The 56,897-nt window shown below is 36.7% G+C and carries 60 protein-coding genes and 3 pseudogenes (1 of these 63 running past the window's edge); 41 read left to right on the top strand and 22 right to left on the bottom strand.

What is annotated here, in order from left to right:
• Window positions 1-814, bottom strand: the 5' portion of a protein-coding gene (locus ACFX4G_RS16840) for a permease (RefSeq protein WP_043979385.1). Its footprint begins 56 nt before the window's first position; 814 of the gene's 870 nt are visible here — the first part of the coding sequence; the start codon lies at window positions 812-814; its stop codon lies off the left edge, out of view.
• Window positions 815-1,076: 262 nt separating this feature from the next.
• Here ACFX4G_RS16840 and ACFX4G_RS16835 point away from each other — a divergent pair, with 262 nt between their 5' ends.
• From ACFX4G_RS16835 to ACFX4G_RS16820, 4 genes are all read left to right on the top strand, one after another.
• Entirely contained in the window at window positions 1,077-2,027 is a 951-nt protein-coding gene (locus tag ACFX4G_RS16835) for an ABC transporter substrate-binding protein (protein WP_043979383.1), read from the top strand.
• 90 nt (window positions 2,028-2,117) lie between these two features.
• On the top strand, window positions 2,118-3,125 hold the full coding sequence (locus tag ACFX4G_RS16830; RefSeq protein ID WP_043979380.1) for a FecCD family ABC transporter permease: 1,008 nt from the start codon (window positions 2,118-2,120) through the stop codon (window positions 3,123-3,125).
• A complete protein-coding gene (locus ACFX4G_RS16825; RefSeq protein WP_377575788.1) occupies window positions 3,122-4,102 on the top strand; it encodes a FecCD family ABC transporter permease in 981 nt (326 codons plus the stop codon). The genes ACFX4G_RS16830 and ACFX4G_RS16825 overlap by 4 nt, the downstream gene beginning before the upstream one ends.
• 18 nt (window positions 4,103-4,120) lie before the next feature.
• The gene (locus tag ACFX4G_RS16820) at window positions 4,121-4,906 is read left to right on the top strand and encodes an ABC transporter ATP-binding protein (RefSeq protein WP_377575784.1); all 786 of its coding nucleotides are present in this window, start codon (window positions 4,121-4,123) and stop codon (window positions 4,904-4,906) included.
• Window positions 4,907-4,927: 21 nt separating this feature from the next.
• Here the strand turns inward: ACFX4G_RS16820 and ACFX4G_RS16815 are convergent, their stop codons facing one another.
• The gene (locus ACFX4G_RS16815) at window positions 4,928-5,233 is read right to left on the bottom strand and encodes a hypothetical protein (RefSeq protein WP_043979375.1); all 306 of its coding nucleotides are present in this window, start codon (window positions 5,231-5,233) and stop codon (window positions 4,928-4,930) included.
• A gap of 88 nt (window positions 5,234-5,321) precedes the next feature.
• Window positions 5,322-5,873 carry a TVP38/TMEM64 family protein gene (locus ACFX4G_RS16810; RefSeq protein WP_043979372.1) on the bottom strand — a complete coding sequence of 184 codons (552 nt, stop codon included), beginning with the start codon at window positions 5,871-5,873 and terminating at the stop codon, window positions 5,322-5,324.
• Window positions 5,874-6,367: 494 nt separating this feature from the next.
• Between ACFX4G_RS16810 and ACFX4G_RS16805 the strand changes: the two genes are divergently transcribed.
• The 3 genes from ACFX4G_RS16805 to ACFX4G_RS16795 all read left to right on the top strand — a co-directional run bounded on the left by ACFX4G_RS16805 (window position 6,368) and on the right by ACFX4G_RS16795 (window position 7,548).
• Window positions 6,368-6,685, top strand: a complete 318-nt coding sequence (locus ACFX4G_RS16805) for a hypothetical protein (RefSeq protein ID WP_013056195.1) — start codon at window positions 6,368-6,370, stop codon at window positions 6,683-6,685.
• Between the two features lie 29 nt (window positions 6,686-6,714).
• Window positions 6,715-6,897, top strand: a complete 183-nt coding sequence (locus tag ACFX4G_RS16800; RefSeq protein WP_029324165.1) for a hypothetical protein — start codon at window positions 6,715-6,717, stop codon at window positions 6,895-6,897.
• Window positions 6,898-7,023: 126 nt separating this feature from the next.
• Complete coding sequence (locus ACFX4G_RS16795; RefSeq protein WP_013056196.1) at window positions 7,024-7,548, top strand: cupin domain-containing protein; 525 nt, start codon at window positions 7,024-7,026, stop codon at window positions 7,546-7,548.
• Window positions 7,549-7,581: 33 nt separating this feature from the next.
• On the opposite strand, the gene ACFX4G_RS16790 is transcribed toward ACFX4G_RS16795, so the two are convergent.
• The 3 genes from ACFX4G_RS16790 to desA form a co-directional block, all read right to left on the bottom strand.
• Window positions 7,582-8,184, bottom strand: coding sequence for a response regulator transcription factor (locus ACFX4G_RS16790; RefSeq protein ID WP_013056197.1), 603 nt, complete (start codon window positions 8,182-8,184; stop codon window positions 7,582-7,584).
• The gene (locus ACFX4G_RS16785; protein WP_025749309.1) at window positions 8,181-9,323 is read right to left on the bottom strand and encodes a sensor histidine kinase; all 1,143 of its coding nucleotides are present in this window, start codon (window positions 9,321-9,323) and stop codon (window positions 8,181-8,183) included. The genes ACFX4G_RS16790 and ACFX4G_RS16785 overlap by 4 nt, the downstream gene beginning before the upstream one ends.
• 117 nt (window positions 9,324-9,440) lie before the next feature.
• Window positions 9,441-10,484, bottom strand: a complete 1,044-nt coding sequence (gene desA, locus ACFX4G_RS16780) for a Delta(5) desaturase DesA (protein ID WP_043979367.1) — start codon at window positions 10,482-10,484, stop codon at window positions 9,441-9,443.
• Window positions 10,485-10,707: 223 nt separating this feature from the next.
• Here desA and ACFX4G_RS16775 point away from each other — a divergent pair, with 223 nt between their 5' ends.
• From ACFX4G_RS16775 to ACFX4G_RS16735, 9 genes are all read left to right on the top strand, one after another.
• Entirely contained in the window at window positions 10,708-11,103 is a 396-nt protein-coding gene (locus tag ACFX4G_RS16775; RefSeq protein ID WP_043979365.1) for a ribosomal maturation YjgA family protein, read from the top strand.
• Between the two features lie 158 nt (window positions 11,104-11,261).
• Window positions 11,262-11,816 (top strand): hypothetical protein, encoded by a 555-nt coding sequence (locus ACFX4G_RS16770; RefSeq protein ID WP_043979363.1) that lies wholly within the window; start codon window positions 11,262-11,264, stop codon window positions 11,814-11,816.
• A gap of 257 nt (window positions 11,817-12,073) precedes the next feature.
• Complete coding sequence (cls, locus tag ACFX4G_RS16765; protein ID WP_043979361.1) at window positions 12,074-13,576, top strand: cardiolipin synthase; 1,503 nt, start codon at window positions 12,074-12,076, stop codon at window positions 13,574-13,576.
• A gap of 35 nt (window positions 13,577-13,611) precedes the next feature.
• A complete protein-coding gene (locus ACFX4G_RS16760; protein ID WP_014460878.1) occupies window positions 13,612-14,466 on the top strand; it encodes a DUF1206 domain-containing protein in 855 nt (284 codons plus the stop codon).
• Window positions 14,467-14,550: 84 nt separating this feature from the next.
• Window positions 14,551-14,772 (top strand): spore germination protein, encoded by a 222-nt coding sequence (locus tag ACFX4G_RS16755; RefSeq protein WP_013056204.1) that lies wholly within the window; start codon window positions 14,551-14,553, stop codon window positions 14,770-14,772.
• 217 nt (window positions 14,773-14,989) lie between these two features.
• Complete coding sequence (locus tag ACFX4G_RS16750; RefSeq protein ID WP_377575781.1) at window positions 14,990-16,435, top strand: glycosyl hydrolase family 18 protein; 1,446 nt, start codon at window positions 14,990-14,992, stop codon at window positions 16,433-16,435.
• Between the two features lie 287 nt (window positions 16,436-16,722).
• A complete protein-coding gene (locus tag ACFX4G_RS16745) occupies window positions 16,723-17,925 on the top strand; it encodes a macrolide family glycosyltransferase (RefSeq protein WP_377575777.1) in 1,203 nt (400 codons plus the stop codon).
• A gap of 46 nt (window positions 17,926-17,971) precedes the next feature.
• A complete protein-coding gene (galU, locus tag ACFX4G_RS16740) occupies window positions 17,972-18,880 on the top strand; it encodes a UTP--glucose-1-phosphate uridylyltransferase GalU (protein WP_377575774.1) in 909 nt (302 codons plus the stop codon).
• 104 nt (window positions 18,881-18,984) lie between these two features.
• Complete coding sequence (locus tag ACFX4G_RS16735; RefSeq protein ID WP_377575770.1) at window positions 18,985-20,196, top strand: MFS transporter; 1,212 nt, start codon at window positions 18,985-18,987, stop codon at window positions 20,194-20,196.
• Between the two features lie 46 nt (window positions 20,197-20,242).
• Here ACFX4G_RS16735 and ACFX4G_RS16730 read toward each other — a convergent pair whose 3' ends face one another.
• A complete protein-coding gene (locus ACFX4G_RS16730; RefSeq protein WP_230184540.1) occupies window positions 20,243-20,422 on the bottom strand; it encodes a hypothetical protein in 180 nt (59 codons plus the stop codon).
• Window positions 20,423-20,537: 115 nt separating this feature from the next.
• The gene (locus tag ACFX4G_RS16725) at window positions 20,538-21,761 is read right to left on the bottom strand and encodes an MFS transporter (RefSeq protein WP_043979346.1); all 1,224 of its coding nucleotides are present in this window, start codon (window positions 21,759-21,761) and stop codon (window positions 20,538-20,540) included.
• 418 nt (window positions 21,762-22,179) lie between these two features.
• Here ACFX4G_RS16725 and ACFX4G_RS16720 point away from each other — a divergent pair, with 418 nt between their 5' ends.
• Together ACFX4G_RS16720 and ACFX4G_RS16715 are read left to right on the top strand one after the other, a co-directional pair.
• Window positions 22,180-22,551, top strand: coding sequence for a thiol-disulfide oxidoreductase DCC family protein (locus ACFX4G_RS16720; RefSeq protein ID WP_028408045.1), 372 nt, complete (start codon window positions 22,180-22,182; stop codon window positions 22,549-22,551).
• A gap of 154 nt (window positions 22,552-22,705) precedes the next feature.
• A complete protein-coding gene (locus ACFX4G_RS16715) occupies window positions 22,706-23,626 on the top strand; it encodes an oxidoreductase (RefSeq protein WP_377575766.1) in 921 nt (306 codons plus the stop codon).
• Between the two features lie 12 nt (window positions 23,627-23,638).
• On the opposite strand, the gene ACFX4G_RS16710 is transcribed toward ACFX4G_RS16715, so the two are convergent.
• Window positions 23,639-23,839 carry a hypothetical protein gene (locus ACFX4G_RS16710; RefSeq protein ID WP_377575763.1) on the bottom strand — a complete coding sequence of 67 codons (201 nt, stop codon included), beginning with the start codon at window positions 23,837-23,839 and terminating at the stop codon, window positions 23,639-23,641.
• Window positions 23,840-24,113: 274 nt separating this feature from the next.
• On the opposite strand from ACFX4G_RS16710, the gene ACFX4G_RS16705 reads away from it, so the two are divergent.
• From ACFX4G_RS16705 to ACFX4G_RS16685, 5 genes are all read left to right on the top strand, one after another.
• Window positions 24,114-25,094, top strand: coding sequence for a DUF3231 family protein (locus tag ACFX4G_RS16705; protein ID WP_043979324.1), 981 nt, complete (start codon window positions 24,114-24,116; stop codon window positions 25,092-25,094).
• 140 nt (window positions 25,095-25,234) lie between these two features.
• The gene (locus tag ACFX4G_RS16700) at window positions 25,235-26,491 is read left to right on the top strand and encodes an alkaline phosphatase (RefSeq protein ID WP_043979322.1); all 1,257 of its coding nucleotides are present in this window, start codon (window positions 25,235-25,237) and stop codon (window positions 26,489-26,491) included.
• 143 nt (window positions 26,492-26,634) lie between these two features.
• Entirely contained in the window at window positions 26,635-27,375 is a 741-nt protein-coding gene (locus ACFX4G_RS16695; RefSeq protein ID WP_034653288.1) for a DsbA family oxidoreductase, read from the top strand.
• Window positions 27,376-27,573: 198 nt separating this feature from the next.
• Window positions 27,574-28,533, top strand: a complete 960-nt coding sequence (locus tag ACFX4G_RS16690; RefSeq protein WP_043979318.1) for a S8 family peptidase — start codon at window positions 27,574-27,576, stop codon at window positions 28,531-28,533.
• Entirely contained in the window at window positions 28,530-29,333 is an 804-nt protein-coding gene (locus ACFX4G_RS16685; protein ID WP_013082427.1) for an endonuclease I family protein, read from the top strand. Before ACFX4G_RS16690 ends, ACFX4G_RS16685 begins: the two co-directional genes overlap by 4 nt.
• Window positions 29,334-29,382: 49 nt before the next feature.
• Here ACFX4G_RS16685 and ACFX4G_RS16680 read toward each other — a convergent pair whose 3' ends face one another.
• Complete coding sequence (locus ACFX4G_RS16680) at window positions 29,383-29,844, bottom strand: MarR family winged helix-turn-helix transcriptional regulator (RefSeq protein WP_016763546.1); 462 nt, start codon at window positions 29,842-29,844, stop codon at window positions 29,383-29,385.
• A 279-nt stretch (window positions 29,845-30,123) separates the two neighbouring features.
• Here ACFX4G_RS16680 and ACFX4G_RS16675 point away from each other — a divergent pair, with 279 nt between their 5' ends.
• The 4 genes from ACFX4G_RS16675 (at window position 30,124) to ACFX4G_RS16660 (ending at window position 33,154) form a co-directional block, all read left to right on the top strand.
• Window positions 30,124-30,762 (top strand): HlyD family secretion protein, encoded by a 639-nt coding sequence (locus ACFX4G_RS16675; protein ID WP_162213907.1) that lies wholly within the window; start codon window positions 30,124-30,126, stop codon window positions 30,760-30,762.
• A 33-nt stretch (window positions 30,763-30,795) separates the two neighbouring features.
• Complete coding sequence (locus ACFX4G_RS16670; RefSeq protein ID WP_034275603.1) at window positions 30,796-32,421, top strand: DHA2 family efflux MFS transporter permease subunit; 1,626 nt, start codon at window positions 30,796-30,798, stop codon at window positions 32,419-32,421.
• 61 nt (window positions 32,422-32,482) lie between these two features.
• Entirely contained in the window at window positions 32,483-32,911 is a 429-nt protein-coding gene (locus ACFX4G_RS16665; RefSeq protein ID WP_377575760.1) for a MarR family winged helix-turn-helix transcriptional regulator, read from the top strand.
• Between the two features lie 45 nt (window positions 32,912-32,956).
• Window positions 32,957-33,154 (top strand): helix-turn-helix domain-containing protein, encoded by a 198-nt coding sequence (locus ACFX4G_RS16660; protein WP_013082432.1) that lies wholly within the window; start codon window positions 32,957-32,959, stop codon window positions 33,152-33,154.
• A gap of 29 nt (window positions 33,155-33,183) precedes the next feature.
• On the opposite strand, the gene ytzI is transcribed toward ACFX4G_RS16660, so the two are convergent.
• Window positions 33,184-33,318, bottom strand: a complete 135-nt coding sequence (gene ytzI / locus ACFX4G_RS16655; protein ID WP_016763550.1) for a YtzI protein — start codon at window positions 33,316-33,318, stop codon at window positions 33,184-33,186.
• Between the two features lie 128 nt (window positions 33,319-33,446).
• Here ytzI and ACFX4G_RS16650 point away from each other — a divergent pair, with 128 nt between their 5' ends.
• Window positions 33,447-33,614 carry a YfhD family protein gene (locus ACFX4G_RS16650; RefSeq protein WP_081085297.1) on the top strand — a complete coding sequence of 56 codons (168 nt, stop codon included), beginning with the start codon at window positions 33,447-33,449 and terminating at the stop codon, window positions 33,612-33,614.
• A gap of 90 nt (window positions 33,615-33,704) precedes the next feature.
• On the opposite strand, the gene ACFX4G_RS16645 is transcribed toward ACFX4G_RS16650, so the two are convergent.
• The 4 genes from ACFX4G_RS16645 to ACFX4G_RS16630 form a co-directional block, all read right to left on the bottom strand.
• On the bottom strand, window positions 33,705-34,712 hold the full coding sequence (locus ACFX4G_RS16645) for a FecCD family ABC transporter permease (RefSeq protein WP_060746751.1): 1,008 nt from the start codon (window positions 34,710-34,712) through the stop codon (window positions 33,705-33,707).
• Entirely contained in the window at window positions 34,709-35,719 is a 1,011-nt protein-coding gene (locus ACFX4G_RS16640; RefSeq protein WP_323618636.1) for a FecCD family ABC transporter permease, read from the bottom strand. Before ACFX4G_RS16640 ends, ACFX4G_RS16645 begins: the two co-directional genes overlap by 4 nt.
• 81 nt (window positions 35,720-35,800) lie before the next feature.
• Window positions 35,801-36,721: an iron-hydroxamate ABC transporter substrate-binding protein gene (locus ACFX4G_RS16635; protein WP_162213909.1), complete on the bottom strand. Its 921-nt coding sequence runs from the start codon at window positions 36,719-36,721 to the stop codon at window positions 35,801-35,803.
• Complete coding sequence (locus ACFX4G_RS16630) at window positions 36,722-37,516, bottom strand: ABC transporter ATP-binding protein (protein WP_098248304.1); 795 nt, start codon at window positions 37,514-37,516, stop codon at window positions 36,722-36,724.
• Between the two features lie 189 nt (window positions 37,517-37,705).
• On the opposite strand from ACFX4G_RS16630, the gene ACFX4G_RS16625 reads away from it, so the two are divergent.
• The 4 genes and pseudogenes from ACFX4G_RS16625 to ACFX4G_RS16610 form a co-directional block, all read left to right on the top strand.
• Entirely contained in the window at window positions 37,706-38,755 is a 1,050-nt protein-coding gene (locus ACFX4G_RS16625) for an NAD(P)/FAD-dependent oxidoreductase (RefSeq protein WP_377575755.1), read from the top strand.
• 157 nt (window positions 38,756-38,912) lie between these two features.
• Window positions 38,913-40,100, top strand: a complete 1,188-nt coding sequence (gene megL / locus ACFX4G_RS16620) for a methionine gamma-lyase (RefSeq protein ID WP_043979296.1) — start codon at window positions 38,913-38,915, stop codon at window positions 40,098-40,100.
• A 213-nt stretch (window positions 40,101-40,313) separates the two neighbouring features.
• The gene (locus ACFX4G_RS16615; RefSeq protein ID WP_043979293.1) at window positions 40,314-41,558 is read left to right on the top strand and encodes a Bcr/CflA family efflux MFS transporter; all 1,245 of its coding nucleotides are present in this window, start codon (window positions 40,314-40,316) and stop codon (window positions 41,556-41,558) included.
• Window positions 41,559-41,675: 117 nt separating this feature from the next.
• A pseudogene (locus ACFX4G_RS16610) lies at window positions 41,676-41,795 on the top strand (aldo/keto reductase); the annotation flags it as partial.
• A gap of 4 nt (window positions 41,796-41,799) precedes the next feature.
• Here the strand turns inward: ACFX4G_RS16610 and ACFX4G_RS16605 are convergent.
• The 4 genes and pseudogenes from ACFX4G_RS16605 to ACFX4G_RS16590 all read right to left on the bottom strand — a co-directional run.
• Window positions 41,800-42,369 (bottom strand): annotated as a pseudogene (locus tag ACFX4G_RS16605) (Y-family DNA polymerase); the annotation flags it as partial.
• Window positions 42,370-42,667: 298 nt separating this feature from the next.
• Window positions 42,668-43,138 carry a DinB family protein gene (locus tag ACFX4G_RS16600; protein WP_322551903.1) on the bottom strand — a complete coding sequence of 157 codons (471 nt, stop codon included), beginning with the start codon at window positions 43,136-43,138 and terminating at the stop codon, window positions 42,668-42,670.
• A 16-nt stretch (window positions 43,139-43,154) separates the two neighbouring features.
• A complete protein-coding gene (locus tag ACFX4G_RS16595) occupies window positions 43,155-43,715 on the bottom strand; it encodes an HPP family protein (protein WP_043979289.1) in 561 nt (186 codons plus the stop codon).
• Window positions 43,716-43,834: 119 nt separating this feature from the next.
• Entirely contained in the window at window positions 43,835-44,419 is a 585-nt protein-coding gene (locus ACFX4G_RS16590) for a CGNR zinc finger domain-containing protein (RefSeq protein WP_043979286.1), read from the bottom strand.
• Window positions 44,420-45,520: 1,101 nt separating this feature from the next.
• Between ACFX4G_RS16590 and pruA the strand changes: the two genes are divergently transcribed.
• From pruA to ACFX4G_RS16575, 3 genes are all read left to right on the top strand, one after another.
• A complete protein-coding gene (gene pruA, locus ACFX4G_RS16585; RefSeq protein ID WP_028408064.1) occupies window positions 45,521-47,086 on the top strand; it encodes an L-glutamate gamma-semialdehyde dehydrogenase in 1,566 nt (521 codons plus the stop codon).
• Between the two features lie 71 nt (window positions 47,087-47,157).
• Window positions 47,158-48,078, top strand: a complete 921-nt coding sequence (locus ACFX4G_RS16580; RefSeq protein ID WP_043979283.1) for a proline dehydrogenase family protein — start codon at window positions 47,158-47,160, stop codon at window positions 48,076-48,078.
• 171 nt (window positions 48,079-48,249) lie between these two features.
• Window positions 48,250-49,638 (top strand): amino acid permease, encoded by a 1,389-nt coding sequence (locus ACFX4G_RS16575; RefSeq protein WP_074898028.1) that lies wholly within the window; start codon window positions 48,250-48,252, stop codon window positions 49,636-49,638.
• Between the two features lie 573 nt (window positions 49,639-50,211).
• Here the strand turns inward: ACFX4G_RS16575 and ACFX4G_RS16570 are convergent.
• Both ACFX4G_RS16570 and ACFX4G_RS16565 read right to left on the bottom strand, forming a co-directional pair.
• On the bottom strand, window positions 50,212-51,144 hold the full coding sequence (locus ACFX4G_RS16570) for an alpha/beta hydrolase (protein ID WP_237074708.1): 933 nt from the start codon (window positions 51,142-51,144) through the stop codon (window positions 50,212-50,214).
• Between the two features lie 225 nt (window positions 51,145-51,369).
• Entirely contained in the window at window positions 51,370-51,585 is a 216-nt protein-coding gene (locus ACFX4G_RS16565) for a hypothetical protein (RefSeq protein ID WP_043979275.1), read from the bottom strand.
• A 192-nt stretch (window positions 51,586-51,777) separates the two neighbouring features.
• Between ACFX4G_RS16565 and ACFX4G_RS16560 the strand changes: the two genes are divergently transcribed.
• Both ACFX4G_RS16560 and ACFX4G_RS16555 read left to right on the top strand, forming a co-directional pair.
• Window positions 51,778-52,329 carry a YhcN/YlaJ family sporulation lipoprotein gene (locus tag ACFX4G_RS16560; RefSeq protein WP_052500317.1) on the top strand — a complete coding sequence of 184 codons (552 nt, stop codon included), beginning with the start codon at window positions 51,778-51,780 and terminating at the stop codon, window positions 52,327-52,329.
• Window positions 52,330-52,546: 217 nt separating this feature from the next.
• Complete coding sequence (locus ACFX4G_RS16555) at window positions 52,547-53,092, top strand: undecaprenyl-diphosphatase (protein ID WP_165575356.1); 546 nt, start codon at window positions 52,547-52,549, stop codon at window positions 53,090-53,092.
• A gap of 232 nt (window positions 53,093-53,324) precedes the next feature.
• Here ACFX4G_RS16555 and ACFX4G_RS16550 read toward each other — a convergent pair whose 3' ends face one another.
• On the bottom strand, window positions 53,325-54,125 hold the full coding sequence (locus tag ACFX4G_RS16550; protein WP_043979270.1) for an alpha/beta fold hydrolase: 801 nt from the start codon (window positions 54,123-54,125) through the stop codon (window positions 53,325-53,327).
• A 476-nt stretch (window positions 54,126-54,601) separates the two neighbouring features.
• Here ACFX4G_RS16550 and ACFX4G_RS16545 point away from each other — a divergent pair, with 476 nt between their 5' ends.
• The 4 genes and pseudogenes from ACFX4G_RS16545 to ACFX4G_RS16530 form a co-directional block, all read left to right on the top strand.
• Window positions 54,602-55,165 carry a YitT family protein gene (locus tag ACFX4G_RS16545; RefSeq protein ID WP_165575355.1) on the top strand — a complete coding sequence of 188 codons (564 nt, stop codon included), beginning with the start codon at window positions 54,602-54,604 and terminating at the stop codon, window positions 55,163-55,165.
• 283 nt (window positions 55,166-55,448) lie between these two features.
• Complete coding sequence (locus ACFX4G_RS16540) at window positions 55,449-55,742, top strand: hypothetical protein (RefSeq protein WP_052500316.1); 294 nt, start codon at window positions 55,449-55,451, stop codon at window positions 55,740-55,742.
• Between the two features lie 324 nt (window positions 55,743-56,066).
• Window positions 56,067-56,543: a hypothetical protein gene (locus ACFX4G_RS16535; RefSeq protein WP_237074710.1), complete on the top strand. Its 477-nt coding sequence runs from the start codon at window positions 56,067-56,069 to the stop codon at window positions 56,541-56,543.
• Window positions 56,544-56,745: 202 nt separating this feature from the next.
• Window positions 56,746-56,897 (top strand): annotated as a pseudogene (locus tag ACFX4G_RS16530) (GNAT family N-acetyltransferase); the annotation flags it as partial.

Raw genomic sequence — 56,897 nt, 5'->3', positions numbered from 1 at the left:
GTGTAAAGACAAATTTAGTCTTAAACTGGCCTAGCATCATCAGCGTATTCTTAATGTCAAACATTGGGCCGAATACCAAGAATGAAACAATAGCACTGTCTGTAAACGTACTGCGAAACGAGGAAGCGATAAACGCATCTGCAGAAGAGCAAAGCGATAATACATATGCAAGTCCCATCATTACCGCGTTTGATGAAACATCGCCTTGACCTAATGAAAATAGAGTAGATGTCTTAACAAACGTCTGCATTCCGGCTGCAATTAATCCTCCGATAATCAGAAATTTCCCAACAGAAAAAAACTCATCAATAGTATGACGGGTAGCTTCTGAAACCTTCGCACTCATTTTTTTGGGGGAAGTATGCAGGTGAACCTCACGTTTCGTCTGAGGTGTTTTAAACTGAAAACTTAAAATGAAACCTACAAGTAAGGAAACAATAAAAGCCACTCCTGCACGATACAATACTATCTTCCAATCATTACCGAAGGCTACAAAGGTAGAAAATAAAACAACTGGATTAATAATAGGACCTGTTAACATAAAAGGAATAGCAGCATAAAGAGGAACTCCTTTTGCCATTAAACGTCTAGTAATAGGAACAATTCCACATTCGCAGGCTGGAAAAAGAGCTCCAATCACACTAGCTAATAGGACAGCACCTATTTTATTTTTAGGAATAACTCGAGCCATCATTTCATCAGTTACAAAAATTTGAATAATTCCTGAAATGATCACGCCCAGTAATACAAAGGGAAGGGCTTCGATGAGAATACTAATAAATATAGTATTCATTTGTAATAGAGACGAATTCACTATCTTCACTCCAAAATTAAGATTATTTAAAAGTGCGTTAGTACAATAAAGTTGAATATGGTCAACTTACAGATAGTGTATCGTAAAAAAGGGAGGGAATAAAGCTTTTTCAAGAAAGGGATTAAAAGGATTCTTCTGTTATTTATTCAAGAAATGTCCCATATTACGAGAAAACTATTGACGCACCTTTAATTAACAGATAACATTGATGATAATGATTATCAGCGTCAAACAGAGTATATACATAGGAGGAAGCGTTAAAATGAAGCAAGTTAAAAAGATTAGACTTGCCAGTGTAGCTGCTATTGTTTCTATTTTATTTGTTCTAGCAGGATGCGGGTCAACTCAAAATTCATCAAAAGAAAATTCAGATAATAGTCAAAAGATATCTGTGCAGCATGAGCTGGGAAAAACAAAAGTTCCTGAAAATCCAAAAAAAGTAGTTGTGCTTGAACTATCCTTTGTAGATGCTTTGCAAGGTTTAGGAATGAAGCCAGTAGGAATTGCAGACGACAACAAAAAAGATATGATTGAAAAACTCGTAGATGGGAAGATCAATTATACTTCAGTAGGAACACGTCAACAGCCAAATTTAGAAGTAATTAGTTCCCTGCAGCCGGACTTAATTATTGCCGATGTGCAGCGTCATAAAGCAATCTATAAAGAATTAAACAAAATTGCACCTACAATTGAATTGAAAAGTCGTGAATCTACATATGAAGAAAATATAGATTCATTTAAAACAATTGCGAAAGCAGTAGGAAAAGAAAAAAAAGCACAACAGCGCTTAAATGAGCATGAAGAAACAATTTCAAAATTAAAAAATGAGTTAAAAGAAGAAAGTGGTCAGACAGTCTTACCAGCAGTTGTCAGAGATACTTCTTTCCAAGCGCATACATCTTCTTCTTATGACGGAGAGTTCCTTGAAAAGCTAGGATTGAAGAACGCTGTACAAGACAAAGAAGCATATGCTGAGATGAATTTAGAACAGTTGTCAGACATTAATCCAGATATTTTAATCCTAGCAAATAACGAAGGTAAACTTGTAACGGATGAATGGAAAACAAATCCTCTTTGGAAAAATTTAAAAGCTGTTAAAAATGATAAAGTTTTTGTAGTAGACCGTGATTTATGGACAAGATTCCGAGGAGTGATTTCAGCTGAGGCAATTGGAAAAGATACGGTTAAGTTACTAAACAATAAGCAGCAGTAACATAACAGAGTCTGACAAAGAGGCGAGAATAGTTATTCTATTCTTGCTTCTATTTGTTTAGAAAAGAAAACTGTAGAAAGTGTGTTGGAAATGACAAATCTTGTCCAAAAGCAAAAAATGAATAAATACATTGTGTTGGTAGCTAGCGTTTGTTTGTTAATCATTGGAATGATTTTGCATGTGGCTGTGGGATCTTCTGCTGTCAGCTTTACAGAAGTAATTAAGGCAATTTTTGCGCCTGATGACTCTAAGCAGACAACAATCGTACAGACGCTTAGACTGCCAAGAGCTGTGCTGGCAGCTCTTATTGGAGCCAGCTTGGCAGTTGCTGGAGCATTGATGCAAGCTATTACACGAAATTCGCTTGCCTCACCCCAAGTGTTTGGAGTAAATGCTGGTGCTTCATTAGCGATTGTAATAGCTTTTATTTTATTTCCTGACCTTACCTCTCAATCAACTGTTTATATTGCCTTTTTAGGGGCAGCTTTAGGAGGAATAACTGTTTATTTGTTCGCATCGGGCGGAAAGATAACTCATGTGAAACTAGCACTTGCCGGAATGGCTGTGCATTTATTTTTATCGTCACTTACTCAAGGAGTAATTGTGCTAAATGAACAAGCTACGGACGTTTTGTATTGGCTTGTAGGTTCTATTAACGGGAAAGACTGGACTCATGTGAAAATTCTTTTACCTTGGTCGTTTCTAGGTCTTCTCCTAGCTTTTGGATCATCTCGCTCTATATCGATCCTAGTATTAGGAGAAAATATGGCAACAGGATTAGGAGAAAAGGTAAAATGGATTCGCTTTTTTGCAGGTATACTAGTCATTATGCTCGCCGGTGCATCTGTTGCCGTTGCGGGGCCAATTGGATTTGTAGGTCTCATTGTACCTCATATAGCTAGAAAATTGGTAGGAGGAGACTACCAACGAATTCTGCCATTTTCAGCTATATTAGGAGCCATTTTGCTTGTTTATGCTGATGTACTGTCTCGTTTCATTGCATATCCTTTTGAGTCGCCAGTAGGGATTGTAACAGCTCTTATTGGAGCGCCTTTCTTTTTATACCTTGCTAGAAAGGGGAGGAATATTAAGCAATGAAAAGAAAACACCCTTATCAAATGTTAAGTATCTTATTGTTAGGTTTAATAATTACGATTGTAATTAGCTTAGGGATAGGAGCCGTTTATATTTCCCCGGGAGAAATCTTTCAGCAAATAATTGGAAGTTCTCAAGGGAGTTCATTTATTTTAACGAATTATCGTATTCCACGCACCCTCATTGCTATTGTTGTAGGTGCGGCTTTAGCAGTAGCAGGAGCTATTTTGCAAGGGATATTAAAAAATCCACTAGCTTCTCCCGATGTTATCGGTGTCACAAAAGGAGCGGGGCTATTCGCCGTTTTTATCTTAATTGTATTTCCAACTGCTTCTGTGCTTCTGCTGCCACTTTCAGCTTTTTTAGGAGCAGCAGCTATAGCCGTTATACTTATGGTGTTTTCCTACTCTCAAGGAGCTAAACCTCATACGCTGGCTTTAGTTGGCGTAGCGTTAGGAGCTATTTGTCAGGCTGGAATTCAGTATTTTATGATTAAGTTTCCAGATGACGTGAATACAACTCTTCTTTGGCTCACAGGAAGTTTATGGGGAAGAGGCTGGAGTGAGCTTGGGATGTTAATTCCTTGTGTTGTACTCGTGCCTGTTATTATTATATTTGCATCTAAGCTCGACATTTTAAACTTAGGGGATGAGATTGCAGTTGGCTTAGGAGAGCGAACAACATACGTTCGTTATACACTATTGAGTATGGCTGTGATATTGTCAGGGTTATCTGTAGCTGTGGTTGGGTCAATTGGTTTTATTGGTTTAATTGCTCCTCATATTGGTAGGAGGCTAGTAGGAAGCCGTTCGAAGTTCTTGTTACCAGTTTCAGCAGCAGTAGGTGCTTTATTCCTGCTAATTGCTGACAGTTTAGGAAGAGGGGTTATGCCGCCCGTTGAGATTCCAGCTGGAATTGTAACAGCTGTTATTGGCGCCCCTTATTTTCTATATTTACTGCGCCGTGAACAGAAAAAATAGAGGAAAGGAGGAACAGTAATGACAAAATTAACTGCTGAAAAGCTTTCACTATCATATGATTCAACTTCAGTTATTCATAATATTGACCTTCACATTCCAGAAGGAAAGGTAAGTATAATCATTGGATCAAATGGCTCTGGAAAGTCAACAATCCTTCGTTCATTGGCTCGTTTATTAAAGCCTACAGAAGGAAGTATATATTTAAATGGAAAAGATATTCATCGTCATTCATCAAAAGAAGTAGCAAAAAAACTGGCTATTTTGCCTCAAGCTCCTGAAGCTCCTGAAGATTTAACAGTAAAAGAGCTTTGCTATTACGGTCGTCACCCTCATAAGGGCTTATTTGCTCGCTATTCTGCTGAAGATCATCAAATTGTAGAGGAGGCTTTACAGGCAACCAAACTGTCTGATTTAAGTCATCGTACACTGGATGCTCTCTCTGGAGGGCAGCGTCAGAGGGCCTGGGTTGCAATGGCATTAGCACAGGGTACGGAGCTTCTACTTTTGGATGAGCCTACCACATATTTAGATTTAGCTCATCAGATTGAAGTGCTTGAACTTCTTCGTTCTTTAAACCAAAAGAGAAATTGTACAATTGTGATGGTCTTACACGATCTAAACCAAGCAGCTCGCTATGCAGACTATTTAATCAGTATTTCAAACGGCCAGATTTACAAAGAAGGTTCTTCTGCTCAAGTATTTACAGAAGAAATGATAAGAGATGTGTTTAATTTATCTTCAACTATCATTCAAAATCCGGTTGATGGTTCACCTTTATGCATACCAACTGGAATCATAAAATAAACTGCATTTTAAAACAGCGTACTATTTTTGCATAGTACGCTGTTTTACATTTAAGGTCAGAGCTAACAGTTTATACAATACATAGATTCCAAGGTATGCCCCGGTTAATAAAAAAGCTGAATTTAAAAAGATTGCATGGATGCTCGTCATAAAAACAGTATGGTTTTTTAAGATACGATAGATAGAAGCAGCGGCTATATTTCCAAATACTAGCGCTGAAAGAAGGGCTAGCGTATTAAAAACTAGCTCTGCTCCTTTCCATTTGAGTGAGAAAAAGAGCATGATAATAGGAATAATGATACTTCCAGAAACTAACAGAAAAATCAATGGACCATCTCCAATACGTTATCTTATTACAGTTACATAAGATAATGTTTTTGCTTATCTTTAGATAGTCTTCCCTTTTTATAATCCGTTAAGCTTTTTTCTTCCATTTTTTACTTATATAAAAAAGTAAGATGATGGATAAAACCATTAAAATGATTTTGCCTTGCATAGATCCTTGTGAAAGATGATAAACCGAATAAACTTCAATAAAAAGCGCTGGAATTTTTCCAAGTGCGCTAGCAGAAATGAATACCGCAAAGGAGCCTTTTCCTACAGCGCTGAAGAATGTAATGAGGCCTGATGGAACAAAGGGAAGTAAACGCAAAGAAAGAATCAATACAAAACTCTCTTTCCCTTGTACGCGCAGCAGTTTCAGCGACTTAGAGTGAGAAAGTGTTTTTGTATGAACAAGTGTACGGAAACCTTTTCGATACAGCCAAAAAGAGAGAGCTGCACCTAAAACTTCTCCAATAAAAGAAAGTAAAAATCCGTTCCAAAAACCAAATAATTTTACGTTTGCGAACGTAAGGGGTGCACTTGGAAATACGCCCGTAATGCTAATAAGAATGTTCAAGAGAATGCTGATAAACCCAGCTGCTTCTAAATGTTCAAGCAGAAATGTTTGAAGATAGTCAGTCATGGTTATACTCCCATTTATGTTTTACTTGTAGGGCTATTTTAGATGGTTTTCTACTATTATATAATTTTTAGCATGAAATAAGTAGGTAAGCAGTTTATAAAAAACGAAACAGGGTAACTACTTACTAATGAAAGATGATTTACTGATTTGAAGGGATGGACAACTCATGTTGAAATTTTTGCTTGTTATTGTAGTGGTATTATTAATTATTATGATTTTTAAACGCTTTATCCGAAAATGAAAATGCTAACTAAGCAGCTCGTGGGATCTTTCTCACGAGCTCTTTTGCGGAGCTATTCAGTAGCTCAACAATACACTTTTTACCTGTGATGAATATCACTGCAGCTAGGGAAATGAAGGGGTAAGATAGAAATGGGAGGGAGGTATATGGAATTATTATTCTATCTCAGCACTTATTTATCAGGGGGAGCTATTGCATTATGGCTAATTAATGCAGCATTTAATGGATTATTAAAATAACAGAGGGAGAGAAAATGAACGATTCTAAAGGTATATTTAACGATAAAGAAAGAAAGCTTGCTCGCTATTTGGAGACGTACACAACTGAGCAGATTTTAACTGAAGCAGGCATGTCTTCGTCTGCTGCGCTATATGAGTTGAAAAAAATAAGATTACCGCGGGCAGTTGCTAATACGATTGTTTATTACGTACTGGCAACAAATAATCAAAAGCTGGTTATGTACAAACTGCTCATGTTAGCTGGCGTTTGTAAAAAGCTTGGCATTCAAGATGCACAGGCAGCCCTCACTTTTATCAAAAAATATTACGTTTGTCATCAGCATTTACACTAGAAAGTACATTTGTCTGAGGGGGAAAAGAGATGAATATTGTCCCGTTTAAGCAGCGTTCATCTGCAAAAAATGATCAAGGCAGAGAACAGCCGTTTCAATGTTTCATTGAGGGAGATCGATTTCAGTTAGATTTGTATATGACATATTTATTTCATCGCTGCCATTCTAGCAGGTATAGATATAACCGTGCTAACAGAAAGGGTAGGATGTAATGATAAAATACCAGTGGTAGCGGCTTCATTTTTCCTGATGGAATAATGAAGCCGTTTGTTGTGTTAGAAAGAATGATTTACTATGATGTAGTTAATGATAAAAGAAAAAGGAAGGGAAGGAACGTAATGGATTTACATAAGTGGGAATATTGGATTTCAAAGCTCGAGCTTCAGCCTCATCCAGAAGGAGGGTTTTATAAACAAACCTATCGCTCCAATGATGAAATTTCTGATAAAGAAGTGTCATCGCAGTTTGATGATAAACGATTTCTATACACGAGTATTTACTTTTTATTAAGGTCTCAAGATGTATCGCATTTCCACCGGCTGCAATCAGATGAACTATGGTACTATCATGGGGGAAGTCCTTTAACCATTCATATTATTTACCGCGACGGAACCTATCAAGAAGTAAAACTAGGTACAAACTTAGAAAATGGAGAAGTTCCTCAATTTTTAGTTCCAAGAGATACGATTTTTGGTTCCTCTGTGGCAAATGAGAATACGTTTTCTCTCGTTGGATGCATGGTCGCACCAGGTTTTGATTTCCGTGACTTTGAATTATTCACAAAACAGCAGCTGCTTGATGAATTCCCTGAGCATGTTGTGATCATCGACAAATTAGGGTACGATAAATTGCCAAATGATTAAAAAGCATGCATCTCGGTTTGATGCATGCTTTTTTCATTTGAACCAGCCTTTTTCCTTAAAGCGAGTAATGGCTTCAATGCGGTTCTTTACTTCGAGTTTGTCCAGAATGGTAGAAATATAATTGCGCACCGTTCCAGTCTTAATAGATAGTTCGTCAGCAATTTCTTTTGTGTTTTTTCCATCAGCTACTAGAGCTAATACTTCTTTCTCTCTAGCTGTAAGAGGACTGGTAGATTCACTATATAAGTCATCCACTAATTCTGGAGCATAGAGGCGTCTGCCTGCCATCACGCTTCGAATGGAATTTGCGAGTTCTTCACTCGGACTATCTTTTAGCAAGTATCCGCTTACGCCTGCTTTCAAAGCTCTTTGAAAATAGCCGGAGCGAGCGAACGTTGTCAAAATGATGACTTTGCAGTTTAAATCTTTCAGTTCCTCTGCAGCTTCAAGCCCAGTTTTAAGAGGCATCTCGATATCCATTACGCATATATCTGGCTGGTGCTGCTTAGCAAGTGATACCGCTTGTTCCCCATTTGAAGCTTTTCCGACAACTTCCATGTCATCTTCTAAATTTAACAAAGAGCCTAAAGCCCCTAACATCATTTGCTGATCTTCGGCAATAACAATTCGAATCATAATTGTTCCTCCTTAATATGTTTAACGATGTTTGGAACTGTAATATGAATAATCGTCCCCCCTTGGCTGGAGATATCAAGATGGCCGTTTACAAACTCCAGCCGTTCTTTCATTCCTAAAAGACCGTTTCCTTTCCAGCAGGTTTTCTTCGTATTAATACCAACTCCATTGTCTTCTACCGTTATGCCTACTTCTTTTGCAGACTGATGTAAAGTAATCGTGCAAACGGTGGCTTGACTATGTTTGACCACATTGGTTACTGCTTCTTTTAAGCACATGCTAAGAATATTTTCAATTAGCAACGACACATTCTCTAATGAAATGGCTTCTTCTCCTACAAACTTAATTTCGGCAGCTTCTAAAAGCTCTTGAACGCGTTTTAGTTCTTCACTAAGGCGGATTCCACGCATTTGAGAAACCATGTTTCTCACTTCATTAAGAGCCGTGCGCGCTGTTTGCTGGACATCTTTTAATTCTGATTTTGCTTTTTCAGGATCTTTTGTAATAAGTTTTCTTGCTAAATCACTTTTTAGACCGATAAGAGACAGCTTTTGTCCTAACGTATCGTGCAGATCGCGAGCTATCCGCTGGCGTTCTTCCTGTTTTACAAGCTCAGAAATACGTTTATTTGCATCTTCAAGCTGTTCTTCCAGCCGGTCTCGCTTCTTCCGATTATAAATGCTAAATGGCAGTACAATCACACTGATGGAAATTACAAAAATGAAAGGCAGCTGTTTTAAAAAGATCTCTTCTTGCATAACAACGTTAAAGTTTACCGAAATAACGGTGCTAATTAAATGAACAGCATACAAAGTGAAGAAAGCGAGTCGTTTTTGGATATTTCCAATAAAATAAGCGATAAAAAACGCAAAGTAAAAGGCAAAGTAAATATAATTGAAAATAGTTGTCAGGGCTAAGGAAATAACGATTAACAAAGCCGTCCATACGTAAACGGACTTGCCTGTTGAAACAAACGCAAAACGATAGAAAATAAAAAATAAGATGGTGAGTAACGAACCAACAATAATGTGATTCATGGATGAAGACTGTAAAATAAAATAAAATGGTAGAATGACAAATACCGTCCATATGTAGGGAGATAGCCCAGTGATTTTTTGGAAAAACGTATATTTTTTCATAAAGAACCTCGTTTACTTGTTAAAATACACTATTAGTTTACCACAAAGTAGAACGAAATAAGTTTAGAGAGATAGATAAAACAGTCAAGCTTTTGAAAGCTTGACTGTTTTGTTTTATTAAAGTTCTGCTTTTGTTTGAGATGACATTCTGCTTGCTTTTGGTGCAGCTGAGCGTGTTTTTATTTCTTTAAAGCTCACAAACATTTTGTTTTCTTCATCCCATAGACGGAATCGAAGAGAGCGAAGACTTGTTGCGAGTGTAATGGTTGGTACATTTTGAAGAGGCTGCGTGTGTTGATGAACAGCTTCAAGCTTATAGTTTGGCACTCTTGGGCTTAAATGATGTACATGGTGAAACCCAATATTGCCTGTTAGCCATTGCAATAGTTTTGGAAGCTTGTAAAATGAACTTCCTTCAACGGCAGCTTTTACATAATCCCAGTGCTCATCTTCTTCAAAATAAGAATCTTCAAACTGATGCTGTACATAAAACAGCCAAATTCCAATTGAACCTGAAATGAAGAAAATCGGTCCTTGAATTAATAGGAACGCCTGCCACCCTACCAACCAGCAGGTCGCTGCTGCTAATGCAACGATCAATACATTTGTAAGATACGTATTCATTCTTTCTTGTTTCTTCGCATTTTTTTGATTGAATCGGTTTGTAATCAAAAATACATATATAGGTCCCACGCCGAACATAATGAACGGATTGCGATAGATACGGTAAGCGATTTTTTTCCAAATAGAAGCTTCTTTATATTCTGTTACGGTTAACACCCAAATGTCACCCGTACCTCTTTTATCTAAGTTGCTGCTTGTTGCATGGTGAATTGCATGGCTATGTCCCCATTGACTGTAAGGGAACATCGTTAAGACACCGGTAATGGTTCCGAGAATTTTATTGTGTTGTCTACTTTTAAAGAAAGAGTAGTGACAACAGTCATGAAAAATAATGAATATTCTTACTAAAAATCCTGCTGCGATAACAGTTAGCGGAAATGCTAAAAAATAAGAAATTGAAAGGCTCTCATAAGCGAGAAACCACAGTGTGAAAAAAGGTAAAAAAGTATTAATCAATTGTCTTATGCTGTCTTTCATTACTGCTTTTTCAAAAGGTGCAACTTGTTTTCGTAAATTCTTTTGTTTTTGTATAGTCATATGAAATTCCTTTCATCACCGTATATTACCCTCAGTATAAAGAGATTTTTCTGACTATTTAAGACATACGTGTCATATAGAAACCATGACAGTTGTCATATATACGTAGGGGGAAGCTGTAAAAAATGAAAAAAAGCGGTATTTAACAGTCTGCGGTTCTGATAAAATTATACAGTGAAGGCTTATTGCTACGGAGTATTTAAGAAGAAAAAAGGAGTTTGAAATGAATAAAAGAAATAGATGGGTATATCTTCTTCTAGCTTTTGTGATCATGGGAGCAGGCCTTTTATCAAGAAAACTTACCGCGTATCTTCCTCACATCGTAAATATATATGCGGGAGATTCGTTATGGGCCTTAATGATTTTTGTCAGCGCGGGTTTTTTGTTTCCTGCATGGAGGATAAAAATGACTGGTATGTTTGCTATAGTGTTTTGTTACTTCATTGAATTTACACAGTTGTATCACGCTCGGTGGATTGATGACATAAGAAAGACTGCGCTAGGAGGGCTCATTCTGGGGTATGGCTTCTTATGGAGCGATATACTGGCTTATTCGATTGGAGTCGGGGTAGGAATGAGCTGGGAATATTATAGATATCGATTTAAAAGATCCGCCTAGCAAATACGGTTCAACGAATTTTAGAACTCAGCTGAGGATGGAATAAGCCGTAAGGTTATGAAGCAGGATGTATATACATAAAAATAAACTTATGCATAAAAATTTTTCACTTAAAACCAATTGTCTATTCGTTGAACGAGAGGAAGAGAGGGGATTATTTGAACTTAATAGCCTGGATGATTATTGCATGTGAAATCGCTTTTTGGATAGTCATCATTTTAGGATTAGCAGCAAGGTATATGTTTAAAAAACAAAAGCTCAGTTTTTTTATTTTAGCTCTAACACCTGTTGTTGATTTTTTTCTTCTGATTGTGACGAGCGTAGACCTTTACGGAGGTGCTACAGCGACCTATGCTCACGCTATTGCAGCCGTGTATATTGGAATTTCGATCGCTTTTGGAAAAAGTATGATTCAATGGGCAGACGAACGCTTTCAATATTATGTGATGAAAAGCGGAGAAAAACCCCGTAGGCGCTATGGAAAAGAATATGCAAAGCATTATTTTAAGTCATGGCTACAGCATCTTGTTGCTTACGCTATTGGAGCAGCTCTTTTAGCGGCGATGATGTATATAGTACCAAATGGAAAAACCAACGTGCTGCAAAATGTAGTGGAATTTTGGACAGTTATTGTAGGAATTGATTTCTTATTATCTCTTTCTAATTTCGTTTGGCCTAAAAAAGAAAAAGAGTCCGGTTATACCAACTTATAAAAAGACATCGTCATGCGTGTGAAGCAAAAAACCTCCCCGTAAGGAGGTTTTTTGTTTTACCATCCAGGGTATAGGTATATGAATGATGCTTGTCTAAGGTAGTTCAGTTTAGTTGCTTAAGCGGCTAAACTGCTTTTTGTGCAAATATATGTACAATTTATGTAGCATGCATGATAAGAATTCTGTGTATTCCATATACTACCTCATATGAAAGATAGACAAGTGATACAATACAGTTTGTTTTTAGGAGAGCTTTTATGAAAAAACGCCGGTTGGACTTTATTTTTTTATTTATTATTTTACTTTCCATTTATGCTTTCTTTTTTACCTCTATTGATGTTCATTGGAAGTATGCCTTAGTTGGATTATATGGTGTCATCATTTTCATTTGTATGTATTCACTTATGCTTGAAAATCGAACGCCTGAAAGTACGTTGGTTTGGATGTATGTCCTCTTTTTCTTCCCTGTTGCAGGTTTTTTCTTTTATTTGTATTCAGGACAGCTCTATTTAAAGGGGCATATGTTTAAAAAAAAGCGTATGCATAACCGAGAAATGCTTAGAAAGATGGCAGACAAAGAAACGACGCCTGATCTATCGCCACTTCAATCGCATCAGCGTTACTTTGCTCAGTATCTTCAATGTGTATCTTTGACAAAGATGAATGTTCATACAAAAACCTACGTCCTTAAGAACGGGCAAGAAACGTTTAATGAAATCAAAAAGCATTTGCAATCAGCAAAACAGTTTATTCATATGGAATACTATATGTTTCACTCAGATTCTCTAGGAAAAGAAATCATTGATATTTTAATAAAAAAAGCAAGCGAAGGTATAGAAGTGCGCTTTACATTCGATACAATGGGAAGTTTTACACTATCGGGTTCAGATATTAAACGAATGAAAAAAGCGAATATTAAAGTGCATCCTTTCTTACCTATTAAGTATGGATTTTTCAATCAAAAATTCAACTTTCGAAACCACCGTAAAATAGTCGTAATTGACGGGGAAGTAGGTTTTGTAGGGGGATTGAATGTTGGGGATGAGTATTTAGGAAAAAACAAAAAAATTGGTTTTTGGAGAGATACTCATCTGATGCTAAAAGGAGAATCTGTTCAAACTTTGCATTCGATCTTTATGTTCGATTGGGAATACGTTTCTGGAGAATGCTTAATTAACGATGAAGCGTATACAAAGCCTCATCCTGTCGAAGGAGAAGGCTTTGTGCAAGTGGTGGCGACAGGGCCCGATACGCAGGAAAATATGAGTGATTATTACTATACTATGATTACAAGCGCGACGAAATCAATCTGGATTTCAACTCCTTATTTTGTTCCAAATGAAGCCATAAGAACCGCCCTTCGTATTGCGGCTAGAAAAGGTGTAGAGGTACGGATTATGGTACCCGAAATTAATGATGGCTTTCTGACTCAATATGGAACTAGGTCATATTTTGCTGAACTTCTTCGATGTGGAATTGAAGTATATTCGTATAGAAAAGGGTTTTTGCATCAAAAAATTGTGATTATAGACGGAGATATGGCTTCGGTCGGTACTGCAAATATGGATATGAGAAGTTTTCATCTGAACTTTGAAGTTAATGCATTTTTAATTGAAGGAGAGACGATTCAAACGCTCATCAAAAATTACGAAGAAGATATTGAAGACAGTCATTTGATCAAACCAGTAGCATTTTACAAGCGAAGCTTAGTAGAACGTTCGAAAGAGTCATTTGCACGCTTATTTTCAGGTGTTTTATAAAATAAAGTTTGTTTTCAAAAAGCAGGAGGAAACGTATGGGTGAATCTCCATTTGTTAAAAAAGATACGTTTGGTCGAAAGTTACATCGCTTAAAAGAACGTACTAAGCCATTTGTCGTACGTTTTTCACGGTTTGGTCATGTGGCTCAAGGTGTGGTCTATTTTATCATCGGTATATTAGCGATTCAGACAGCTTTCGGATTAAAAGGCGATTTAGTTACTTCTCAAGGAGCCCTGCACACAATTGCAAAGCAGCCGTTTGGATTTTTGATTTTAATTGTCTTGGCAGTAGGTTTAAGTGGATATGCGTTTTGGCAAATCATTTCTGCTATTTTTGATCCTCACCACGTTGGGCATGGGGTAAAAGGCGTTTTCACTCGTTTGGGCTATTTAGTTGTAGCGACGTTTTATATTAGTCTTTGTGTGAGTTCGGTGAAAATTTTGCTTCATGCTCACGTTCATACCTCAGGTAAGCATTATCAAACGGTATCAGCCAAGCTGTTATCTTATCCCTTTGGGCAAACCATCATTGCGCTTACAGGTATCGGCGTTATTATCTTTGGGATTGGACAAGTATATTGGGCTCTTTCAGGACGCTTCTTAAAAAAACTAAAGAAAAACGAAATGTCAAAAGAAGAGTGGCGATGGAGCGGGCATATTGGAAAAGCAGGTATTATTGCTCGAAGTATCGTCTTTGGCATTATTGGTTTCTTTCTTATTCGCACGGCTCTTCAAGCGGATCCAGACGAAACGAAAGGGTTAGATGGAGCCCTTGCTGAAGTAGCACAGCGTCCTTTTGGGTCTGTACTGCTGGCTATCGTATCAATCGGGCTTATGGCATACGGAGTATATATGTTTGCAGAATCAAGGTATAAACGAATTGATCCTTAATAAAATTAAAAAGATGAAAAAGCTACTTTTTGACCTTCTGCTCATATCATATAGCAGATAGATAATGAACAGGAGGAGAGGCAGATGCCATCGGTAGTAGGAGCCGTAAATATCTCGAATGTATTGGTTTCATCTTCAGTGGAGTTTGGTGATTGTCTGGCTATTAAGCCAAAAAGTACAGCTTTTACAACAGTCGGTTCTGGCAGCGGGAACACAGGGAATTTTATGAATATTACAAGCAGTTCCAGTACCGCTAATACAATTGATATGGATATTAAGGATCAAAATGTAGTGGGAAATGCATAAGAAACGAAAGCTTATCGTCATCGGACGGTAAGCTTTTTTATTTGTATTTCACGTATACCCAGACGTTTCTTTACCACAATGTACCTCTAGGATTCTATCTTATAGGAGTAGTAAACTAGACAGGTGATGTCAAAAAGTGGGGAGGCGAAATTATAAAATGAAGAAAATATGTATGAGCCTGATCGTTCTCTGTCTTTTCAGTGGAGGATTGGCCCCGATGAGTAAAGGAGCCGCTGCTTCTTCAGTGGGCACTGTCAAAGGTGACAACGTAAACGTATATCGTTCTCCTTCCTTACATTCTTCTGTTATGCAGACAGTGAAAAAAGGAGAAGAATTTCCTGTCATTTCATCTGAAGCTGGAGATGCAGCTCAGGTTACTACTCATACGGTAGTGCCGGGAAATACACTATGGTTACTAGCTAAGCAATACGGTGTAACAGTCAGTGATCTAATAAAACAAAATCAGCTAAAAAAGACGGAGCTGATTCCAGGGCAAACGCTGAAAATACCACCAAAAGGCTTGTTACATAAAGTAGTATCAGGAGATACGCTTTGGAAAGTCTCCGTAAAGTACGGTGTAAAAGCAAATGAATTAACAAAGTTAAATCAGCTATCCTCAACAAATATTAAGCCCGGACAAACGCTTATTATTCCTGATTACTATATACAAGTACAGCTTTTGGAAGGGAAAAAGGGCTGGATCAAAAAATCTGATTTAGTGCAAAAGAAGCATCAGCCTGTAGTTATGGGTTGGAGCTTTAATGAAAAAACAGCAGGCTATACAGAATCGATGAACCAAAAGAATTTAGACGTTGTTTCACCTCGTTGGTTTACGCTAACGTCGAATGAAAAAGTTGTTTCATCTTCTATAAATGAATCATATGTTCAAACGGCTCATAAAAACGGCAAAAAAGTCTGGCCGCTTATTGGCAACAATTTTGATGATGTACTTACAAGTGATGTGCTAAGCAATAAAGCAAAGCGGAAAAAGCTTGTATCATCAATAGAAAGTTCGCTAGTAAAAACAAACAGCGATGGGATCAATGTTGACTTTGAAAACATTAATATCAAAAACAAACAAGATTTTGTTTTATTTATTAAAGAATTAAAAGCAGCGTTAAAACCTCATGGTATGACTATTTCAGTAGACATAACAAGAGAAAATAATGATCCTTTTTGGTCGGGAAGCTTTGATAGGAAACAGATTGGTCAAGTGGCAGACTATGTCATTATGATGGGATATGAAGAACACTGGGGAGGAAGTCAGGTTCCAGGATCTGTTGCTTCACTGCCTTGGGTGAAAGAAGGCGCACAACTTCTTATGAAAGATGTACCTGCACACAAAATCCTTCTGGGAGTTCCTTTTTATACGCGAGAATGGAAAACGGACCTATCGACCAAAAAAGTTGTCACAAAAGACTTAACGATGAAAGAAGCCGAAGCTGTTATCTCTTCTAAAAAGTTAGCTAAAAAATGGGATAGCCAAGCCTCACAGTACTATGTAGAATACACGGAAGATGGTACGAAGCATCAAATATGGCTCGAAGACAAAGCATCTATGCAGCGCCGGGTTAAATTAATTAATGACTATCATTTAGGTGGGGCGGCAGCTTGGTATATTGGTTCAGAAACCTCAGATATATGGGAGTTATACAACTTTTAAATAAAAAACACACCTCTTGCTTGATTTAGTGAGGTGTGTTTTTTATTTGCATCATAATGAAGCGTATACATCTATTTACAAACGAGATAAATTTTACAATATTTGTTTTTCTTGAGTTAATTTATAACTATATTCCAAAATGAGCCTATTTAACCTTTTTTTAGTTGAAAACGCTTAATGACTTTACGATAAAGATAATTTATAGTAAATTCAGTTTCTATACAATAAATTTACCAAATGAACAATTAAGTAATTTAATTATTAACTAAGTGAAAGGAATGAATGTTATGGGAAAAGTATTATTAATAGGCTTTCCAGGTGAAGGACATGTGAATCCTTCTTTAGGAATTGTAAAAGAGTTGATGGCTCAAGGGGAAAAGGTCGTCTATTACGGCATTGAAGACTATGCTGAAAAAATTCGGAAATCAGGCGCGGAATTTCGTGAATACGAAGATTTTCGTCCAAGTCTTGATATGAGCAACCGGATGACAAACGAAGAGTCTTATGACCGCTATGAAATAATGAATTTGTTTTTAAATGAATCTGAAAATATTATTATTAAAATTATGAGTGAAACGAAACATGAAACATATGATTATGTACTTTATGATTATCACCTTTTAGCAGGTTCCGCTGTGGCCGACCTTCTTCAGCTTCCGAAGGTTTCTCTTTGTACAACATTTGCGTTAAATAAGGAGTTAGCAACTTGTATGATGCCAAGTGGTCAAACAGAACCTGACCAATCTTCCTTTTATCCTCAATTCGAAAAATCATTAAATAAGTTCAACAACCAATATAATACTCAGTTAAAGGATTCCATTGACATTATGTCGAATCCAGGGGATATTACGCTAGTATTTACGTCAGAATTCTTTCAGCCAAACGTATCTGAATTTACGAGTGAGTACAAGTTTATTGGTCCTTCAATTGTTAAACGATTAGACATTGAAGATCCTTCTTACTTACAAAATGAAAATGAAAAAATTATTTTTGTTTCTATGGGAACTATTTTTAATCAGCAGCTAGAAATCTATAACTTATGTGTAGAAGCATTAAAAGATTTTGAGGGTAAAGTTATTTTATCTATTGGTAAAAATACCAAACCTGAAGAATTAGCACACATTCCAGAAAACTTCGTTGTGAAACAATACGTACCGCAGCTAGAAATTTTAAAACGTGCGGATTTATTCATTACTCACGGCGGAATGAACAGCAGCAGTGAAGGTTTATACTACGATACGCCCCTTGTCGTTATTCCAATGGCAGTGGATCAATTTATGGTTGGCGATCGCGTGCAGGAGTTAGGAGCAGGTGTAAAATTAGATAAAAATAATGTATCTGCTGAGCTAATCAAAAAGACAGTTAACGACGTTTTAACTACTCACACATATAAACAGCATGCACAACAAATTGGAGAATCACTTCGCTCAGCGGGAGGATACAAGCAAGGAGTGAAAGAAATTTTCAATGTGGTGCCTGTCAAAGCGTAATAGATGTAAGGCAGCTAGATAACTAACAGAGAGGAGTAAATATAATATGCAGACTATAAAAAAAGCAGTTATACCAGCAGCAGGGTTAGGTACTCGTTTTTTACCCGTTACAAAATCTATCCCAAAAGAAATGCTTCCAATTGTAAATAAGCCCGTAATTCAATTTATTGTAGAAGAAGCCTTAAAATCAGGAATCGAAGATATTTTAATTGTTACAGGAAACGGGAAACAAGCAATTGAAAATCATTTTGATCACAATATTCAACTGGAGCACTTGCTTCATCAAAAGGGAAAAACTGAACTATTAGAAGAAATGGAGTATATCTCTGAACTAGCGAATATTCATTACGTTCGTCAAAAAGAAATGAAGGGCCTTGGCCATGCAATTGGCTGTGCTCGACAGTTTATTGGAAACGAACCGTTTGCAGTTTTACTTGGAGATGACTTAACAGACCCAGATCAGCCTTGTTTAAAACAGCTGATTGACCAGTATAACCAAACGGGATCATCGGTTATCGGCGTACAGCGCGTAGAGGAAGAATCCGTTCACCGTTACGGGATTATAGATCCAAAAGCAAATAAAAACCGGTTATACGAAGTGAATGGTTTTGTAGAAAAACCATCAGTCGAAGAAGCTCCGTCTAATTTAGGAATTATTGGACGCTATGTATTTACACCTGACATTTTTGAGTATCTTGAAACGCAGGAAGCTGGAAAAGGGGGGGAAATTCAGCTAACAGATGCTATTCAGCGTATGAATATAGACCGTTCTATTTATGCTTACGAATTCGAGGGCGAACGTTATGATGCAGGAGAAAAGTTAGATTTTATTTTTACGACTCTTGCTTTTGCATTAAAAGATGAAGAATTAAAAGCACCTCTTTTGACCAAATTCAAAGAACTTATCAGCAAAGAAGAACAAAAAGAAAAAATTGCTGTACAAATTGGAAAATAACCTTCATTTACACACCTTTCTTCTACTTTTTCTTGAAGAAAGGTGCATTTTTTTTGCGGAAATGGAACGTTTGACAGCTGGATAGAAAGGGTTGAAATGAGTTTATGTCGAAAATAGAAAATTCGTTTGTATCAGGCATAAAGATTGTGTTTACAGACCGGGATTTTCGAACGATTTTTATTTCATTATTTATTATTGGATTATCCGTTGGCGGCTTTATGCCTTATTTAACGGTTTGGGCAACAAATACATTGCATGCCACTTCTTTTCAAGCAGGATTTTTATTTGTGCCAATGAGCATTATTGGTTTAATCGTATCGTTTTATTTAGCTTCGTTATCAGACAAATGGGGGAAACGAAAGCCATTTATTATTTGGGCGTTACTGATTGGAACCATTTCAAGAGTGCCGTTAGCGTTTACGCATTCTTATACAATAGCACTCATTTTACTTGCTATAGGAGGGTTTAATGCGTTTTCTTTTTTCTTTGCCCTGCTGAATGATTTTATTGTTAAAAAGCAAGAAAGCAAATCGCAGGCAGGTACGATTACTGGTACCGTGCGAATGGCTTTTTCACAAGGCTATATTTTTGGACCTATGCTTGGCGCTTTAATTATTGATCACGGAGGGTATACTCTTTTATTTTTATTATCAGGGTTGTTATCGCTAGCAACTTTAGGGTGGGTTATTTTTGCGCTTAAAGAAGACAGTATGCCTCAAACTTCAGCTCATGCATCTTCAAAAGCGCCAGCCGGTATACCTTCTGTATTAATAGCTGTATTCGTAGCAGCTCTTTTCATTTTTGCGGGTGATTCCGGGCGTTCTATGTATTTGCCGCTCTACATAACGGATACGTTAAAACAATCCGTTTCGATTGTAGGGATTCTCTTTACCGTTACATCTGTTTTTGAGCTAGTATTTATGCCGTTAGGGGGCTATTTTTCTGATAAAATCGGAGTTAAACGATTCTTTATCATTGGAATTGCTTGCCAAGTGCTTTATTTTATTTTAACGAGCCTTCATTTACCGCTGAGTGGGTTAATTGTGCTTCAAGTATTTTATGCTTTTATTCTGTCCGCTACAATGGGAGTGGGAATGGTGTATGCTCAGTCACTGGCTCCGCGTCAAATTGGACTAGCCACAACGGCATATATGACGGCTATACAAACTTCAGCAGTTGTCAGCAGCTTAGCTATGGGGTCACTAGTCAGCGTGATTCCGCTGCCTTCTACTTTTTACATTTTAGCTGTTTTCGCGGTTATTTCAGGTGTGATGTTCCTGTTTATGAAGCAAAAATCAGCTGAGAAAATGAGTTAAAAAGAAAAGTTAAGAAGAGGTTGAGACATTACCCAATTAATTCAATCTAAAGGCGGACAAATAGTATACATGAGCTCGTATGGATTGCTTGTGCCACCGCAGTTGATTTCCGTACAAGTCTTCGCTTTCCGCGGGTGGCCGATGAGCCTCCTCGTCTTTTGCGCTCCTGCGGGGTCTGATCTGTTCCACTTTTCCCGCAGGAATTTTCGCCTTGCTCCCCAATCAACTGTTAGAAGGACCTAAACAAATGACACATACATTCACCATAGCAAAAAAACGAACCATTGATTAATGGTTCGTTTTTTTACTTTCTCTAAAATATTTTTGCCCCAGCCTCTTTTTTATGAGGCTGTTTCTTGAATTTGTTCGCTGCGATTTTTATTTAAAATTTTGCGGTAGCGGTAATTAACAAAAGCTGCCGCTGCCATACCTACTACTGAAAGCATCGCATCAAAAATAAAGATAATTGAAATATGTCCCGTTTTAGACATAAGCCCTGTTGCTAAAGGCAATAAAATAGCAGCTAGTCCAGCAGCCGTCGCTACAATTCCAGTAACCGTTCCTTTTTTGTTCCAGAAAAGCTCGGTCATAACAGTAATCGCTAATTGAAAGACCCCAGCCGTAGAAAATCCCATGAAAAAAGCAGCTGCAATTGCAATAGCAGGTACTTTAACAAAAAGAAGCGTAAGTACGGCTATAAGGGTAATCATCGGGTAAACGAGAATAACCGTTACAGGACGAAGCACTTTGCTTAATAATACAGCTAATACTAAAACAGAGATTAAAGCTCCAATGCTGTAGTAGCTTAAAAGGCGGACCGAGCTGCTTTCAGCCATACCTAATACTTGTTGACCGTAAGTAGGGAGCCAAATTTGAGCCACCGTAAAAAGCGCTGTAGAAGTAAATCCAATCACAATAAGAGCAATTCCTTCTTGTTTCATTTTAGGAGCAGAGATAAATTTATTCTCTGCTGTATTTTGCTGTTGAACTGTACTCTGTTCGCGTTTATGATTGGGAAAAGGCAGTTTGAACATAAAGATCATATTTAGTAAATAAATAAGAGCAGGAAGAAAAAAAGCATACCCATAAAACAAATCACGATCTGCAAAAAAGGCAATCATAAACGGCAGAAGTGCCGCTCCTGCAGAAATAAATGCTTTTACAAGAACACTGGCTGAACCTGAAGATTTAGGAAAGACCTCAATCAAAGCAGGGTACGTTCCAGCATCCATAGCAGAGTTTGCAATACCAGCGATAATAGCAAAGATAAAGGCTGTTTGATAATTTGGCGATAATGGAATGCCAATTAAAAAAATCGCCATCGTCAGAGACGAAACAATAATCAAAGGCTTTCGTCCGACTTTATCAGACAAGACGCCTGATAGAGAATACGAAAGCAATTTTCCAATTCCGATAGCAGAAATGATATAGCTGATTCCAGCACCGTCGGTATTTAATTGTTTTGTCAAAAATGACATATTTGATGCAAGCATGATATTGACCATGCCCAGTAGAAAGTAGTTAATATACATACCTGAAGCTGACAGCATGTACTTATTTTTCATCGTTTACACATCCTTACGTAAAAAAGCTTATATGAAAGGGATAAAAGTAACACCCGTTCCTCCTTTTTTCTTCGTTATTTATAAACCTACTTCCATGATAAGTTTATGAAGACATTACCTTTACCTTTTATCATTATATTTATTTAGTCCTTTTTAGTATGTGACTAAATGCGTGCACCTACTGCTTCAAATCAATATGAAATCTATTCTAACATGTTTTTAGCGCTTTAAACCAAAAAAGTGATATTTTATAAAAAAATCCTGTCTTCTTTCGCGGCTTCACAAAAGAAACCCTACAAAAAATGTTTGTTTTAAAGCCAGGATGCACAAGAAGTGCCTCCCAATAGTGGTTATTAAAAAGGAGAAAAGGGTATTTATAAATTAAGGAAAAAGAAACAAAAGAAGAAAGGTGGAAACAATGAAACACAAAGTATTTTTTGATGCGCAATGTCCTTTATGTTACAACGTAAAAAAAATAATTAAAGCGCTGGACTGGACGAACCAAATTCAGTGGATTCCAGTTCAATATATTGAACGAACGGAGTATAGTTACTTAAAAGAAGAGGGAAGAGACTTATATGATCAAATTCATATGGTGACCAAAAAAGGGGAAGTTCTAGCAGGATTTGAAACGGTCAGACGGCTTTTAGCTGTTTTGCCTCTTACATTCCCAATAGGTGTGCTTTTGCATTTACCATTAATGAACAAAGCGTTTAGTCCGCTATACAAATGGGTCTCCACAAACCGATACGACTGGTTTGGACGCTACGATTCTCCGCGAACCACATAAACAAACAAAAGGGACAAGCTTTGAAAAAGCTTGTCCCTTTTGTTTTGAAGACATTATACTTTATACATACCTTAATTTTAAAAAAACGTTAATTTAGTGTGACTTAGACGCGTGAATTTTAGAAAAACAGCTATAGCTGAAAGGGAGAACCTATATGATAACAAAATGGACAGCTGAACGAATGCCCGGTGTAACGGGAAAAACAGCCCTTATAACGGGAGGAAACAGCGGTATTGGATTTGAAGCAGCAAGGGCTCTAGCAGCTCGCGGAGCAGAAATCATTCTTGCTGTGCGTAATGAGGAAAAAGGGAAAGAAGCTAAGAAGAGAATTAAAGCGGATAACGGAAATGCTAAAGTGACTATTATGTCATTAGATCTCAGTGACTTGAGCTCTATTCGGCATTTTGCTAATCAATTTCTTCAACAATACTCGTCTTTGGATCTTCTCATTAATAATGCAGGCGTGATGGTTCCGCCTCACAGCAAAACGAAAGACGGATTTGAACTGCAGTTTGGCTGTAATCATTTAGGACATTTTGCGCTTACGGGTTTGCTGCTTCCTTTACTAATGGCAACTCCACATTCAAGAGTCGTAACGGTAAGCAGTATAGCTGCTAATTCTGGAAAAATCTATTTTGATAATCTAGACGGGGAAAAAGGCTACAGTCCAATGAAGTTCTATAGGCAAAGTAAACTCGCCAACCTATTGTTTGCTAAAGAACTGCAAAACCGCTTAGAAGCAGCTGGATCGACGACAATTAGTGCTGCGGTACATCCGGGTATTTCAAATACTAACCTATTATCACGAGGTTCAGGTAAAGAGCCAAACGGCTTGCTGAAATTTTTAGTCAAGCTATTTAGTCAATCTGCAGAAATGGGCGCGCTGCCTACTCTTTATGCAGCCACTGAATCAATAGAAGGCGGTACATATATTGGGCCAGACGGAAAAGATGCTAAAAAAGGATATCCTGCAAAAGATAGGATGGGAGATGTTTTATTCAAACCGGACGTAGCGGAAAGACTATGGAGCATATCTGAGAAATTGACAGGTGTTATGTATTCGTTCCGTGCGTAAGGCAAAAAGAGGTTAAGACATAACGAAATAAATCGAATTGAAAGACGAACAAATGGGATACATAAGCTGAACCGTTTGTGACACCGCAGTTGATTTCCGTGCAAGACTTCGCTTGCCGCGGGAGGCCCCTGAGCCTCCTCGTCGCATACGCTCCTGCGGGGTCTCACCTGTTCCGCTTTTCCCGCAGGAGTCTTCGTCTTTCCCACCAATCAACTGCTAGAAAGGCTTACACACATTAAACCTACGTTTACCATAACCAACAAAACGAACCGCGAATCAAACATCTTGATTAATGGTTCGTTTTTTATTTCGTCTAAAATTCTTTTGTCATAGCCTCTTTTTTGTTGCCCAAAAGCTGTTTGTCAAAGGCTTAAATAAAAAACAGAATGTTGGGTAGCATAATGATAAGTAAATGTACAATGAGTATGCTCTATTTTCAAAGAAACAGACGTACTCAACAAAGCTGAAGAAGCGGAGGGAAGTAACAGTGCCTGACAAACCTAGTATTACCTCAAGCGAAATTGGGACGCTGTGGATGACATATCAGCAGAAAACGTTAATTATTTGCTTGTTAGATTATATGATTGAACATGCGGATGATGAAGATGCTAAAACAATTATGACGGACTTGCGTGAGCAGCTTATTATATACATACGAAAAATAAAAACAATATTTGAAAAAGAAGGAGCGGTAGTGCCAACGGGGCTTTCATCTCAAGACGTAAATGTACAGGCTCCAAAACTATTTACTAACGGATTTGATATTATGTTTCTTCGTGTCATCAAAGAAATTAGTATGGGGATGTATACATTAAGTTTAGGCAAGGCCTACAGAGAAGATGTGGTGAAATTTTATCAAGATTTAACAAAAATTACACAAGAGTGCTACGATTCCTGTACGCAGTACTTATTGAGAAAAGGAATTTTATCCCGCCCACCCTATATTCCGATGCCAACTACCGTTGAGTTTGTTTCGGATAGAAAATATCTGAGCGGCTTAAATGTATTTGCGGACAAAAGAGTACTAAATACGATGGAGCTAGCGCAGATTTATCATGGAGTCGAAACAAACATTGTCGGGATGAAGTTAATGAAGGCTTTTTCTCAAACGGCGAAAGATGCCGAAGTGAAAAAGCATTTTTTGAAAGGAAAAGAGCTTAGTAAAAAAATTATTACGCGACTTGAAGAAATAATTATACAAGACGATATTTCACCTTCTGTTGCCTCAACAGGAAGCATAACGACTTCTGAAACGCCTGCTTTTTCGGATCGTTTGATGCTGACATGCGATATTTTACTAAGTAACTTCAGTATCGGAAGTCAGGCGTTTGGAGCAGCATTTAGTTTTCGAAGAGATATTGTGGCTAAAATGATGCTGATAGGAGAAGAGGCGTTTCAATATGCAAGCGAAGCAACAGAAATTATGATTAAAAAAGGCTGGCTTGAAGTTCCGCCAAGTATTGATTAGCTAAAAGGAAAGCCTCTTTCATGCATTGTAAATGGAAGTTTATATATCTTTACACACCTTTAACCTTTTATTCAAGTTGATTTAACAGACTGCGTGTACAGTTAAGTTATGTCAATAATAAACAGTAAAGGGTGTAAACAATGAAAAAACGTGCAATTGGAGCGGCAGTATTATCAGCGGTAACTGTAGCAGCGCTGGCATTTGGAACAAATTCACCAACAGATGCTAAAGCAGCTAAAGGCGTAAATAACCAAAAAGCTAAAAATGTTATTCTTTTTGTTGGAGACGGTATGGGTACCGATCATCGTGATGCGATCCGACTGGCCGCCGTAGGAGCAAATGGAAAGTTAGCAATGGATGATATGCCGGCAGTAGGGAGAGTCCATACATCTTCAGGAAATTCATTTGTTACGGATTCTGCAGCAGCTGCTACAGCCATGGCTTCAGGAGTTAAAAGTTATAATGGCGCTATTGGCGTAAATATGAAAGGAAAGTCTGTTCAAACAGTTTTAGAAAAAGCAAAATTAGCTGGGAAAACGACGGGGCTTGTGACAACAAGTCAAGTAACAGACGCAACTCCAGCTGCTTTTGGCGCACATGTTAAAGATCGAAGTGCTCAAAGTGACATCGCGAAGCAGTATCTTGAAAACAGTAAGATAGATGTGATTCTAGGTGGCGGAGAAGATTATTGGTACACAAAAGGAAATGAAGGTGCACATCCAGATGCCCCGCCAGAAGATAAAACTGAAGGAAGCAAAGGAACGCAAGGAAACTTAGTAAACAAAGCACAAAAACTTGGGTATACATACGTTAATAACGAAAATGAATTAAAATATGCTAAAGGAACAAAATTGCTTGGTCTGTTTGCTAATGAAGAAATGTTTCAACAAGCTCCTGAAGGCCAAGGTGATGTGTACAACCCTCAAGTATCTCTAAAAGACATGACAAAAAAAGCAATCAATACGCTATCACAAAATAAAAAAGGGTTCTTTCTTGTAGTAGAAGAGGAAGCGATTGATGAAATGGCTCATAATAATAATGCTGAACTCATGATTAAAGCAGGTAAGCAGCTTAATGATACGGTGAAGATGGCTAAAGCTTATGCTAAAACACACCCAGACACTCTCGTATTAGTAACAGCTGACCATGCAACCGGAGGTTTAGCACTTGAAAAAGTAGACAATAAAGATAACGGTGGAGATGAAGCATCAAAAGAAGATGGACCATTTGCAATCGCTCATTCAAAAGAGCAGTTCGTTGCGGATTGGACAACTGAAGAGCATACGTCATCAGACGTTCCTTTAAATGCAATGGGTGCCGGCTCAGAAAGATTTACTGGAGTATACGAAAATACGTATTTACATGATGCTCTTCTAAAAGCAATGAATTTAAAATAAGTGAGATAAAAGTACGGTGTTGATTTAATATACTTAGTATGTAAATCAACACCTTATTTTTTGCTTTGTGTGAGCAAGTTATGATGGAGTTTCTTCAAAGGTATGCTACGATAAGAATTATCTTGAATTGAAGAGGTGTCACGATGAAAATAGAAGTATGGTCAGATTTTGTCTGTCCTTTTTGTTATATTGGAAAGCGCCGATTAGAGCAAGCGCTTCAGCAATTTGCACACAAAGATGATGTGCAGGTTGAATTTAAAAGTTTCGAGCTAGATCCAAACGCCCCAGTTAATACTGGCAAAACAATTAATGAAGCTCTTGCTGCTAAATATGGAATGACGATTGAACAAGCGAAGCAAGCAAATGAAGGAATCGGACAGCAGGCAGCTAGTGTGGGCTTATCCTTTAATTTTGACGATATGAAGCCAACTAATACATTTGATGCTCACCGCTTAGCTAAATTTGCAAAAGCTCAAGGAAAAGAAGCAGCCATTACAGAAAAACTCTTATATGCATACTTTACTGAATCAAAACATCTAGGTGAAGAAGAGACGCTGGTTGCTGTTGCAGAAGATGCAGGTCTTGACCGAGAAGAAGCACGTCAAATTCTCGCGGATAAAAACGCATACGCAAATGAAGTGCGCAGTGATGAAGCAACGGCTCAGCAATATGGCATTAGCGGTGTTCCATATTTTGTTGTTAATCAAAAATATGCGATTTCAGGTGCACAGCCAGTCGAAACATTTGTAGGAGCTCTCCAACAAGTATGGGAAGAAGAAAATCCGACTCCCGCTTTGAAGAGCCTTTCTCCAGAAGGCGCAGATGATGCCTTTTGTGCAGATGGTCAATGTGCCGTTCCTGATTCCTCTAAAAACCAACAATAAATAAAAAGCAGAATCGGAATTTCCGCTTCTGCTTTTTATTTATTTGCAAAAAAATTCACAAAAACAAACATATGTTCTGTTTTTGTGTTATAATAAGTTTAGAAGCAAAAAACCTCGATGAGTAAGCTCCAAAAATAAGCGATTAAAAGTGATCCCACCATGAACTACCTTCCATTTAATCCTGCAGGGGGAATCTGAATGAAGAGCAAAGTGCGCATTATCCCATTTCAAGTAGTTGAACAATTGAATCAATTTAATGAAGTCCCAGAAGGAGTCGCTCTAATTGGAGCAGAGCAAGTATGGAAGCAAACAAAGGGACGGGGAATAACCATAGCGGTTTTGGATACCGGCTGTGATGTTACACATCCAGATTTGCAGGAGCGAATTATTGGAGGAAAAAACTTTACACAAGATGATCAACAAAATCCAGATATTTTTCAAGATTATAATGGTCACGGCACTCACGTAGCAGGCACAATTGCAGCAGCGCATAATGGAACGGGTGTTGTAGGAGTGGCTCCTGAAGTGGGCTTACTTATCCTAAAAGTACTTGATGGAAATGGTTCAGGTCAATACGAGTGGATTATTCAAGGTATTAACTACGCCATCGAGCAAAAAGTAGATATCATTTCGATGTCGCTTGGAGGTCCGTCGGATGTGCCTGAGCTACATGAAGCGATTCAAGATGCTGTTGATCAGAATATTTTAGTTGTCTGCGCAGCGGGAAATGAAGGAGATGGAGAAGGCTCCACAGATGAGTTTGCGTACCCAGGCTCATATAATGAAGTGATTAGCGTAGGAGCTGTTGATTCAGAGAAACGATCTTCGGTATTTTCCAACTCAAACAACGAAGTAGATGTAGTAGCTCCGGGAGAGAAGGTCGTATCAACTTACTTGAATGGAAAGTATGCCGCACTGAGCGGAACCTCTATGGCAACACCTCACGTAGCAGGGGCCTTAGGATTGATAAAAGTTCTTTCAAATGAAATGTTTGGAAGAGAACTTACAGAACCAGAGCTTTATGCACAGTTAATCAGAAGAACCCTTCCATTAAATGAATCACCAAGAGAAGTAGGAAACGGATTTGTGCACTTGACCGTTGTTGAAAAGCTGTTGCGTGAAATTCAACGTCAAATGACTTCAGAGGTGATCGGATGAGAAGCAGTTTAGATATGCTAATGATGGAAAAGCAGCAGGCAAAAGCTCTTTATCACGAATACGCAAACAATCGAAGTTATTATGATGAAAAGACAGATGAAGAAAATAAAAATCTTTATTATCAAGATACGCTCTTTGAAAGAGAAGCCATGCAAACGTTGTTAAAGGAAACGCATCAGCATTTGCTAAGTTATTCGCCGCATAAATATGTATATCCCTGGGTGGATCTACAGGAGAATGGGGAGCTGAAAAGTCTATACTCAGGGAAAGGGATGGATCCGTTAGAAACTATACAGCAAGATATTGATCAACTTCAGTCGCTTAGTAACTCCTCTCTTTCAAGCAATGATATACTGCTAAACTGTGAGCACGTTGTCCCACAATCTTGGTTTGGGAAACAAGAGCCTATGAGAGGCGATTTGCATCATTTATTTGCGTGTGAACCTTCTTGTAACAGTCGAAGAGGTAATTCTTCTTATATTGACTTCGCGGATTATACGCCGGAAGTAAAGCAATCAGATGTGAAAGAAGGATGTGGCAAAGCAGAAAAAGGTAAGTTTGAACCTGAATATGGAAAAGGAATTGTGGCTCGATCAACTCTTTATTTTTTAATTCGCTATCATAATAAAATTGACTCTTCGCGAGTAGATCTTCCTCTTTTACTAAAATGGCATGAAGAATTTACTGTTTCACTTTATGAAAAACATCGCAATGCAGCAATCTTTGAGTTGCAAGGCAACCGAAATCCTTTTATCGATTTTCCTGACAAAGCAGGTGCGTTAATGAGTTCTGCTTTCTAAAATAGCGAAGAGCTCCGCTTCAATTCGAAGCGGAGCTCTTTTGGATAATCTAATATGAAAATCCATATTTATCACTTAAAAGGGCGTCCATTTTATTTAATAAGCGAAAATATTCTTCTTGTTCTTCTACACTTAGAGCTGCTAGCATATCTTTTAAAAATCCATTTCGCTTCTCTGTAATCATTGAAACAAGTTTCTTTGATTCATCGGTCAGTGAAACCCACACGACTCTCCGGTCTTTTTCGTCTCGCACGCGCTGAATGAGAGATTCTTCTTCCAATTGATTTAATAAGCTAGTTGTAGCGCCCGAGGTTAAGTGAAGTTTATTTGAAATATCTGCTACCATATACTTTGTGCCGCTGGCAATGTAGTTTAAGATATAAAATTTAGTGGGTGTTAAGTGATAAGGCTGTGTTTTTAATGTTTCTTCGACTAAATGCCGCATATATTGAAAAAAAGATGTGTTAATTTGATAAAGGTGTTCAATTTTTGAATCTAAATTGTTATCCATGCTAGCTTCCATCTCCTTGTACACTACGGACGTATATAAACTAACTCTAAAATAAAATGAAACAATTGTAAAGGATGGCAATGATTATCTTTAACCACCATTATTATTTTTAAATTAATATCTTTACGAAAAAATATCTTTATGATAAAGTTGTTTAGGTGGTTAACCAAATAGATGATTGTAAAGAAACATATCTCATAATAGATGGAGATAATATCTTTATGAAAAAGCTATATAAAAAAGTAATTTTATTAGTGAAGTATTAAGGAGGAGTAATGAATGTCTAGAAGTCGCTTAATGGTAACAAATTTTATTGGAATTATCGTTATTTTAGCTTTATTAATTGGAGGAGGATATTATTACGTTCAAAAATCGAACTATATTACAACGGATAACGCTAAAGTATCCGGAGATGTATACAATGTAGTTGCACCTGCAGCAGGTAAAGTAGCAAGCTGGACAGTAGAAGAAGGAAATGATGTATCAAAAGATGCTGAAATTGCTAAAATTCAAGCTGAAAAAGGGTCTGTAGCTGCTAAAGTGCCAGCAGATGGAAAAATTATTCAAACAAACGTAAAAGAAAATCAAATGGTTCAAGCTGGACAGCAAATTGCAACGGAAGTAGATATGAAAGACCTATTTATCGTAGCAAATATTAAAGAAGATCAGCTTAAGGATATTAAAGAAGGCTACGATGTAGATGTAACGGTAGACGGAGACAGCAGTGCAAAAATCGACGGCAAAGTCGAAGAAATTGGATATGCAACCAATTCACTTTCATCTTTAACATCGAACTCAAGCTCAGATGGAAACTACACAAAAGTGTCTCAAACGGTTCCTGTGAAAATTTCTATTTCTAATTATTCAGAGCATGTACTGCCAGGTATGAACGCCGAGGTAAAAATTTCGAAAGACTAATTCTTACTACAACAGTTCAAGAAGGGAGGAAATATGATGACAGCCAGTATAGAAAACACAAGTGATGGATCCATCAAAAAGCATATTCCGCTATTGATTGTTTTAATGCTTGGTTTGTTTCTTGCGATATTAAACCAAACGTTACTGAACGTAGCCATCCCGCATTTGATTACTGAGTTTGGCGTAACGGCAAATACAGCTCAGTGGTTGTTAACTGGATATATGCTTGTGAACGGGGCATTAATTCCGCTTTCAGCTTTTTTAATTGAACGATTTGGTGTGCGTCGCTTGTTCTTATTTGCAATGTTTTGTTTTACAGTAGGGTCATTGATTTGTGGAATTGCACCTACGTTTTCGATTATGCTTACCGGCCGTTTAATTCAAGCTATTGGCGGAGGTGTCTTATCGCCTCTTGTTATGACCATTATTGTGTTTATTTTCCCTCCTCACATGCGAGGAAAAGGGATGGGGATTTTTGGTTTGGCCATGATGTTCGCACCGGCTATTGGACCAACGTTATCTGGATGGGTTATTCAAAACTATGATTGGCACATCCTTTTTAACGGCATGGTGCCATTAGGTGCCATTGTATTAATTATTGCTTTCTTTCAATTAAAAGACATTCAGCCTCCAAAAGATGTAAAAGTTCACATGCCTTCTGTTGTGACATCACTTGCAGGTATGGGATTATTGCTTTATGGATTCAGTGAAGCTGGAAATGACGGCTGGACGGATTCAGTTGTTCTTTCTACAATCATTGGCGGGGCAGTTCTTTTAATTATATTTGTTCTTCAACAAATTAAATCTGAAAAGCCGCTATTGGATATGCGTGTGTTTAAATATAATATTTTTTCACTATCAAATATTATTAGTATTGCGATTACAATCAGTATGTACGCAGGCATGTTCTTGCTTCCAATTTACTTGCAAAATATCCGCGGATATTCTGCTTTTGATTCAGGACTGCTGTTGCTTCCTGGCGCACTTGTTATGCTGGTTATGTCGCCGATTTCAGGTACATTGTTTGATAAAGTGGGACCTCGTCCGCTAGCAATCGTTGGTATGCTCATTACATCTATTTCAACGTTTGAATTTACGAAGCTGACGATGGATACACCGTTTAATCATATTTTAGCGATTTATATTATCCGTTCGTTCGGTATGTCACTCTTAATGATGCCGATTATGACAGCCGGTTTGAATCAGCTTCCGCAGCGACTAAGCAGTCACGGAACGTCAATGTCTAATACGCTTCGTCAAGTAAGTGGTTCAATTGGTATTAGTTTAATGACGACCATTTTTACGAACCGTACAACGTATCATGTAAATGAAATCAGCAGTTCCATGAATACGTCTGATCCATTCTTTATGAACAGCTTTCATTTATTTGTACAAAAAGTAGCTGCTACTTTGCATTTATCACAAGATCAGGCTCAGCAGCAAGCGCTGAAGGTTTTATCTGGAAAAATGACGCAGCAAGGTACGATCCAAGGTATTAACGATGCCTTTTACTGGGCAACAGCAATTTCTGTTATTGGTTTAATTTTAAGTTTCTTCCTTCGTGACGTACGTAAAGATAAAGTAGTCGAAGAAAAGAAATCAAAAGCTCAAGAGGAAGATATTCGTATGCTTCCAGCTCCGAAAAGTATAAATTCATAAGGAGCTATAGAAATCTAAAGTTCATCATAAAAATGTTGGAGAGAAAGGGGCAGTGAGGTGGATGGATCCATTGATATTTGGTAAAGAAATTCAAAGAATTTCAATATCTTTAAACAAAAAAGTAATGACAAATGTAAAAAGCCTTTTACATCATTACGGAATTACCCCTTTTCAATATCATATTTTACTGATTGTTGAACGTGCAGATACAATGCCTGTCACCAAAGTGGCAGACAAGATAAAGGCGAGCCCAAGCGTTATTACAGCATCGATTACACGTTTGTATGAACTGAATCTTGTGGAGCGCTACCATTCAAAAAGAGATCGGCGTAAAGTTATGGTCGAGCTTACAAACAAAGGGAAACAAGTGATTCAAGCTGCTGAAAAAGACATGCAGCAAGGGGTTGAAAAACTGTTTGCTTGCTATAAAGAAGAAGAACAGCAGCAATTTCTCACGCTCTGTCGACAGCTAGATGAACATGTGACTTGAACTTGAGTAGAAAAAAGTATATTGAGTTAAGCGGAGTGAGTGTAAATGAATAAAGAAACGGTAAAAAACATTCGGAAAAACTACAATATGAATCAGCGAAACTTCGCTCAAGCAGTAAACTGCAGTTTTTCTTTAATTGCACTGGTTGAAGTGGGGAAGCGAAGAGTAACAAAAAACTTGGAAGACAAAATTAAGCAAGCATTTCAATTGAACGATCACGATTTAAAAACACTGCAAGGGTAATACAAAAAGTAGGTGTGAAACGAGCGCACCTACTTTTTTTCGTCTTGTTTTTTTGTAAGCGGATCTACCGTATGTTTGTAATCGTAAGCTTTCGAAGTAGTAACTATGCATAGCAGTAAAATAACAAATACAATGATAATAGAGAGCGTAATAATGATGATCATATAAAACGTCCTTTCTTTTTCTTATTACGTATGCTTTCGGTCTTATTGGTAAAATTCCTTCTTTCTCCACATAGTGCAGAAACGACAAACGCATACTAGTAACAGTCTAGAATAAAGGAGTGTTTATAATGAATGAAAAAGAGTTGAAAAAACAATTAAAAAAGGTAGCGGATTATCCTTCATCTAAAGCAGATGGAGTAGACGAAGAGTTTTCTCGTGAATTAGCAGACCAAGACGATTTAGAAGCTCAGGCTAGAGCGAACGCTGCAGATGAAAGACAAAAAAAGCAAAACTAAAGCTGAGATAAAAGTATTTTAGCCCAAGTGAAAAACGAACCACTAATCGAAATGTTTGATTAGTGGTTCGTTATTTCTCAGCCTCGTTTATTATTTTTTCAAAAGTAAATAAACAAAGTAAGGAGCACCGATTACGGCGGCAATAATTCCTGCTGGTACACCGTTAGGATCGGCAATGTTATGTCCTATTGTATCTGCAATCAGCAAGAGCCAGCCGCCAAGTAAAATGGCAACGGGAATAAAAAGCTGGTTTCTCGGTCCGACTAAGCCTTTGGCAATATGAGGAGCAAGAAGCCCAATAAAGGCCACGCCGCCTGTAACTGAAACTGCGGCTGCCGCTAATGCAACCGCGGCTAGAAGCAATGTGATACGCTCTTTCTCCATAGCGATACCGACTCCAATAGCTGCAGCTTCATTTAAGTTAAAAATGTTTAATGAATTTGCTTTGTACAATATAAAAGGAATCAAGACAAGCAGCCAAGGTAGAAGTGCCCATATAAAAGGCCAGTCTGTCCCCCAAATGTTTCCTGCAATCCATTTAGCAATAAAATCAACTTTAGCACGATCAGCTGATGACATAATCACCACCATCATTCCAGAAAGAGCCATCGAAAAACCTACGCCTGTTAAAATAAGTTTTACAGGCTGCAGTCCTTGGCTTTTACTATATGCACAAAGGTAGATAAGACTAGCTGTAAACAAGGCACCGATGAACCCTACTAACGGAAGAGCATACACGAAAGAGCCAGCTTCAATTGGAAAAAATAAAAAGAATACGGCAATTGCGACGCCTGCTCCTGAATTAATTCCTATAATTCCAGGTTCCGCTAAGTCATTGCGCGTAACCCCTTGTAAGATAGCGCCTGATAAAGCTAGAGCCATTCCTGCTAAAAGAGTAATGATAATTCGCGGAAGTCGAATTGAAAAAAGAACAAACTCATCTGCAAAATTCCCTTTGCCAAACAGAGTAGGAAATACTTTATTATAAGGAAGGGAGGCATCCCCAAGCCCCATCCCTATTACAATTGTTCCAAGAATCAAAACAGTGAGCAGCATCATAATTATTCGTTGTTTTCTAATAAGCGCTGGGTGGATCATGAGAATGCTTTTCCTCCTTTACGAACAATGACTAAAAAGAAAGGTAAACCAATCATGGATACAACTGCTGCTATCGGTGTTTCATAAGGCGCACTTACGGTTCGGCCCAACGTATCAGCGAGCAGCATAAACGCTGCGCCAGTGACAGCGGACATAGGGATAATATAACGATAGTCGGTTCCTACAATTCCTCGTACAATATGAGGAATCATCAAGCCGATAAACACCATGTTTCCGACTAGCGCAACAGAAGCACCTGCAAGAAGAATCATGACAACAAATAAAACGGTTTTGACCTTTGTTGTTTGCTGACCTAACCCCACAGCGACTTCTTCGTTTAAGCTTAAAATAGTAAGCTGCCGGGAAAGCAAAAGGGCAATGAATATACCTCCCACAATAAAAGGAACAATGATTTGAAGCTGTTCCCAAGAAGTGCCTACCATTCCGCCAGCAGTCCACATCGATACATCTTTTGAAATTTTAAAATAAATACCGACGCCTTCTCCGATCGCATAAAGAAACGCTGAAACGGCAGCCCCGGCTAGTACAATTCGAAGCGGAGAAAAACCACCTCTTTTTATAGCAGCAATTCCAAATACCAAAATTGCGCCAACCGCAGCTCCGATAAAGCAAGCAATCGTAATACCTAAATAATTTACAGAAGGGATAAAGGCAATGGTTACAGCTAAAGCTGCATTTGCGCCAGAAGTTAAGCCTAAAAGTCCTGGATCTGCAAGAGGATTTCTTGTCATACCTTGCATAATCGCCCCTGATACTGATAAAGCAGCGCCAACAAAAACAGCGGCGATTTCACGAGGTAAACGAATATCTCGGATGATCGAAACCTGTTCGTTTACACTGCTTGATGAAAGTGCTAGCCACACATCTTTTATCGATATATCAGCAGCGCCAAAAATCATTGAATAACCAAACATTATGATGAATACGAGCAAGGCACCTATTAATTTATATAAAAAAGGAATGAAACGCTGATTGTCTATTTTCATAAAACACCCATCTTTTCATGTAAGAATAAATTTAGTAAAACAAAGCAAGAGGAATTCTAAAAAGAATTCCTCTTGAATGAGTTACTTGCCAAGAAATTTTTGAGTAAAGAAATCTAGTTGATAATCTAATGTGATTGGATCATTAAAATAAAATTCTTTTGCATTTGCTTCAAATACGTGATTATTCTTTACAGCAGGAATATTTTTGTACGTATCTGTTTTCTCAAATGATGTATCTCCATCTTGGTTTTTACTGAAGATTAAATAATCTCCGGCATATTCAGGAAGAACTTCTGGTGAAATTGCATAGTAACCATCTTTCAAAGCCATGTCTTTTACTTTCTCTGGCATTTTTAATTTCATTTCTTGATAAAGAATCTCCGTTCCGCGTCCCCAGTTATCGCCAAATACATAAAGCTGCTTGTCAAAGTTCTCAATAACTGAAACCGTGGTATCGTCGCCAATTTTAGCTTTGATGTCAGAACCAGCTTTTGCCGCACGCTTTTTAAAATCGTTTACCCATGACTGTGCTTCTTTTTCTTTATTTAATAGTTTTCCGATTTCTACATGCTGAGTAAGGTAGTCTACTTTATCGTATGTATACGTGACGGTAGGAGCAATTTTTTTCAATTTATCAACGTTTTTTGTAGTAGATAAGCCAATAATTAGGTCAGGCTTTAATTTAATGATCTTTTCTAAATTTTCATCTGATACTTCTTCAACGCCTTTTAATTTCTTTTCAAAGCGGGGATTCATTTTAGACCATGAATCAACTCCGACAATATTGACACCTAACGACATGACGTTACCTGCGTAGGAGCCTAACACTACAACACGTTTCGGGTTAGCCGGAACTTTTACAGGGCCGTCTTCAGATTGATATATGATTGTCTTAGATTCGCCATTTTTGCTAGAATCATTTTTGCTTTCAGTTGAACCGCTGCTGCAGGCACTAATAAGTAGTACGAATATGAGCATGAATGGAAGCAGTAATTTTTTCATTTAGTTATCTCCTCTTAATAAGTTATACGTGATGCACATTGGTTTATTGGTTCTCGGGTCTCGTCCGATTTCAGCGTCGATATGAAACACTTTTTTTAGAACGTCATGCGTGATGACTTCGTCACACGTTCCGGCTTTAACAATTTCTCCATCTTTTAAAGCGATAATATAATCTGCAAAACGAGCGGCTTGATTTAAATCGTGAAGTACCATTACGACGGTACGTTCTTGCTCTTTGTTTAGCTTTTGAAGCAGCTCAAGCACTTCTAACTGATGAGCCATATCCAAGTAGGTAGTCGGCTCATCGAGGAATATAATATCTGTTTCTTGAGCTAAAGCCATTGCAATCCACACTCGCTGACGCTGACCGCCTGAAAGAGAGTCAACGAGACGAAATTTGTAATCTTTTGTTCCGGTTACTTCAAGCGCCCAGTCAATCGTTTGATAGTCTTGTTTCGACAGACGCCCAAACCCTTTTTGATAGGGAAATCGCCCATAAGATACAAGTTCTCCAACAGTTAAGCCGCTGGCACTTTCAGGGGTTTGAGGGAGAATGGCCATTTTTTTAGCGAGTGCTTTTGTATGTTCTGTTGAAATATTTTCGCCATCTAAAATGACGGAACCGGATTGATGAGAAATAATGCGGGTGACGGCTTTTAAAAGCGTTGATTTGCCGCATCCGTTTGAACCAATAATCGTGGTAATCTTTTTGTCTGGAATGTTAACGCTTAAATTCTTTACTATTAGACGTTCACCATAACTAATATGTAATTTCTCTGTATATAGGCGAACCATATCTGACCCTCCGTTTACGTTTAATACAACAAATACTTGATAATGATTATCAATATCGTTTACTTTACATACTATAATTCGAACGTTTCCGGATGTCAATAGTTATTTTTATTGTCAAAACGGTGAAGAAGATGTATATTCAAATGAGAATGATAATCAATAACAATTAATTGCAAGGAGCGGGTGTTCATGACACATAACGAACTGTTTGACGTGACGATTATAGGCGGGGGACCGGCCGGCCTTTATTCTGCCTTTTATAGTGGACTAAGAGAAATGAAAACAAAGCTGATTGAATATCAGCCAAAATTAGGCGGAAAACTTCACGTTTATCCTGAAAAAATGATTTGGGATGTAGGAGGGCAAACGCCTATTTCTGGTGCGAAGCTTATTGAACAGCTTGTTGAACAAGGGCTGACGTTTGATCCAACTGTTGTTTTAAATGAGAAGATTGAATCGATTTCTCGCTTAGAAGATGGTATTTTCCAGCTGACGAGTTCTTCAGGTGAACATCATTACTCTAAAACCATTATCCTTGCTGTCGGAGGAGGTATTTTAAATCCGCAAAAGCTCAAAATTGAAGGGGCAGAACGATTTGAAATATCAAACTTAAACTATACGGTTAAATCTTTGCAGCATTTTAAAAATAAAACGGTGATTGTTTCCGGGGGAGGAAATTCAGCCATTGATTGGGCAAATGAGCTAGAGTCCGTTGCTGAAAAAGTATATATTACGTACCGAAACAGTGAACTAAACGGTCATGAAGCACAAGTGAGACAATTAATAAACAGTTCAGCTCGGTGTCTGCTTAACACATCTATTACAAAATTAGTGGCTGATGGGACGCATGAATTTATTGAAAAAGTTGAGCTAACTAATCATCAAACCGGTGAAATTTCTTATTTACCGATTGACGAAGTCATTATTAATCACGGTTATGAAAGAGATACAGAGCTGTTAAAAAACAGTGAATTATATATTAAAACCATTGATGACTGCTATGTTGCAGGTAACGCAGCAAGCGAAACGTCGGTAGAAGGCGTGTATGCAGCGGGAGACATTCTCATGCACGAAGGAAAAGTCCATTTGATTACAGGTGCTTTTCAAGACGCTGCTAATGCCGTAAACAAAGCAAAACAATTCGTTCAGCCCTCTGCTGCTAAGGCGGCTATGGTTTCTTCTCATAATGAAGTATTCAAAAAACGTAATTCAGCACTAATTAAACAAATGATGAAGTAAAGCGAGGTGCAGGGTGCATGTCGCTTCTTTCTCTACGGTGGAATTATCTATATGGAGAGGCAGGGAACGAAAAAAGAAAAGAGAAATATAATAAAAGAAAACGCTTACATTTTTTTAAAAAATGACATAGTGCTTGTGTGCATAAGGGGGAAGCCGTATGAACGAAAAAGAGAAATATCAGTTTGAAACAAAAGCCATTCACGCAGGGTATGAATCAAAACATCATTTTGATAGCTTAGCTCCGCCTATTTATCAAACGTCTACATTTACATTTTCATCTATAGAACAAGGTGCAAACCGGTTTAGCGGAGCAGAAGATGGTTATGTATATTCCCGGTTATCGAATCCAACGGTCACCATTTTAGAAGAGCGTATGGCACAGCTTGAAGAAGGAGAAGCCGCTTTGGCATTTGGATCGGGAATGGCTGCAGTATCGGCTGTATTGATTGGACTTACAAAAGCAGGCGATCATATTTTATGTTCTAAAGGAGTGTATGGATGCACATTTGGTCTCTTAGAAATGCTTGAGGAAAAATATCAAATCCATCATTCTTTCTCCAACTTGGAAACTGAGGAAGAAATTCTTGCTGCTATCAGAAAAGATACAGCATGTATTTATATTGAAACACCGATTAACCCGACTATGACTTTAGTAGATTTAGAGTTAGTTGCTTCTATCGCCAAACAAAAAGGAATTCCTGTGGTAGTAGACAATACCTTTTCAACTCCTTATTTGCAACAGCCGCTGAAGCTTGGGTGCGACTTAGTCATTCATAGCGCAACAAAATTTATTGGTGGACACGGAGATGTTGTCGCAGGAATTGTAGTAGGGAACAAAGAGGTTATTTCCGTACTGCGCAAAACGACGCAAAAAGATATCGGAGGCATTCTTTCACCGTTTGATGCTTGGCTGTTACTCAGAGGCTTAAAAACGCTGGCCGTTCGAATGGATCGTCACTGTGAAAATGCTGAACATATCGCAAAACAATTAAGTCTCCATCCCAAGGTGAAAGCCGTTTATTATCCAGGTGATAAAAAGAGCACTGCTTATTCTCTCATGCAAAAGCAAATGAGAAAAGGAGGGGGGCTTCTCTCTTTTGAAGTGAAAGGAGGTTATGAAGAAACCGTAAAAGTGGTTAATCAGCTTAAGCTCATTTCCATTGCGGTGAGTCTTGGAGATGCTGAAACACTTATTCAGCATCCTGCCTCGATGACGCATGCAGTTGTGCCGGAAGAAGCTCGGAAAGAAATGGGAATTTCAAACGAACTCCTTCGTTTATCAGTTGGACTGGAAGCATGGGAAGATATTATGAGAGATTTACAGCAGGCATTAGATAGTATATAACAAACGCTCAAACAACGCTTGAAGTATCTTAAGGATATTTCAAGCGTTGTTTTTTGAATATCAACCGTATGTCATCAGTCATACATCCTTTTTTGCGAACGGAACTTTACCTACATCTTTAGACAAATGTCCTAGACAGAAGAGATGCCTTTCAATAGACTAAAGGTTATCTGTGAAAATACAATATTTAGGTAAGGAAGGTGCTCTGCTATTATGCTTCATAACCCAACTGGAAAAAAACGTCTAGGATTGGCGTTTCTTCTCAGCACGCTTGCGATATTAGGTCCGCTTAATATCGATATGTATTTGCCAAGTTTCCCTGCTATTGCTGATCATTTAGATGCGCGAGCTTCACTTGTTCAGCTTAGTTTAACATCGTGTTTACTAGGCCTTGCCATTGGTCAAATCGTGATCGGTCCAATCAGTGATGCGAAGGGACGAAAACGACCTTTACTCATTTCCATCTCTTTATTTATGATATCGTCCTTGCTCTGTGCTTTGGCTCCTACTATTACAGCTTTAGTCATCGCACGCTTTTTACAAGGGTTTACAGCTTCGGCAGGAGTTGTTCTTTCTCGAGCCATTGTCAGAGACGTTTTTAGTGGAAGAGAGCTTACGAAGTTTTTTGCTCTGTTAATGGTTATCAACGCCTTTGCGCCAATGATAGCACCAATGGCCGGAGGTGCTATTTTGCTTCTTCCTTTTGCAAGCTGGCATACTATTTTCTTGTTTTTAAGTTTAATAGGCCTTTTAATTGTTTTAACAATTTCAATGCGTTTAAAAGAAACTTTGCCAATTGAAAATAGAACGCCAAGTTCAATTGGTCATTCCATTCGCACGATGGGCAGTCTATTACAAGACCGTTCTTTTATTGGGTATGCCTTAATTGTCGGACTGGTCCACGGAGGAAGCTTTGCTTATGTATCAGGCACTCCATTTGTCTATCAAGGGATCTACCATGTTTCTCCGCAAGTTTTTAGCATTTTGTTTGGCATTAACGGCTTAGCCATTGTGACTGGAAGCTTTATTATTGGGCGCTTTAGCGGAATTCTTCATGAAAGAAGCCTGCTTCGCATTGCCGTGATTACGGCTGTAAGTGCTACTAGCGTACTTCTTATCATGACCATGCTTAAAGGGCCGCTGGCTACGATTGTTATTCCCATTTTTATTTACATGATCTCTATAGGAATGACAATCACAGGCTCGGTGACATTGGCAATGAAAAATCAAGGACATAGAGCAGGAAGTGCGAGTGCCGTGTTAGGCATGCTTCCACTAACTTTAGGATCAATTGTTTCTCCTTTAGTGGGTATTAACGAAACCACAGCTATTCCGATGGCTGCTATTTTATTTAGTACGGCGCTTTTAGGTTTTGTAGCTTTCTTTACGTTAACTAAAAACAAGAAAGAAACAGAAAAGTGCGAAGTTAATGAGTTTAAAACGGAGGTTTCTCCGTAATCACTTTTTTGATTGTTTGAAAGCACCACTCCTTTGTGAAAATGAGTGGTGCAAGTTTATTCAAGTATTGGATAATATATGCCAATCTTAGAGCATGATCGAAAGGAGTGGATAATAATGAGTAAAGTAATTCCTGAAATAACCCTTAATGACGGGGTAACCTAGCCTGCTATAGGTTTTGGTACATATAAGCTTAACGGAAATGAAGGAGTCAACGCTATAATGAGTGCGATTGATGATGAATAGCCCACAATTTAAAGGGAATATTCTCATATCGCCAATAAGCCACTCCTGTTGGGCTATTCTTAGCCTCATGGTCTAAGCTTACCTTCGCCAGTAAGAGATTAGGACCTATGCCTGCCGTAGCTGTCAGGCGTGTCTTATGATAAATTTCGTCGATAATATTGTGGGCTAATTCTTCTGGTGTACGAGCGAATAGATGTAGCGAAGCTGTCGCATCAATAAACAGCTCATCAATACTATAGGAATGAAAATCCTCAGGAGCCACATACTGTAACACCAAGCTCGAAATATAGGTCGAAGCCTTGATATATCTTTCCATAGATGGATTCACCACATGAATATCTTTCCTTTTAGGAATGTCGAAAAGACGACTTCCTGTTTTGACCCCTTCTTTCTTTAATAATGGCGTGGTAGCTAATACAACGGATCCCGACCGTTTGATATCTCCTACTACCGCAAGCTTTGTTTTCAACGGATTTAATCCTCTTATGACAGAAGAAACGGACGCATAGAACGCCTTCATGTCGACACATATAATGATTCTGTTTGGTAACTGCTCATCCTCCATTGAAAATACTCCTCAAATAAAAGAACGTTTGTTCTGTATATTATATACGAACAAACGTTCTTTATCCAGTGGAATATCATACCTTTTCCCGATTATTGCTATCCTATAGGAAAAGGAATACAAACTATCATTTAAAAGTGGAGTGAGAAAAAAGCCTGTATCTCCTTAGATACAGGCTTTTTCTTTTCGTGTTTAGTTACCATGATTTTAATTCTAGAACTAATTAAAACCTTTTCTATAAAAAATGAATTGTGTTTATTTTAAGGTTAACCCCATATTAAAAAACACATTATTCCAGTTAACTTAAAATAGATTTGATATTTTTAAGAGCATTATAATGCATTCCTTCGTGATATAGACAAAAACTCAGAAATTCATCTATATACCTTAACTTTAGACCAGTAGAGGTTATGTATGGCTGTAAGCTCTTTTCGCCTAATTTTTTTGGTAGTATAAGATTCAAGCGCTGATTCTGTAGTGTTAATAAGTTTAACAGTTCAATTAAACTTGGTCGTTCTATAGACCATTCTGATGGCTTGGTACCGGGTGCAAATATATTGTTATAATGCTCCGGTATATTTATTTCTTCTCCAGCAAAAGAAAAAGCAAATTTCTCTTGTACAACGTATATATGGCCTAGATTCCACTTTATATTATTATTTAGCCCATCTGGGATAATCTCTGTGAAAGCATCATCCATATGAGAAACTAGTTTAATTGTATTTTCTCGCGCAAAATTTAGTTGATTGCAAATATAATGTTCCATCATTAATCTTCTTCCTCCTTTACAACCAAAAAGTTGGATAAGCTCTATCACTTCGTAAATTATTTACGACTAAGGCTACAAGCACAATAAGTAAAGATCCAATTAGAACAGGCGTAATAATATAACTCCACGATACCCCACCTAAGATAACAACAATTGGATCGGCTCCTGCTGGAGGATGTGTTGTCTTAGTAAGCATCATTAACGCAATCGCTAAGCCAACAGCTACTCCTAAAGTCCAAGCATTATTTCCAAATGCATGATATATCACTAAACCCACAAGAGTAGCAACTAAATGTCCTCCGATGATATTTCGTGGTTGAGACAAAGGAGCATTCCATACCCCAAATGCTAATACACAACTTGCTCCAAATGGCGCCATCAACCAGGGCGTTGGAGTCATGTCTGTCAATAATCCTAGAGCTAAAATGCTAATAAGACCTCCAATTAATCCTGTGGAAGCATCCTTAAGATTAATCTTTAATGGACTTTTTGTATTAGTAACCATTTTTGAAAAGAAACTCCTTTTAGGTATAGCTGTACCTTCTGTTTTTGATTGAACTGAACCTGTGACACTCATATGCTTCACTCCTTTTTATTTTTCATTTATTTTACATTCATTAAAACTAACCTGTCAATATTGATTTAATAGGTTAGTTTATGACGGTAACAAAAAAGACTTGAATTCATTTTAAGAATTCAAGCCTTTTTATTGTTTTTATGTTGAAATCGAGCTACTTTCTTTCGATTCCCACATATTTTCATTGAACACCATTTACGTCTGCCTGTTAAATCAATAAATAATAGCACACAATCAGGGTTACTACATCTTTTGATTTTTTGTAGCTTACCATCAGCAATCAAACGCAAAGCATCTAATGATAAGAGAGATAAAATTTTATTTAGTTTGCTGCCTTTAGGAACTTCTCTTAGTTCACCTGACTCAAATTGATATACGTAAGGGGCATTCTCAATGTTTTTTTCTAAGTTTGAGATCCAATTGTTATTAATAGAATTCCCATCTGCTATTCCTTCGAAATTTTCTCTTAGTGTAAAGCGAAACTCATGAATATGAGGTAGTATTTCAGTTGCTTCATCCCTGGATATATTTAAAATCTCCCTATCAAGAGAAGGAATTTGTTCATACATTGTATGAAGCCAGTCTAAAAGATCTTGTTCATGAACCATCAATTCATGGCGACGACCATGACTTATAACTTCTGTATTTACCAAATCAATAGAAAGAAAGCCAGAAACTAAAGGGAATGTTCTCTTACTACACATTATGTTCTTCCTCCCTAAGTCAATATTGGTCAAAATTAATAATACAATTATATATTATCTAACTTATGTTTGAAATGGCATTCACTAACTTGGATTGATTAACCTTTATTTTAAAACATTAACTAATTTAAAATAGTAATTTTGGTTTCCATAAGTTTGATTTTAGGAACCAATTAAAATCTTTTCTATAAAAAATAAATGTAGTTAATCCAAGATTAATTCTCGTTAAAAACTAAGGTGTTTAAAACATAGCTGTCATTCTTATTTCCAAAGACAATCATTTTACTAAAAGAGTATTTAGGGTGAAGGAATCTTTCTATATTCCTTATTCCAAATTACTTGACTAGAAGATGATTTTATAGTGATTTTTACCTTTAGGGGAATTTAAAAACTATAAATAACTTCATATTTACATGATTGGATAACATTTGTAAGTTAGAGACTTATCTATCATAATGACGCTAGTAAATGTAGTGTCAATAGTTTTAATTCAGTGGAATTGTTCGTATCCTCTGTTAAAGCTTCATCAACGTATCAAGTTCAATTTTCTGCTGTAATCTAATTTATTAAGAGCTATAGCAGTAAAGATATTACATAATTTTATTCATAGTTTCTTATTTGTAATCATATTTAAAAATAGTTTTGTAACAGTTTCAAATGAATACAAGGGTGAGCTTTATCAAAATAAAGTTTTAATTAGACAACGTTTTTTAAAAGGATAGTCAATTAGGAAAGCTATTAGCTCATGCTGGAATACCTGAATATTAAATATAAAAAATATGTCAGATTATCTAACCATATATTTGCATAAAACCTTAAAAGTAATATAATCATTCTATCTTATGAACAAAAGTGTTCAAAAATATAGAATTGAACACTTTCGTAAAAAAATCATGTACAAAACCCATCAAAGGTGTTTATAATACATTCTTATAAAGAGTAAATGTTCTAAAAATTATAAATTAATTTATTATTTCAAACTTTTAGAACTAATTATCTAATAAGTATTGATAATTTGAAGATAGTATTGGCCAGTACTACAAAACACATCGATTTTAAAATCAGAAATCTATTAAAACTTTTAAGGGAGAGAATAGTACAATGACAACAACTCTTACAGAAATCAAAGCATATAAACATGAGCCTTTTACAGACTTTACACTTGAAGAAAATAAAAAAGAATTTAGTAAAGCTTTAGAAACTGTACAAGCCGAACTAGGAAAAGATTATCCTCTAGTTATTGGTGAAGAGTTAATTACAACAGATGAAAAAATTGTATCGATTAACCCAGCAAATAAAGTAGAGATTATTGGACGAGTGTCTAAAACGAATCAAGAATTAGCTGAAAAAGCTATGCAAACAGCTCTTTCTACATTCAATACATGGAAAAAAGAAGATCCAGAAGTACGCGCAAACATTTTATTCCGTGCAGCTGACATTATCCGTCGTCGTAAACATGAATTCTCAAGCTATTTAGTTAAGGAAGCTGGTAAGCCTTGGAATGAGGCTGATGCAGATACAGCAGAAGCTATTGATTTTCTAGAGTTTTATGCACGCCAAATGTTGAAGTTAAAAGATGGGGTACCTGTACAAAGTCGTGAAGGGGAAGAAAATAAATTTAATTATATCCCACTTGGTGTAGGAATCATTATTTCTCCATTTAATTTTCCGTTAGCTATTATGGCAGGAACTGCAGCTGCAGCAATCGTTACAGGAAACACAATCTTATTAAAACCTGCTGATGCAACTCCTGTCGTAGCAGCGAAATTTGTAGAAGTAATGGAGGAAGCTGGTCTTCCTAAAGGAGTACTAAACTTTATTCCAGGCGTTACACCTGAGATTGGCGACTATTTAGTTCAACATCCTAAAACACGTTTTGTTTCATTCACAGGTTCTCGTGAAGTTGGTTGCCGTATTTATGAAAAAGCATCAAAAGTACAACCAGGGCAAAAATGGTTAAAACGTGTTATTGCTGAAATGGGTGGAAAAGATACAGTGGTTGTTGATAAAGATGCAGATTTAGATTTAGCAGCATCTTCTATCGTTTACTCTGCATTCGGCTTCTCAGGACAAAAATGTTCAGCTGGTTCTCGTGCTGTGGTTCATCAAGATGTGTATGACATTGTACTTGAAAAAGCAGTTGCATTAACAAAAACATTAAAAGTAGGGAATCCAGAAGATGTATCTACTTATATGGGACCTGTTAGTCATGAGGCTTCTTACAACAAAGTATTATCTTATATTGCAATCGGTAAAGAAGAGGGGCGCTTGATGACAGGTGGAGAAGCAGATGACTCTAAGGGTTACTTCATTCAGCCAACAATCTTTGCAGATGTCGATGAAAAAGCACGCCTAATGCAGGAAGAGATTTTTGGTCCAGTAGTGGCTTTCTGTAAAGCACGCGATTTCGATCATATGATGGAGATTGCAAATAACACTGACTATGCTTTGACAGGTGCGTTACTTTCTAACACACCTGCCCATATTGAAAGAGCAAAAGAAGAATTTCATGTAGGTAATCTTTATTTCAACCGTGGTTGTACAGGTGCAATTGTAGGCTATCATCCGTTTGGTGGATTTAACATGTCTGGAACTGATTCAAAAGCAGGAGGACCGGATTACTTAATCCTGCACATGCAAGCAAAAACAACAAGTACATCACTTTAAAAACAATGGGACAGCTTTTCGAGGCTGTCCCGGTTTTAAAGAAAGGTACATATATTTAGGGGGGGATTTTCATGTTAGCAGAGGTTTCAAAAAATGTTTTTCTTCATGCTTCTCAAAATAGAGTACTAAATAAGGCTGCAAAAAAATGGGGTCTTAAATTTGGAGCTTCTCAAGTTGTGGCGGGGGATACAATTGAGAGTGCCATGGTAAAAGTAAATCAATTAAATCAAAAGGGGTTAGTTTGCACTCTTGATCATCTAGGAGAATTTGTATCTAGTAGAGAAGAAGCTATAGAAGCAACACAATATAACGTACGTACATTAGAAGCTATGGGGAAATCAGGGGTAAATTGTAATCTATCCGTTAAAATGACCCAGCTTGGTCTGGATATTGATCCAAATTTCTGTATGGAAAATATGCGTCGAATCCTTGAAACGGCAAAAAAATATAATAATTTTGTACGAATTGATATGGAAGACTATGCACATTGCCAAATTACGTTAGATATCTTAAAAAAATTACGTCAAACTTATAGTTATGATAACGTAGGTACAGTTATTCAAGCATACTTATTTCGAGCTGAGCAAGATGTAAAAGACTTAAAAGGCATTTCTCTTAGATTGGTTAAAGGGGCTTATCAAGAATCTCCTACAGTAGCTTACCAAGAAAAGAAGGAAATAGATAATAATTACATGAGAATTATTGAAGAACATTTATTAAGTGGAAGCTATACAGCCATTGCCTCTCATGATCATAATATTATCGAAAAAGTAAAAGAATTTGCTGAAAAACATCACATCAATCGTAATCAATTTGAGTTTCAAATGCTATACGGATTTAGAACCGATATGCAGTTGAGTCTAGCTAAAGAAGGCTATAAAATGCGTGTTTATGTCCCTTTTGGAAATGACTGGTTTGGATATTTTATGCGTCGTATGGCAGAAAGACCACAAAATGTTGCATTTGCATTAAAAGGCTTTTTTTCTAAATGAATATCTAAATTTTCATAATATTTAGATTTAACTGAGGTTCTGTCAAAAAAATTAAATAGCCTTTGTTATGTGAGCAAAGGCTTTTTCTGACGACTTTCTTCTCTACTCAACTATTAAATTTCCTTACTTTATGGATAGGAATATTAATTTTTACAAAGGAGGTTATAGGATATGCATGATCAACAGCCTGAGCTCAAAAAAGAACTAAAAACACGTCATATCACCATGATTTCTCTTGGTGGTGTCATTGGTGCTGGACTATTTATTGGAAGTGGAACATTAATTAATACTGCAGGACCTGGTTCGATTATCTCGTACGCATTTGCTGGTTTATTAGTCATTTTAGTAATGCGGATGCTAGGTGAAATGTCAACAGCCAATCCATCGAGTGGGTCGTTTGCTACTTACGCCAGAGAGGCACTTGGACCATGGGCTGGATATACTATTGGTTGGTTGTACTGGTTCTTTTGGGTTATTGTTATTGCAGTAGAAGCAATAGCTGGTGCAACAATTATTCAATATTGGTTTCCTTCTTTGCCATCCTGGTCCGTGAGCCTAATTCTTACCTTTCTGTTAACCTTAACTAACATATTTTCTGTTAAATCTTTTGGTGAATTTGAATATTGGTTTTCTTTAATTAAAGTAGTAAGTTTGGGTCTGTTTTTAATCCTTGGAGGAGCTATTATATGTGGTTTTATACCAGGAGTAGAATCACCTGGTACATCAAACCTTCTCGACAGAGGTGGATTCCTTCCCAATGGAATAAGTTCGATCTTCTTAGGAGTAACTGTTGTAATGTTCTCATTTATGGGAACAGAGATTGTAGCCACAGCCGCAGGTGAATCACCTCATCCAGAAAAAGCAATTATATCCGCAACAAATACCGTCATCTACAGAATTTTACTTTTCTATCTTGGCTCTATCCTGATTCTTGTAACAGTTCTTCCTTGGGATTCTTCAAGTTTGATGAAAAGCCCTTTTGTATCGCTCTTAGAAATTGTCAATATTCCAGCAGCAGCTCAAGTAATGAATTTTATCTTGTTAACAGCTGTACTTTCTTGCTTAAATTCAGGTCTTTATACAAGTTCTCGTATGTTATTTTCTATGGCTCAGAAAGGAGATGCTCCTAAACTGTTTTTAAAGGTAAATAGAAAAGGAATTCCTTTTAATGCAATTATAGGCTGTACAATTATTTCTTATATCAGCGTAGGTTTTAATTATCTTTCTCCTGATAAGATTTTTTTGTTTCTAGTCAATGCTTCTGGGGGAGTCGCTCTTCTTGTATATTTGGTAATCGCTTTCTCTCAATTACGTATGCGTAAAAGTTATGAAAAGGAGCAGCCTGAGAAACTCAAAATAAGAATGTGGCTGTTTCCTTACTTAACATACGGCACGATTGTTGGCATTACTAGTATTTTTATCGCAATGCCTTTTATTGATTCTTTACGTACACAGTTCTTTTTAACTTTACTAATAGCTTTATTCATTGTAGGATCTTTCTTTCTTACAAAAAACAGAAGGAATATAACAAAAATAGAAGTAGAGAAAAATATCTCTTAAATTTAAAGTCAATACAAATAAAGGAGCTATTTTTATGTGGATAATCACTACTTATTCAAATTTAAACAATACTACGATGTTTGAATATGAAAACGAAATAGAAGCAAGAAGAGCTTTTAAAGAAATCCAAGGCTGTAAGATCCTTTCGGAGGTTATTTATTTTAACGACTCTAAACTAGCTGTGAATGCATATTAATCTCTTATATTGTACGCTTCGTTATTAACGTTTGTTTTATAATTATTATAGAAGCTCGTCTAAAATAAACTTACCTCTAAGAGGTAAGCAATTTTTAGACGAGTTTTTTCACATATAAATATCTTTTGTTTTATCAACAAACGTTCGTTAAGGTGCATGTATTTAAAAGGACGTTCGTATTTTGTTATTTGAGTTAAACGGACGGTGAGAATGATAGATTTCTTATATAAAAGAAAAGTTCGCAAAAGTATACTTTTACGGACGAGATATTTAAATCTATTAGAAAATTTTAGAATAATTATTATCGGTAACAAAATAAAAAACCTTTATTTCCAATGATATACAGATAGCGCATTCATTGTTCTCGTAATCATCGTTTACACATCATCTGTTAAGTAGCGATGGATAGAAGAAAACACATTATCTCTTATCAGCTCTTCTTCATTTAATAAATGATGTTTTCCGTTCTCTATAAGTTCAACATCTATATTTGGAAACTTCTTTAGTAAGAAATCAACATTATATCTCCAATCCACTGTTGTGTCCTTTTTTCCCTGGAGGATGAGAACAGGGACAGAACTGGGATTCCCCTTCTTAATCAATTCATTCCATCTTATCAATGCTTCTACCCAACTGAGAGGGACCTGATCATACTGTAACGGATCATTCTTCACAAAACGCAAAAACTTTGCATCTGTTGAATTGTCTCGAAGTATCCTCTTCAAATTCCTGGTGAACGCTTTTAAGGGCTTTACTAAAATGGTGATTGCATTCCAGCGATAAGGCCGAACGAGGGGCGAGACAAGCACTGCTTTTCGAATCTGAGACGTTTCAGGGTTATTCAATATATAATCGACTGCAGCAGAAGCGCCCGTACTATGAGCCACGATATAGACGGGCAGAGAGCTTGAAGACAGGTGTCTACGTACGACTTCTCGAATACTTTCTGTATAGAGAGAAAACTCCGAAATGGCTCCCCGTTCTCCTGTTGACAATCCATGTCCTGGTAAATCAAATGTCAACACATGAAACCCTTGTTGAATCAAGAAACGAATGACAGTACTTAGTACTCCCGCATGATCATAATAACCGTGAAGAAGAAGAATATGAGCTTTTATCGGTAAGGGACGAAAAGATTGGATAAACAGCCGTTCATGGACAAACGATTCAAATCCGTAACGATACATTATGTTCTCTGTTGGGAGATTGTAAAACTCACTGTAACGTTTCATGTTTTCATTCATGGGGCGTGAATCGTATGTAAAGCGAAAATGCTGATCATTTTTAATGTTTTTAATAACTTGTTTCATATTCGACCTCTGTGTCTCCGTAATTTTTTTATGTCATTTAATAATATTATATTCCTCATTTACTAATGAAAAATGAAAAACCAAAAGAAAAGTTTTATGTAATTAAGTCATCGGTGTTTATTTTTTTGATTATTAAAAGCTTTATGCAGTTTTTACTGCATAAAGCTTTTAATAATCAACGATAACCCAATTGCTATACAAAACATACTATTGTAAATACAGTTTTTATTGCTTGGATAAACCGTTTTTCATCTGGTTTCTACTGCTCATTGTTTGCATAGTTGGTGCCCCTGTTTTATTTCCATTTCCTCTTATTATCCAAATCACTAAAGTCCCAATTCCTATGCTTAAAAGTGACAGTAGCATGCCTCTGTTATTATTTTTCTTTGCAAATAGGCCATTAACATTAAATAAAGAAGTTAGCTGCTGTACATTATTCATTATGCAAATCCCTCTTTGATAAGTGTTTGAAAGAAATCTCTCTTCCAACATCTTTATTTTTTACCGACGCTACATATATATACTAGGAAAATGATCTATCGTTACTTGGGTTTTCAAATTATTTCCTGTAATTATTTAAAAACCAATGTAAACCTTAATACATATATGACTATTAGAAGGAGTGGAAAAAGAATGAAGACAAAAAAATATGTACTGGGACTCTTATCAGCTATTTTATCAGTAGGATTTCTTTTTGGTTGTAATGATAAAAAAGATGAAGCTGAGCCTGATCCAACTGAAGAACCGTCCGAACAAAAAGCTCAAAATAATCGTGATAACAATGATCTACGAGACGTGGGATTTCAACCCGACGGTGTTCAAAATAACAATGTAGATAATAATAATCAGACACGATTAGAGGTAGCTGATAAAGCTGCGGATCGTATTGCTAAATTAAATGAAGTAGATACTGCGAATGTGATTGTTACAAACCGAAATGCATACGTGGCTGTTGTTTTAAAGAATGAAGCAAACGGGGAAGTAACCGACCGTTTAAAAAAGAAGATTTCAGATCAAGTAAAAGTTACAGATAAAGATATTCGAAATGTGTATGTGTCATCCGATCCTGATTTTGTGAATCGTATGGAAGGGTACGGAAATCGAATTAATGAAGGTTCGACAAGAAATGGCCTATTTGAAGATTTTACTGAAACCGTTAAAAGAGTATTCCCTAATAATCGTTAAACAGAAATGATGAGATATAAAAAAGTAATTTTTTATGTTTTAGAAAGAGAGGCCTCCTTATAGATTAAGGAGGTTTCATATATGCTTCTCTCTCTATTATACGAAATGACTTAATAGTTATTTTTGGTTCCTTTTTACTATCATAGGAGCATTGATCATGTAATGGATGCTTCATTAGGAGAGAAGAGTCTATCTAAAATTGAAGGAGAAAATCAGGATGGATTATAAAATATTCAAGATAATTAATCAACTGGCTGGGCGTTATTCTATATTGGATATGCTGATGATATTGGTTTCAAATAAGGTACGTTATCTATTCGCTTTTGTGTTAATGTCGATGTGGTTTCGAGGCCATTCGTACAGAAAAGTGATAAGATATGCCTTAATATCTGCGGCCTTTACGTTGTTGATTGACATGTTAATTCAATGTTTTTATTTTAAGCCTCGTCCTTTTATAAAGCACCGTGTCGGCATCCTTATTCCTTCAAAGATGAATTCCGCATTCTTAAGTAAACATACGTTGCTTGCAACTGCTGTAGCCACTTCTATTTTTCTACGTGAACGTGTTCTCGGGTCAGTTATGTGGGGAATGTCCTTGTTAACAGGATTCTCAAGGATTTGGGTAGGGCATCATTATCCCTCTGATATTGTCCGAAGCCTCTTTATTGGTAGCTTAACAAGTATTATTGTTGAGAAAGTTTTTGGTTCTCTAAAAATAATGAATCGAAAATCAAAAAAGTATTATGCCCAAATACGTAAATGAAGCATTTTCACTAGCTAATAATGTCTCGATTCTGTACTTGCTTTAATAATTAGTTAAAGCAGTTACTATAGCGAAGGCTTCTACTAATAACGACAAGATAAAGCTCTTAAGGGAAAAATTCCCTAAGCGCCTCATTTTTAGTTGTAAAATTTGTATTTAGGCTGATGAGCTAAACAATCTTACCGATCTCCTGTAGTTTATCATTGAGCTTTATACATATGAGATTTTAAAATTATTCATTACTTAAGTCTCTTTTTGTTTTATCACTGGATTTATTTAAGACAAATCCTGTAATTAGCTCATTAAATTGAACCCACTTTTTTGTAGGCAGTTGGTGACCCTGTTGTGGTAAAACAAAGAATTCAGCATGCTTACATTTATTTTTATACTCTTTCATATAGTGGGTAGTCCAATCCTTTTTCCCACCATATATAAACAACAAAGGCATAGTTAAGTGATGAAGTTTGTCTAAACAGTTATAGTGTAATGAATGATTATAATACTGATACCATGATTCTTGATCTGCTTTTTTCATATAACTAACTAGGCTCTTTCTTAGTGTCTTGTCCTGAGTATGACTTATAGAAAGGCTTTTTATTAATATATTTAGGTGTTCTTTTACCATATACATTCCTATTTTATGTAATAGTTGTCCAGGTATATCTCTTACTATAGGGTAAGTTCCTGAGAAAACTAATAATTCGACTCTATCGGGATGATAAATAGCCAGCTCTTGAGCAATTAGACAACCAGCAGAATAACCACATATAATAGCCTTGTCTAAATGCAGCGCATCCATAAAACGCAATACTTCGTTTGCATAGAAGGAAATTGATACAGTTTGTTCAGCTCTAGGGCTTCGTCCATGACCACTTAAATCTGGAAAGATGACTCTCATATGCTTGGATAAATCGTATTGATAATGGAAGACTTTATTTCCCATGCCAGGTGGATGAATAAAGATGACTGGCATACCCTGTCCACGCTCTTCATAATACAAGTATTTATTAGTGTCTATTTCGATAAAAGGCATGATTATTTCTCACTCCAAAATCAATTAATAATTACTCTTTAGTTAAGGTTAATCTAGTTTATGAAAACCAAGATCTTTTTTCATCTTACATTTAACTCCATATAATTAACTATTTGTTCTGTATTGTTTAAAATCAAAGATCCTTTTTATTATTTATTATGAGGTTATTATAGTGAGACTATACAGACTAAAAAGGAGGAGATTTTAGAATTGTTAATAGGATTTCTGATAATGCTGATTATGTGAACTAAACATGTATACAATACACAGCTTAAAAAGCAGAAAAACTCCCATCGGTTGGAAGGGAGTTTTTCTGCTTTTTAGGAGTTTGCTATAGTATTATGATTTATCCATCTTGAGTAGTTTGCTTAAAAGATAAACTTTTATTCATTTATATAAAAAGAAAAAACATTCATGACAGGTAGCTAAAGCTTATACATATAGTAAGAGATAAATTAATTAAAAAGGTGATTATTATGTTTCGAAAAATACCGGTTGTTCTTGTCGGAAGCTTATTATTAAGTATAGGAATTAATGGATTTTTAGTTCCTCATTATTTGTTAGATGGAGGAACAATTGGAATCGCTCTCATCCTTCACTATTATTTTGAATTTTCTACAGGTTTAACGATGATTATTTTGGGCTTACCATTATGTTGGTTTGCTTGGGTTTATGAAAGAACTTATTTTTATAATAGTTTTTATGGGTTACTTATTTCTTCTTTATTGATTGATTGGCTAGAGCCTATTAAAGACCAGTTTCAACTTCCTGTTTTTCCTAGTGTAATCTTTGGAGGAATATGTATTGGGACGGGGGTTGGTCTTATGCTTCGATACGAGACAAGTACTGGAGGAACAGATTTACTAGCACAACTTGTATCAAAAGCTTTTTCCTTAAACATAGGGATGGTTATTTTAATTATAGATGGTTTTATCATAACAGCAGCTCTTCCTTTATTAGGACCTAAAACGTTTCTTTTTTCATGTTCAACAATTTTTATAGGTGGAATGACGACTTCGTTAATTACAAAAAAGGAATAATTAGGATTATAAAGTTAGTATTTTCTATCCTCCGTTTTTTGCCCCTCCCTTTCTACAACCTTCAATCGCTTTATAAGTTCATGTTAATTATTTTAACTTATAAACCTAAAGTCCTTCTAAAATGGCCTTCTTTTAGAGTGAACTAAAATACATAAACCTTTTCGTGAAAATTAAGGAATGCTGCTATAACATTTGTTTGATTATAAATTGAATACCATATCTCTTTCTAAATCATACTATATAAGTACATTTGTATTTATATGAAAATCAGGAGGGTCTATTAATGAGCAATGGTAATACACCGGCAATTGGATTCATTTACAATGGTGAATTTTACGAGATACTTATAAATCAGAAGTCCACAACATTTAAGGAAAACATTAGCCCCCAGGAATCTAGATTACCTACGAAGTTAAACTTTCCTGGTGAAGACGAAAAAAAATTAGTTTTTGTTTCCTATAATTCCACCGGAAATGGTCAGACACCAATAATACTTGAGAAATCTAATCAATTACCAGAAAACGCTATAAAAATGCTATTAGAATACAGTATTGATTCGTCTAGACCTTTCTTATAAGGGAGACTTAATGTGGAATCTATTTTCAAAAAAATATAGCATGATTCTCCATAAGGACTATTTTTATAGGGACTAACATATATATATAATGCAGACTTTTTATGCATTCACCTTCCACTGGGGTATCGAGAAAACGTAGTCATATCAAGGATGTATAAAAAGCTGCATACTCCGGAAAAAGAACCCTCGGCGGAACCGTTCTGCGACAAGGGTTCTTTTTTGGTATGTGTTCCGGAAAGAGTGTTTATGTAAACTAGGAATGAATATGATATTCATATTATTAGAGATATAATTTAAGTAACTATTTGTAAAGGAGTTAGTTTATTGAAAAAGTATGAAAAGATGTTAATAGCATTCAATGATAAGGAATTAAATTGTTATGCGAATCAAGGAGATTGGCTTTATATTGCAACTAAGAAGGATACAAAAAAGGGATTATTTCGTTTAGCTAACTACTTGCATTATTTTGTTTCTTTAAATTCAGAACGCATTCCTTCTGAATTTGGGGTTGTAAAGAAGATTGAAGGCTATGTTACAGCAGAAGATTTAGCTAAATTGGATTATGAAAGTAGAAAACAGGATGTATCACTTATAACAGATCAAGTGTTAATAGATTATGAAAAATTCCTTCAAAAGATAAATGCTCAACCTGAACATACTCCTATGGCAGTTACATGGTTAGAAAAAAGGTTCCCTAATAATACAAAAGAGTTAAGGGTACATAAAAAGTTCTTTTCTGGCATGTCTAAAGCAGAAAAGAAATCTATATTTGAATTTACAATTAGAGATGGCTCTCAATAACACAAGCGCTAACAATTTGACGTTAGCGCTTATGTTGTTCCTAAAATCTTGATTATGTTAACTGATTTTGTATATTATATTCACTTTTCATATTAGCATTCGAAACTTTTATTAGTAAAAAAAAGAAAGAACAACATAACATTTTCTTCCTGTGATAGCATCAATTTAAGTAAATTCATAAATAAATTAGGGAGAGATCAGAATGACAGTTCGCTTAGTGAAAGGATCAGATTATTATATACTATCACCGTTAATCAACGAATGGTGGAATGGAAGACAAATGTCTGACTTGTTGCCAAAGCTTTTTTTTGATCATTTTAAAAATACTAGCTTTATTGTTGAAGAAGAAGGTGA

The sequence above is a fragment of the Priestia sp. YIM B13486 genome (genome assembly GCF_042787865.1).
GTDB lineage: Bacteria > Bacillota > Bacilli > Bacillales > Bacillaceae_H > Priestia > Priestia megaterium.
Note: the sequence above shows the minus strand (reverse complement) of the source record. Positions and strands in the feature narration are given on the sequence as shown.

Excerpts from the sequence above, each read along its gene's own strand:
- ACFX4G_RS16835 (WP_043979383.1), top strand. The coding sequence starts at position 1,077 with ATGAAGCAAGTTAAAAAGATTAGACTTGCCAGTGTAGCTGCTATTGTT.
- ACFX4G_RS16830 (WP_043979380.1), top strand. The coding sequence starts at position 2,118 with ATGACAAATCTTGTCCAAAAGCAAAAAATGAATAAATACATTGTGTTG.
- ACFX4G_RS16825 (WP_377575788.1), top strand. The coding sequence starts at position 3,122 with ATGAAAAGAAAACACCCTTATCAAATGTTAAGTATCTTATTGTTAGGT.
- ACFX4G_RS16820 (WP_377575784.1), top strand. The coding sequence starts at position 4,121 with ATGACAAAATTAACTGCTGAAAAGCTTTCACTATCATATGATTCAACT.
- ACFX4G_RS16810 (WP_043979372.1), bottom strand. The coding sequence starts at position 5,873 with ATGACTGACTATCTTCAAACATTTCTGCTTGAACATTTAGAAGCAGCT.
- ACFX4G_RS16805 (WP_013056195.1), top strand. The coding sequence starts at position 6,368 with ATGAACGATTCTAAAGGTATATTTAACGATAAAGAAAGAAAGCTTGCT.
- ACFX4G_RS16800 (WP_029324165.1), top strand. The coding sequence starts at position 6,715 with ATGAATATTGTCCCGTTTAAGCAGCGTTCATCTGCAAAAAATGATCAA.
- ACFX4G_RS16795 (WP_013056196.1), top strand. The coding sequence starts at position 7,024 with ATGGATTTACATAAGTGGGAATATTGGATTTCAAAGCTCGAGCTTCAG.
- ACFX4G_RS16790 (WP_013056197.1), bottom strand. The coding sequence starts at position 8,184 with ATGATTCGAATTGTTATTGCCGAAGATCAGCAAATGATGTTAGGGGCT.
- ACFX4G_RS16785 (WP_025749309.1), bottom strand. The coding sequence starts at position 9,323 with ATGAAAAAATATACGTTTTTCCAAAAAATCACTGGGCTATCTCCCTAC.
- desA (WP_043979367.1), bottom strand. The coding sequence starts at position 10,484 with ATGACTATACAAAAACAAAAGAATTTACGAAAACAAGTTGCACCTTTT.
- ACFX4G_RS16775 (WP_043979365.1), top strand. The coding sequence starts at position 10,708 with ATGAATAAAAGAAATAGATGGGTATATCTTCTTCTAGCTTTTGTGATC.
- cls (WP_043979361.1), top strand. The coding sequence starts at position 12,074 with ATGAAAAAACGCCGGTTGGACTTTATTTTTTTATTTATTATTTTACTT.
- ACFX4G_RS16760 (WP_014460878.1), top strand. The coding sequence starts at position 13,612 with ATGGGTGAATCTCCATTTGTTAAAAAAGATACGTTTGGTCGAAAGTTA.
- ACFX4G_RS16755 (WP_013056204.1), top strand. The coding sequence starts at position 14,551 with ATGCCATCGGTAGTAGGAGCCGTAAATATCTCGAATGTATTGGTTTCA.
- ACFX4G_RS16750 (WP_377575781.1), top strand. The coding sequence starts at position 14,990 with ATGAGTAAAGGAGCCGCTGCTTCTTCAGTGGGCACTGTCAAAGGTGAC.
- ACFX4G_RS16745 (WP_377575777.1), top strand. The coding sequence starts at position 16,723 with ATGGGAAAAGTATTATTAATAGGCTTTCCAGGTGAAGGACATGTGAAT.
- galU (WP_377575774.1), top strand. The coding sequence starts at position 17,972 with ATGCAGACTATAAAAAAAGCAGTTATACCAGCAGCAGGGTTAGGTACT.
- ACFX4G_RS16735 (WP_377575770.1), top strand. The coding sequence starts at position 18,985 with ATGTCGAAAATAGAAAATTCGTTTGTATCAGGCATAAAGATTGTGTTT.
- ACFX4G_RS16725 (WP_043979346.1), bottom strand. The coding sequence starts at position 21,761 with ATGAAAAATAAGTACATGCTGTCAGCTTCAGGTATGTATATTAACTAC.
- ACFX4G_RS16720 (WP_028408045.1), top strand. The coding sequence starts at position 22,180 with ATGAAACACAAAGTATTTTTTGATGCGCAATGTCCTTTATGTTACAAC.
- ACFX4G_RS16715 (WP_377575766.1), top strand. The coding sequence starts at position 22,706 with ATGATAACAAAATGGACAGCTGAACGAATGCCCGGTGTAACGGGAAAA.
- ACFX4G_RS16700 (WP_043979322.1), top strand. The coding sequence starts at position 25,235 with ATGAAAAAACGTGCAATTGGAGCGGCAGTATTATCAGCGGTAACTGTA.
- ACFX4G_RS16695 (WP_034653288.1), top strand. The coding sequence starts at position 26,635 with ATGAAAATAGAAGTATGGTCAGATTTTGTCTGTCCTTTTTGTTATATT.
- ACFX4G_RS16690 (WP_043979318.1), top strand. The coding sequence starts at position 27,574 with ATGAAGAGCAAAGTGCGCATTATCCCATTTCAAGTAGTTGAACAATTG.
- ACFX4G_RS16685 (WP_013082427.1), top strand. The coding sequence starts at position 28,530 with ATGAGAAGCAGTTTAGATATGCTAATGATGGAAAAGCAGCAGGCAAAA.
- ACFX4G_RS16680 (WP_016763546.1), bottom strand. The coding sequence starts at position 29,844 with ATGGATAACAATTTAGATTCAAAAATTGAACACCTTTATCAAATTAAC.
- ACFX4G_RS16675 (WP_162213907.1), top strand. The coding sequence starts at position 30,124 with ATGTCTAGAAGTCGCTTAATGGTAACAAATTTTATTGGAATTATCGTT.
- ACFX4G_RS16670 (WP_034275603.1), top strand. The coding sequence starts at position 30,796 with ATGATGACAGCCAGTATAGAAAACACAAGTGATGGATCCATCAAAAAG.
- ACFX4G_RS16665 (WP_377575760.1), top strand. The coding sequence starts at position 32,483 with ATGGATCCATTGATATTTGGTAAAGAAATTCAAAGAATTTCAATATCT.
- ACFX4G_RS16660 (WP_013082432.1), top strand. The coding sequence starts at position 32,957 with ATGAATAAAGAAACGGTAAAAAACATTCGGAAAAACTACAATATGAAT.
- ytzI (WP_016763550.1), bottom strand. The coding sequence starts at position 33,318 with ATGATCATCATTATTACGCTCTCTATTATCATTGTATTTGTTATTTTA.
- ACFX4G_RS16650 (WP_081085297.1), top strand. The coding sequence starts at position 33,447 with ATGAATGAAAAAGAGTTGAAAAAACAATTAAAAAAGGTAGCGGATTAT.
- ACFX4G_RS16645 (WP_060746751.1), bottom strand. The coding sequence starts at position 34,712 with ATGATCCACCCAGCGCTTATTAGAAAACAACGAATAATTATGATGCTG.
- ACFX4G_RS16640 (WP_323618636.1), bottom strand. The coding sequence starts at position 35,719 with ATGAAAATAGACAATCAGCGTTTCATTCCTTTTTTATATAAATTAATA.
- ACFX4G_RS16635 (WP_162213909.1), bottom strand. The coding sequence starts at position 36,721 with ATGAAAAAATTACTGCTTCCATTCATGCTCATATTCGTACTACTTATT.
- ACFX4G_RS16630 (WP_098248304.1), bottom strand. The coding sequence starts at position 37,516 with ATGGTTCGCCTATATACAGAGAAATTACATATTAGTTATGGTGAACGT.
- ACFX4G_RS16625 (WP_377575755.1), top strand. The coding sequence starts at position 37,706 with ATGACACATAACGAACTGTTTGACGTGACGATTATAGGCGGGGGACCG.
- megL (WP_043979296.1), top strand. The coding sequence starts at position 38,913 with ATGAACGAAAAAGAGAAATATCAGTTTGAAACAAAAGCCATTCACGCA.
- ACFX4G_RS16615 (WP_043979293.1), top strand. The coding sequence starts at position 40,314 with ATGCTTCATAACCCAACTGGAAAAAAACGTCTAGGATTGGCGTTTCTT.
- ACFX4G_RS16600 (WP_322551903.1), bottom strand. The coding sequence starts at position 43,138 with ATGATGGAACATTATATTTGCAATCAACTAAATTTTGCGCGAGAAAAT.
- ACFX4G_RS16595 (WP_043979289.1), bottom strand. The coding sequence starts at position 43,715 with ATGAGTGTCACAGGTTCAGTTCAATCAAAAACAGAAGGTACAGCTATA.
- ACFX4G_RS16590 (WP_043979286.1), bottom strand. The coding sequence starts at position 44,419 with ATGTGTAGTAAGAGAACATTCCCTTTAGTTTCTGGCTTTCTTTCTATT.
- pruA (WP_028408064.1), top strand. The coding sequence starts at position 45,521 with ATGACAACAACTCTTACAGAAATCAAAGCATATAAACATGAGCCTTTT.
- ACFX4G_RS16580 (WP_043979283.1), top strand. The coding sequence starts at position 47,158 with ATGTTAGCAGAGGTTTCAAAAAATGTTTTTCTTCATGCTTCTCAAAAT.
- ACFX4G_RS16575 (WP_074898028.1), top strand. The coding sequence starts at position 48,250 with ATGCATGATCAACAGCCTGAGCTCAAAAAAGAACTAAAAACACGTCAT.
- ACFX4G_RS16570 (WP_237074708.1), bottom strand. The coding sequence starts at position 51,144 with ATGAAACAAGTTATTAAAAACATTAAAAATGATCAGCATTTTCGCTTT.
- ACFX4G_RS16565 (WP_043979275.1), bottom strand. The coding sequence starts at position 51,585 with ATGAATAATGTACAGCAGCTAACTTCTTTATTTAATGTTAATGGCCTA.
- ACFX4G_RS16560 (WP_052500317.1), top strand. The coding sequence starts at position 51,778 with ATGAAGACAAAAAAATATGTACTGGGACTCTTATCAGCTATTTTATCA.
- ACFX4G_RS16555 (WP_165575356.1), top strand. The coding sequence starts at position 52,547 with ATGGATTATAAAATATTCAAGATAATTAATCAACTGGCTGGGCGTTAT.
- ACFX4G_RS16550 (WP_043979270.1), bottom strand. The coding sequence starts at position 54,125 with ATGCCTTTTATCGAAATAGACACTAATAAATACTTGTATTATGAAGAG.
- ACFX4G_RS16545 (WP_165575355.1), top strand. The coding sequence starts at position 54,602 with ATGTTTCGAAAAATACCGGTTGTTCTTGTCGGAAGCTTATTATTAAGT.
- ACFX4G_RS16540 (WP_052500316.1), top strand. The coding sequence starts at position 55,449 with ATGAGCAATGGTAATACACCGGCAATTGGATTCATTTACAATGGTGAA.